At 72.6% G+C, this 48,324-nt stretch carries 43 protein-coding genes and 1 pseudogene; 32 read left to right on the top strand and 12 right to left on the bottom strand.

Annotated features, from left to right (window positions below):
* Window positions 1-79 precede the first annotated feature (79 nt).
* On the bottom strand, window positions 80-1,270 hold the full coding sequence (locus C5N14_RS30490) for a TDT family transporter (protein WP_117673226.1): 1,191 nt from the start codon (window positions 1,268-1,270) through the stop codon (window positions 80-82).
* Between the two features lie 93 nt (window positions 1,271-1,363).
* On the opposite strand from C5N14_RS30490, the gene C5N14_RS30485 reads away from it, so the two are divergent.
* A complete protein-coding gene (locus tag C5N14_RS30485) occupies window positions 1,364-2,308 on the top strand; it encodes a LysR family transcriptional regulator (protein ID WP_117673224.1) in 945 nt (314 codons plus the stop codon).
* 223 nt (window positions 2,309-2,531) lie between these two features.
* On the opposite strand, the gene C5N14_RS30480 is transcribed toward C5N14_RS30485, so the two are convergent.
* The 4 genes from C5N14_RS30480 to C5N14_RS30465 form a co-directional block, all read right to left on the bottom strand.
* Window positions 2,532-3,401 (bottom strand): hypothetical protein, encoded by an 870-nt coding sequence (locus tag C5N14_RS30480; RefSeq protein ID WP_117673222.1) that lies wholly within the window; start codon window positions 3,399-3,401, stop codon window positions 2,532-2,534.
* Entirely contained in the window at window positions 3,391-3,903 is a 513-nt protein-coding gene (locus C5N14_RS30475) for a SigE family RNA polymerase sigma factor (protein WP_117673220.1), read from the bottom strand. Before C5N14_RS30475 ends, C5N14_RS30480 begins: the two co-directional genes overlap by 11 nt.
* A gap of 118 nt (window positions 3,904-4,021) precedes the next feature.
* Window positions 4,022-4,669, bottom strand: a complete 648-nt coding sequence (locus C5N14_RS30470; protein ID WP_117673218.1) for a hypothetical protein — start codon at window positions 4,667-4,669, stop codon at window positions 4,022-4,024.
* Between the two features lie 288 nt (window positions 4,670-4,957).
* Complete coding sequence (locus tag C5N14_RS30465; protein WP_117673217.1) at window positions 4,958-6,586, bottom strand: FG-GAP and VCBS repeat-containing protein; 1,629 nt, start codon at window positions 6,584-6,586, stop codon at window positions 4,958-4,960.
* 499 nt (window positions 6,587-7,085) lie between these two features.
* Here C5N14_RS30465 and C5N14_RS30460 point away from each other — a divergent pair, with 499 nt between their 5' ends.
* Window positions 7,086-8,501, top strand: coding sequence for an FG-GAP and VCBS repeat-containing protein (locus tag C5N14_RS30460; protein ID WP_165878291.1), 1,416 nt, complete (start codon window positions 7,086-7,088; stop codon window positions 8,499-8,501).
* Between the two features lie 22 nt (window positions 8,502-8,523).
* Here C5N14_RS30460 and C5N14_RS30455 read toward each other — a convergent pair whose 3' ends face one another.
* Window positions 8,524-9,051 (bottom strand): DUF6244 family protein, encoded by a 528-nt coding sequence (locus tag C5N14_RS30455; protein WP_117673213.1) that lies wholly within the window; start codon window positions 9,049-9,051, stop codon window positions 8,524-8,526.
* A gap of 806 nt (window positions 9,052-9,857) precedes the next feature.
* On the opposite strand from C5N14_RS30455, the gene C5N14_RS30450 reads away from it, so the two are divergent.
* The 18 genes from C5N14_RS30450 (at window position 9,858) to C5N14_RS30370 (ending at window position 28,751) form a co-directional block, all read left to right on the top strand.
* Window positions 9,858-10,898, top strand: coding sequence for a ParB N-terminal domain-containing protein (locus C5N14_RS30450; protein ID WP_207892945.1), 1,041 nt, complete (start codon window positions 9,858-9,860; stop codon window positions 10,896-10,898).
* A 184-nt stretch (window positions 10,899-11,082) separates the two neighbouring features.
* A complete protein-coding gene (locus tag C5N14_RS30445) occupies window positions 11,083-11,982 on the top strand; it encodes a hypothetical protein (RefSeq protein WP_128763710.1) in 900 nt (299 codons plus the stop codon).
* Window positions 11,983-12,247: 265 nt separating this feature from the next.
* Window positions 12,248-13,720 (top strand): FAD-dependent monooxygenase, encoded by a 1,473-nt coding sequence (locus C5N14_RS30440; protein WP_117673207.1) that lies wholly within the window; start codon window positions 12,248-12,250, stop codon window positions 13,718-13,720.
* A 28-nt stretch (window positions 13,721-13,748) separates the two neighbouring features.
* Window positions 13,749-14,078, top strand: a complete 330-nt coding sequence (locus C5N14_RS30435; protein ID WP_117673205.1) for a TcmI family type II polyketide cyclase — start codon at window positions 13,749-13,751, stop codon at window positions 14,076-14,078.
* Window positions 14,075-15,343, top strand: a complete 1,269-nt coding sequence (locus tag C5N14_RS30430) for a beta-ketoacyl synthase (protein ID WP_128763709.1) — start codon at window positions 14,075-14,077, stop codon at window positions 15,341-15,343. The genes C5N14_RS30435 and C5N14_RS30430 overlap by 4 nt, the downstream gene beginning before the upstream one ends.
* Complete coding sequence (locus tag C5N14_RS30425) at window positions 15,340-16,563, top strand: ketosynthase chain-length factor (RefSeq protein ID WP_117673201.1); 1,224 nt, start codon at window positions 15,340-15,342, stop codon at window positions 16,561-16,563. The genes C5N14_RS30430 and C5N14_RS30425 overlap by 4 nt, the downstream gene beginning before the upstream one ends.
* A 24-nt stretch (window positions 16,564-16,587) precedes the next feature.
* Window positions 16,588-16,860: an acyl carrier protein gene (locus tag C5N14_RS30420; protein ID WP_117673199.1), complete on the top strand. Its 273-nt coding sequence runs from the start codon at window positions 16,588-16,590 to the stop codon at window positions 16,858-16,860.
* The gene (gene fabG / locus C5N14_RS30415) at window positions 16,857-17,663 is read left to right on the top strand and encodes a 3-oxoacyl-ACP reductase FabG (protein ID WP_117673197.1); all 807 of its coding nucleotides are present in this window, start codon (window positions 16,857-16,859) and stop codon (window positions 17,661-17,663) included. Before C5N14_RS30420 ends, fabG begins: the two co-directional genes overlap by 4 nt.
* Before the next feature lie 45 nt (window positions 17,664-17,708).
* Window positions 17,709-18,653 carry an aromatase/cyclase gene (locus C5N14_RS30410; protein WP_117673195.1) on the top strand — a complete coding sequence of 315 codons (945 nt, stop codon included), beginning with the start codon at window positions 17,709-17,711 and terminating at the stop codon, window positions 18,651-18,653.
* On the top strand, window positions 18,646-20,193 hold the full coding sequence (locus C5N14_RS30405; RefSeq protein WP_128763708.1) for an FAD-dependent monooxygenase: 1,548 nt from the start codon (window positions 18,646-18,648) through the stop codon (window positions 20,191-20,193). Before C5N14_RS30410 ends, C5N14_RS30405 begins: the two co-directional genes overlap by 8 nt.
* Before the next feature lie 40 nt (window positions 20,194-20,233).
* Window positions 20,234-20,995 (top strand): SDR family NAD(P)-dependent oxidoreductase, encoded by a 762-nt coding sequence (locus C5N14_RS31885; RefSeq protein WP_128763707.1) that lies wholly within the window; start codon window positions 20,234-20,236, stop codon window positions 20,993-20,995.
* Between the two features lie 104 nt (window positions 20,996-21,099).
* Entirely contained in the window at window positions 21,100-21,684 is a 585-nt protein-coding gene (locus tag C5N14_RS30400; RefSeq protein WP_117673193.1) for an NADPH-dependent FMN reductase, read from the top strand.
* Window positions 21,685-21,728: 44 nt separating this feature from the next.
* The gene (locus C5N14_RS30395) at window positions 21,729-23,003 is read left to right on the top strand and encodes an activator-dependent family glycosyltransferase (RefSeq protein WP_117673191.1); all 1,275 of its coding nucleotides are present in this window, start codon (window positions 21,729-21,731) and stop codon (window positions 23,001-23,003) included.
* Complete coding sequence (locus C5N14_RS30390; protein ID WP_117673189.1) at window positions 23,000-24,409, top strand: MFS transporter; 1,410 nt, start codon at window positions 23,000-23,002, stop codon at window positions 24,407-24,409. The genes C5N14_RS30395 and C5N14_RS30390 overlap by 4 nt, the downstream gene beginning before the upstream one ends.
* A gap of 19 nt (window positions 24,410-24,428) precedes the next feature.
* Window positions 24,429-25,760, top strand: a complete 1,332-nt coding sequence (locus tag C5N14_RS30385; protein ID WP_117673187.1) for an activator-dependent family glycosyltransferase — start codon at window positions 24,429-24,431, stop codon at window positions 25,758-25,760.
* Window positions 25,745-26,959, top strand: coding sequence for a nucleotide disphospho-sugar-binding domain-containing protein (locus tag C5N14_RS30380; protein WP_117673185.1), 1,215 nt, complete (start codon window positions 25,745-25,747; stop codon window positions 26,957-26,959). Before C5N14_RS30385 ends, C5N14_RS30380 begins: the two co-directional genes overlap by 16 nt.
* Complete coding sequence (locus C5N14_RS30375) at window positions 26,959-28,149, top strand: nucleotide disphospho-sugar-binding domain-containing protein (RefSeq protein WP_117673183.1); 1,191 nt, start codon at window positions 26,959-26,961, stop codon at window positions 28,147-28,149. Before C5N14_RS30380 ends, C5N14_RS30375 begins: the two co-directional genes overlap by 1 nt.
* Window positions 28,150-28,151: 2 nt before the next feature.
* Entirely contained in the window at window positions 28,152-28,751 is a 600-nt protein-coding gene (locus C5N14_RS30370) for a dTDP-4-dehydrorhamnose 3,5-epimerase family protein (RefSeq protein ID WP_117673181.1), read from the top strand.
* Here the strand turns inward: C5N14_RS30370 and soxR are convergent.
* Window positions 28,738-29,226 (bottom strand): redox-sensitive transcriptional activator SoxR, encoded by a 489-nt coding sequence (gene soxR, locus C5N14_RS30365; RefSeq protein WP_117673179.1) that lies wholly within the window; start codon window positions 29,224-29,226, stop codon window positions 28,738-28,740. The genes C5N14_RS30370 and soxR overlap by 14 nt on opposite strands.
* Window positions 29,219-29,842 carry a TetR/AcrR family transcriptional regulator gene (locus C5N14_RS30360; RefSeq protein WP_243640260.1) on the bottom strand — a complete coding sequence of 208 codons (624 nt, stop codon included), beginning with the start codon at window positions 29,840-29,842 and terminating at the stop codon, window positions 29,219-29,221. Before C5N14_RS30360 ends, soxR begins: the two co-directional genes overlap by 8 nt.
* Window positions 29,843-29,989: 147 nt before the next feature.
* Between C5N14_RS30360 and C5N14_RS30355 the strand changes: the two genes are divergently transcribed.
* The 11 genes from C5N14_RS30355 (at window position 29,990) to C5N14_RS30305 (ending at window position 43,705) form a co-directional block, all read left to right on the top strand.
* On the top strand, window positions 29,990-31,534 hold the full coding sequence (locus C5N14_RS30355) for an MDR family MFS transporter (protein WP_117673175.1): 1,545 nt from the start codon (window positions 29,990-29,992) through the stop codon (window positions 31,532-31,534).
* A 312-nt stretch (window positions 31,535-31,846) separates the two neighbouring features.
* On the top strand, window positions 31,847-32,998 hold the full coding sequence (locus C5N14_RS30350; protein ID WP_117673173.1) for a nucleotide disphospho-sugar-binding domain-containing protein: 1,152 nt from the start codon (window positions 31,847-31,849) through the stop codon (window positions 32,996-32,998).
* Window positions 32,999-33,012: 14 nt separating this feature from the next.
* Window positions 33,013-34,074 (top strand): glucose-1-phosphate thymidylyltransferase, encoded by a 1,062-nt coding sequence (locus C5N14_RS30345; protein ID WP_117673171.1) that lies wholly within the window; start codon window positions 33,013-33,015, stop codon window positions 34,072-34,074.
* A complete protein-coding gene (gene rfbB, locus C5N14_RS30340; RefSeq protein ID WP_117673169.1) occupies window positions 34,071-35,051 on the top strand; it encodes a dTDP-glucose 4,6-dehydratase in 981 nt (326 codons plus the stop codon). Before C5N14_RS30345 ends, rfbB begins: the two co-directional genes overlap by 4 nt.
* Before the next feature lie 41 nt (window positions 35,052-35,092).
* Window positions 35,093-36,091, top strand: coding sequence for an NAD(P)-dependent oxidoreductase (locus tag C5N14_RS30335; protein ID WP_165878290.1), 999 nt, complete (start codon window positions 35,093-35,095; stop codon window positions 36,089-36,091).
* A gap of 1 nt (window position 36,092) precedes the next feature.
* Window positions 36,093-37,403: a lipopolysaccharide biosynthesis protein RfbH gene (gene rfbH / locus C5N14_RS30330; RefSeq protein WP_117673165.1), complete on the top strand. Its 1,311-nt coding sequence runs from the start codon at window positions 36,093-36,095 to the stop codon at window positions 37,401-37,403.
* Window positions 37,403-38,653, top strand: a complete 1,251-nt coding sequence (locus tag C5N14_RS30325) for a nucleotide disphospho-sugar-binding domain-containing protein (protein ID WP_117673163.1) — start codon at window positions 37,403-37,405, stop codon at window positions 38,651-38,653. Before rfbH ends, C5N14_RS30325 begins: the two co-directional genes overlap by 1 nt.
* Before the next feature lie 58 nt (window positions 38,654-38,711).
* Entirely contained in the window at window positions 38,712-39,467 is a 756-nt protein-coding gene (locus C5N14_RS30320) for an NAD(P)-dependent oxidoreductase (protein ID WP_117673161.1), read from the top strand.
* 15 nt (window positions 39,468-39,482) lie between these two features.
* Window positions 39,483-40,883, top strand: a complete 1,401-nt coding sequence (locus tag C5N14_RS30315; protein WP_207892947.1) for an NDP-hexose 2,3-dehydratase family protein — start codon at window positions 39,483-39,485, stop codon at window positions 40,881-40,883.
* Window positions 40,883-41,902, top strand: coding sequence for a Gfo/Idh/MocA family protein (locus C5N14_RS30310; RefSeq protein WP_117673157.1), 1,020 nt, complete (start codon window positions 40,883-40,885; stop codon window positions 41,900-41,902). The genes C5N14_RS30315 and C5N14_RS30310 overlap by 1 nt, the downstream gene beginning before the upstream one ends.
* Before the next feature lie 156 nt (window positions 41,903-42,058).
* On the top strand, window positions 42,059-43,705 hold the full coding sequence (locus C5N14_RS30305; protein ID WP_243640259.1) for an FAD-binding oxidoreductase: 1,647 nt from the start codon (window positions 42,059-42,061) through the stop codon (window positions 43,703-43,705).
* Between the two features lie 62 nt (window positions 43,706-43,767).
* Here the strand turns inward: C5N14_RS30305 and C5N14_RS33665 are convergent, their stop codons facing one another.
* The 4 genes and pseudogenes from C5N14_RS33665 to argS form a co-directional block, all read right to left on the bottom strand.
* On the bottom strand, window positions 43,768-44,250 hold the full coding sequence (locus C5N14_RS33665; protein WP_243640261.1) for a nitroreductase family deazaflavin-dependent oxidoreductase: 483 nt from the start codon (window positions 44,248-44,250) through the stop codon (window positions 43,768-43,770).
* 21 nt (window positions 44,251-44,271) lie between these two features.
* Window positions 44,272-44,811, bottom strand: a pseudogene (locus C5N14_RS33660) (DsbA family oxidoreductase); the annotation flags it as partial.
* Window positions 44,812-44,886: 75 nt separating this feature from the next.
* Window positions 44,887-45,342: a DUF6069 family protein gene (locus C5N14_RS33655; RefSeq protein ID WP_117673153.1), complete on the bottom strand. Its 456-nt coding sequence runs from the start codon at window positions 45,340-45,342 to the stop codon at window positions 44,887-44,889.
* Window positions 45,343-45,460: 118 nt separating this feature from the next.
* Complete coding sequence (gene argS, locus C5N14_RS30290; RefSeq protein WP_117673151.1) at window positions 45,461-47,191, bottom strand: arginine--tRNA ligase; 1,731 nt, start codon at window positions 47,189-47,191, stop codon at window positions 45,461-45,463.
* Window positions 47,192-47,598: 407 nt separating this feature from the next.
* Between argS and C5N14_RS30285 the strand changes: the two genes are divergently transcribed.
* Window positions 47,599-47,856 carry an SCO4848 family membrane protein gene (locus C5N14_RS30285; protein ID WP_117673149.1) on the top strand — a complete coding sequence of 86 codons (258 nt, stop codon included), beginning with the start codon at window positions 47,599-47,601 and terminating at the stop codon, window positions 47,854-47,856.
* Window positions 47,857-48,324 lie beyond the last annotated feature (468 nt).

The following is a 48,324-nucleotide window of genomic DNA, read 5'->3' as shown; positions in this document are numbered from 1 at the left end:
GCCGCAGTTGCGCCGCTGCCATACACATCAATGGCGAAGAACCGGCCGCAACCACTGCCCGGTCCGGTAGGTGCCGTCGTCACACCGTACGAGCATCGGGAACGCGGGCGAACAGGGTCCCGCGGAGGCTGCCTGTGGCGGTGCGGACGGCGACGGCGGCCCAGGCGGTGAGCAGACCGGCGTAGAAGATGACGGCGGCGGTGCGGAACATCGTCGAGCCGGTGTGCAGGGCGAGGCCCGAGGTGCCGGTGACGCAGGTGCCGACGGGGAAGGTGAACGACCACCAGGTCAGCGAGAACGGCAGGTGATCGCGGGCGGTCTTGATGGTGATGGCGGCGGCCAGGCCGGCCCAGAGCAGGGCGAAACCCCAGACGGGTATGCCGTAGACGACGCCGAACGCCTGCAGGGCGTGGGCGTACGGTCCGGGCAGGGCCTGAGCGGCGACGCCGCCGAGCAGGTTCGCCGCGGTGATCGACTGGCCGAGCGGCCCGAGCACGATCCACAGGGTCGGCACCATCCGCGCCGGTCCGATCTTGTGCAGGATGAGCCGGTTCCAGATCAGCGTGATCACGATGAGCGAGGCGATCAGACTGAGCCCGAACATGGCGTAGCAGGCCAGCACCAGGGTCATCCGAGCTTGCCCGGCGGGGGCGTAGGGCACGAGCAGAGCGCCGACCGAGGCCGACACCATCGGTGGCACCACGGGCATCAGCCATCCGCCGAACGCGCTGCGCTGGTCGACGCCTTCGTGGCGGGTGAACTGTAGGTAGGGCACCGCCGCGGCGGTGACCAGCCCGGTGATGGTGCCGGCGAACCACAGCACCCAGCCGATGCCGACCGCGGCGTTCAGGCCGATGACGTCGCGGCCCAGCAGCAGGGTGCCGGCGCCGACGGTGAGCATCGCCATCGGCGGGGCGCCGTAGAAGTGGGCCATGACCGGGTCGGCGTGGTGACCGCGAGCAGCCCGAGGGTGGCGCAGCCAGTGCGCCACCGTGGCGACGGTCAACCCGAGCAGCAGCAGCGCGGCGAGCGCCCAGACGACGGTGGCGAACAGCCGTAGGCCGGGGAGCCGCAGGGGCAGTGACGCCGCGGCCGTGGCCACGATGCCGGTACCCATGATCGACGCGTACCAGTTCGGTGTGAGGTTCGCCAGCACGTCGCGGGGATGGTCCAGGCTGCGCAGCAGTCCGAAGCGGGCGAACGGGTGCGGTCGTGGACGCCGCGGGGCGTTGTCGGCCTCGGCCGGTCTGGGCAACGTCGAAGTGGTCATGTCACCACGATCGTGCTGGCCAGGCCCGGCCGGTAGCGGGGTTGATGTTGTGAACCCACAAGCAAAGGTTGTGGGCGGGTACAATCTGGGTCTGTGGTGTTGAGTGCGCGGATGCCGGACCTGATGGCGTTGGAGGTGCTGCTCGCGGTGGCCCGCACCGGGAGTTTGAGCGCGGCCGGCCGGGAGATCGGGTTGACCCAGCAGGCGGTGTCCGCTCGGATGGCCGCGTTGGAGGCGCAGACCGGGGTGCGGCTGGCCGTCCGCACGACCCGCGGTGCCGATCTGACCCCGGCCGGGGTCGTCGTCGCGCAGTGGGCCGACCGCCTGGTCAGGGTCGCCCAGGAGGTCGATGCCGGTCTCGCGTCGTTACGCGAGGACACCCGCAGCCGGATCCGGGTCAGCGCCAGCCTGACGGTGGCCGAGCAGTTGCTGCCGAGTTGGCTGGTCAGCCTGCGGGCCGACACTCATCGTCGCGGCCAGACGCCGGTGCAGGTGGTGCTCGACGCCACCAACAGCGACCACGTCATCGAGCAGGTCCGTTCCGGTTGCGCCGATCTGGGTTTCGTCGAGGGGCCGGGCGTGCCCAAGGGGTTGGGTAGCCGGATCGTCGCGCATGACGAGTTGGTGCTGGTGGTGCCGCCGGATCATCGCTGGGCCCGGCGGGCGTCCAGGATCGAGGCTGACGAGCTGTGTGAGACCCCGCTCGTCACGCGGGAGGTCGGTTCCGGCACGCGGGAGTCCCTGGCCACCGCGCTACGGCAGGTGCTCGGCGGAACCAGGCGACAGGCGCCGCCTGCGCTGGAGTTGTCGACCACAGCCGCGGTGCGCGCGGCGGTTCTGGCCGGGGCCGGCCCGGCGGTGATCAGCCGCCTCGCCGTCGGCGACGACCTGCGGTCGGGCCGGCTGCGGCAAGTCGCGCTGGCGGGGCTCGACCTGCACCGGGAACTGCGGGCCGTCTGGACGGGCGGCCGTACACCGCCCGCCGGCGCCGTGCGCACCCTGCTGACCCACATCGGGGCCCTCGCCGCACACGACTGAGCCCCGCGATGCCGCCGTGCTCCGGAATGCCGAACGCCCCCGGCGCCGTCACGGCGGCCGGGGGCGTTCGGCGGGTCGGTTCAGACGATGACCTTGTACATGTTCCAGCCGGAGCCGAGCTTGACCCGGCCGCTCCAGCCCTTGTTGCCGTTGCTGAGGTACATGGCCCCGGTGCTGTCGATGCCGAGCAGGCCGCCGTGGCCGTCGCCGTCGAAGTCACCGATCAGTGTGGCGCGGGGCCGTTGTCGACGAACCGGAACACCGTGGTCAGGGGCGCGTCGCCGAGTTCTTCGAGGATCAGGCCCCGTTGGCTGGAGTGCTGGAGATAGGCGGACCGGTTGCTGATGGCGTAGGTCGGTTTGTCACCGTCCTGTCCACGGGGCTCGATCGAGAACTGCTGTCTCGGATCTGCCGGCGAGCACGGCGCCGCCACGATGGCGAGGGGGCCACTGCCCGCCGCCTGGACCTGCCAGCAGTGCCTGGTTCCGTCGGCGTCCGGCTCGGCGGTGCGGACCAGGTGGGTGCCGGATGCCTGCGGCACGAACACGAACAGGCTGCGGCCGTCGTCGCCGTCGACCTCGGCGAGACGACCGTCGTCGAGCAGGGACACCGCTGACTCCCATGCCGACGACCGTACGACGGCGAACTGGCGCTGTCCGAGCCGCAGCGGATCGGCGCTCGCGGAGGTCACCGGCGCGCTCGGGGTGATGTCCGTCGGCGCGGCCTCTGGCGGGTCGGCGGGCGAACTCGGGTCCGTGCCCGCCGGCTGCATGTCCGGGGAGTGCGTGGGCGGACTCGGGGTCGGGCCTGTCGGCCTGACGTCCGGGGAGTGCGCGGGGGCGCTCCCGGTCGGACCGGGCGGCCCGACGGGCAGAGTGGCGTGTGGTGCCCTGGTGAGGTGGGCCGCGGCGGCACCCACCCCCAGCATGCCCAGCAGGCTGACACCGAGCGCGGCAGTCGCGATCTGCCGGCGCCGCCGAAGCGTGTCGCCGCGCCGACGGACCTCGGAGACGGCGGCGAGCCGACTGACCTGCCGGGCATGCTGGGCCAACTCCCGCAGAGCCTCCTCGAGAGTGTGGTGGTCAGGCCTCATAGCTCCTCCCGCCCGTTGTCTGATGCCCGGCTCCGGTCAGGTGGGCGGCCAGGGCCCGGCGTCCGCGGGCAAGCCATGTCTTGACGGTGTTCGGGTTCGCGCGGGCCTCCGTGGCGATCTCGGCCACGCTGAGGCCGACCAGATGGTGCAGTACGACGACCCGGCGCTGCTCGGCGGGGATGCGCCGTAGCGCGTCGATGAGCGCGACGTGATCGACAGAGATCGCGTCGACGTGTTGCTCGACCGCCTCACGGCGGTGGGCCCGCAGGCGGTTGATCGCCTTGCGCCACGCGCTCACCGCGACCCGGTAGGCGACCTTGCGTACCCAGGCCTCCGGGCTGTCGTACTCCCGCACGGCGGTCCACCGGTCCCAGGCCCTGGCGTAGGCCTCGGCCACCGCGTCCTCGGCCTCGGTGCGATTGCCGATCATCGCGTACACCTGCCCCAGCACCCGCTGGGCCGACGAGGTGTAGAAGGCGTCGAACTCCTCGGCGTCACGCATTGATCAAGCTCTCCACCCGCCCGGTCGCATCCGTTCCCGCCTCACCTGCCGGGCAGCCGCCGCCGGCCCGGTCGGATCGGGTCGGCGCTTCCCGTCTGGCCCCGACCGGGCCGTACGGTCACCGGGCGGCAGGCGCGGGCCCGTTGTCGATGAACCGGAAGCTGCTCGTCGGCGGCGCGTCGCCCAACTCCTCCAGGATCAGGCCGGACCGCGACGAATGCCGCAGGTACGCCCCGCCAATGCTGATCAGGTAGGACTGCGTGCCACCGGTGTTCGTGGCGAGGATCTCGAACTGCTGGCGGGCGTCCTCCGCCTTGCAGGCGGCGGCCCGGACGATCAGCGGCTGCTGGTTGCCCGGGTTGTGCGCCCGCCAGCAGAGTGGCCCGGTGCTGGTCCTGGCGTACGCCTTGATCAGGAACTTCTGCCCGCCCAGCGGGGTCGGCACGAAGAGCTGCCGGCCGCTGTCGTCGTCGACCTCGGCCAGCCGGCCGGCGTCGGTCAGCGACAACCCCGACTCGAACGAGCCGACCCGTACCATCGTGACCTGACGCTTGCCCGTCAGCACCGGCGGGGTGGAACTCTTCGCCGCCGCCGGCTGCGACCCGAAGTCGGCCACCGAAGCGCTGGACGCCGGGGTCGCCGCGCCCGGCTCCGACGTGGCCGCCGACCCGCTCACCGCAACGGGCGAAGTGCCCGCCCCGCACGCCCCCAGAGCACCGGTCAGTACCACCAGCCCAGCACGGGCTAGCCACTGGTTGATCGACATGTCCCACTCCTTCGGTCGATGGTCCGGCCGGCCGGGATGGCCGCCTCGCTCATCCGTCGCGGTAGCCGTGACCGGCGAGCGATTCACTCTCGGGACGCCTGGACCGGAGGTGTGGTTTCAGATCTCGGCCGGGATTTTCGAAACGGTCGGCACGGTCGTCGCCGGCGGCCCGACCCGCTCACGGCACCGGCCGCCGTCCCGTCGCCGCCGGGGAATGGCTGAAATCATGGCAGAACGGTCCGGTGATCCCGGGCGCAGCGGCCGGTCCCGCCGGTCCGCCAACTCCCGTCAGCGGTGCAGAAGCGTGTGGCCGACGGTGTACGCCCCGAGGTCCGTGCCGGTCCACCGACCGACCGGCCGCAGAGCGGTGGCCGCCGATCCGGCGGCGGGCCGGCGTGCGCCGTAGTGGAGGTCCAGTTCGACCACCAGCCCGCTGTCGCCGTCGCGGCTGGTTCCGGTGAGCATGTCGAGCGGGCCGGTGCCGTCGAGATTGAGGATCGCGGTCGACTCGCCGAAATAGTCGTACGCCGCCACCGGGCCGAGACTGGTCACCCGCATGAGCCGCCACGACGGAGCCTGCGTCAGCATGACCGAGCCGGCGCCCGTCAGCCCCTGGGCGGTGCCAGGGAGGAGCAGTACCGCCCCCGCGTCCACCACTGCGCCCACGTCGTACTGCATCGCCCCGGTGAGCACGTCGGCGCGCCCGTCGCCGGTCACGTCCCCGGTCGACAGGCCGCCGCCGAAGTGCGAGTGCGGCGAGTCGCCCTTGACGTGGACCAGCGGATCGCCGGGGACTCCCGGGGTCTGCATGCTGACCGTCCTCGACCGCGCGACGTCCAGCCCGGCGGGGCTGCCCGGAACGTAGACGATGTAGCCCACCCAGCTACGGGGGGCACCCGCGACCAGATCGCCGTCCCCGTCCCCGTCGATGTCGGCGATGGACAGTTCGTCGCCCAGGGCGCCGATGCCCAGGCCGGCACCGGTGAAGGAGGTCACCGCGGTGGTCGTGACCCCGCCGGGACCGCCCGGCAGCAGCATGACGAGACCGCCCTCGATCGGGCCGCCGGACTCGCCCTCCTCCGGCGCGCTGACGGCGAGGTCGTCGTACCCGTCGCCGGTCATGTCGCCGATGGCGACCGCGGAGCCGAACATGTCAGTCGACTCGGCGTCACTCGGAACGCCGGGGGTGTCCTGGGTGAGCAGTTGGGCGCCGACGGTCGTGAGCCCCGTCGGGCTGCCGTACAGAACGGTGACCGAGCCCGCTGACGCCGCCCCGTTGACCGTCTCACCCGGGGAGCCGACGGCGAGGTCGTCCCGGCCGTCGCCGTTGACGTCCCCGGTGGCGAGCGCGGCCCCGAACCTGTCGTACCCGGCCATGTCGCCCGGTACGCCGTCGGTGTCCTGGGTGAGGTGCTGCGGCTGGTCGAGGCGGAGGCCGGTGGCACCCCCGTAGAAGATCCAGACACCACCGCCGAAGGCGACGCCGGAGGGAGCCACCTCACCGCGGTTGCCGACCACGAGGTCGGCGTAACCGTCGCCGTTGAAGTCGCCGGACGTCAACGTGTCGCCGAAGTTGGGCCGGGTGGGGGACGTGACCGGTGCGGAGATGTAGTCACGCTGCGGCAGGCCGGAGTAGGTGACGACGACCCCGTAACCGCCCCGGTACAGGTAGCCCCCCACGACCATCTCGTCCTTGCCGTCGCGGTCGAGGTCGAGAGACGAGGCCGCGGCGGTGACCGCGAGTTTCGTGGCGACCTTGCCCGAGGTGCCGACGCGCTGGACGACGATCCCGGCGCTGTCCCGGGTGACCTTGGCCGGGCGGGGCTTCGGCGGCGCTCCGGCGGCCGCCGTGGACAGCAGGCCCACGAGCGCCGCGACGCAGGCGGAAACCGTGCACCAGCGCACCCGAATGCCCATGATCTTCTCCCCGTGGTCGCCCAGCCGGGAACATGATGCCAGGACCGTCAACCCGGCGGGTCCCTTCCGGAGGACGATGGGACAGCATCACATCGAGGCGGTGCCCGTGGCTGCGCCTGCGCCCGGCAGCGTGGTGACAGCGGTTCGGGGATCCACTAGCCTCATCTCCCCCGACCACCCCTGACGAGGGAACTGCGTGAAGATCACCCGAGGAATTCGTGGGGCCGCCGCAGGAGTTCTGTCGCTGCTGAGTATTGCCGCCACGTCGGCGAGCGCCGCCAAGGAGGCGGAGCCTCGGCCCGAGCCGGTCCGGTCGACGAGCAGGACCGCTGACGTCCCCGTCGCAGCGGACGCCCGGAACCAACCGCGTGCACGTTTGCCACGGGAGTCGGCGACGGAGGCCGTGTCGCGTGGGACCATCGCCGGGCCGACCACGGCGGCCGGGCCCCCGGCCACGCCGGTGGCACCCGCCACCGTCCGCGCCAGGCCCAGGTTCGACATGGACGGTGACGGCAGGGACGAACTGGTGGTGGGCGCTTCCGCGAGCCCGGGCGGATTCGTCCTGCACGTTCGGTATTCCGGTTCGTCCCGCCAGGAGATCCTGACCGCGCCCGCCATCGCGGAGCCCAGGCATCGTCTGGCGCACCAGTTCACCGCGGGCGACTTCAACGGTGACGGCTTCCAGGACCTCGCGGTCGCCAGCTCCCGGATGCTCGCCCAGGGCGTCTTCGAGAACGGCATCTTCGTCTACGACGGCGGTTCCGGCGGGCTCGACCGCAGCAACGTGAAGTACCTGCCGGGCCTGCACGTCGGCGCCATCGCCGCAGGTGACCTCGACAACGACGGCCGGGACGACCTCGCCGTCAGTGACGGTGGCGCGACGCCGGACCGCGACGGCCCGTTCCGGGGCTCGGTGACGGTGCTGTCGGGCACCGAGGACGGTCTCACCAGGGACGGTGCGGTGGAGCTTCGTCAGGTGGTGCCCCGCTGGCAGGGCCTGGTGGAGGAGGAGTTCGGCACCCAGTTGGTGATCGGTGACTCCACCGGCGACGGCTACGACGACCTCGTTGTGAGCGGGTTCCGGCGCGGGACGACCGAATCCGACCGGCACGGCATCGTGACGCTCTTTCCCGGATCGGTGGGCGGGCCGAGCGTCGCCGGTGTCACGAAGATCGAGGGCCAGCGGGACACCCCCGGTCACACCCTTCAGGTCGACGTGATGGTGCTGTCGGACCTGGACCAGGACGGGCGTGCGGACCTCGTCCTCGGGGTTCCCCGGACATCGGGTGGCCTGGTCATCTATCTCCGTGGGGCAAGCTCCGGGCTCACCTGGGCTGGGCACCGGGTGATCGACCAGGAAACCCCGGGGGTTCCCGGTGAAGTGGACGACGACCCGACCGGCGGCCTCTTCGGCTACTCGCTCGCGACCGGCGACGCCACCGGCGACGGCATACCGGACCTGCTGGTCGGCGCGATGACGATGACCGTGGGAACGGTGCAGGACGCCGGTTCGGTGACGCTGATTCCCGGCACGCCGGCGGGACCGACCGGGGCCGGCTCGTTCGTCTACACCCAGAACGCCGTGGGATCGATCCGCAGGGCCGGTGCCGGCGTGATGAACGATCGCCCGGAACCCAACGACTACCTCGGGTCGTCCGTGGCGATTCTCGACCTGGACGGGACCGGTCCGCTGGAGATGTTCGCCGAGTCGAAGTACGAGGACATGTGGCAGCAGGCCCCCGGTGAGCCGTACGGGCTCATCACGACCCTGCGGCTCGACGGCCCCAGGAACCTGCGCGGCACGCCGCAGGCGCACTGGCTTCGCCTGGTGGCGGTGCGGCAGCAGCGGCCGGCGGACTTCCCGGATCCCGATGTCCGGATCGTGCACTTCGGCTACCGCCTGCTGGGGGGTTGAGCGGCCCGGCGGCCAGATCCGGTCAGTTTTCCGAGGAACCGAGCTGTCGTGCCTCGGCGATGGCCGCCTCGACGGACTGGCGGGCGACAGCGGTGCGCTGGACGACCAGCGTCAGGACCTGCCTGATGCTCTCCAGCGTCGACAGCATCGGGCCGGGTTGCCCGCCCTGGAGCACCAGGGTGGCGAGCTGCCGGGTCTCGCCGAGCTGACCGATGGTCCTGGTCGTGGTGTCGCGGACACCGTCGACGCTGCTCAAAACGGGGGTGAGCCCGGCGATGGTCTCCTGCGGGGTGGCCCGGTGGGGGACCGCCGCCGTGGTCTTCGTCGCCTCGCCCAGGGACGTGGCCAGCCCGTTCAGGGTGCCCTGGATCTCCGAGACCGCGGCCTGCACCCGGGTCATGCCGGCCGCGACGGCGGCGAAGCCGGCACCGGCGGCGCGCAGGGCCACCTCCTGCGCCTGCCTGTGGGCGGCGGCGGCCAGCCCCTGTGCGCGTTCGACGCCGGTGGTCAGCGCCCGCAGCTCACCGGTGATCTTCTCGACGTGCGACACGGGCGGGCTTCTCTCGATCGGGGGCGGCGAAGAGGTCGAACGTTGACGGTACCGATCAGCCGCCGCCCCCGCTGTCCACCGGGGGCTCCCGGAGTGGGCATCCGCCGCCGCATCCGTCACCACCGTGGCGTGGCTGCGAGCCTTCGTATCCGGGTGGAAGCGTCACGGCAACCCCACCCGGGGGCTGTGATAAGCGTCACGGTGCAGGTTTAGGACGCCTTTCGTATTCCCGCTCCTCTCGATTTGTGCCGAATGGGAATCCCAAGACGTTTGGCCCGGTCGCTCGACGTGCCGCGTTGTCCCTGCTGAACGCGCGGTCCAGGGCGTCGGCACGGCGGCCGAAAGGTGCCCGGGCGAGGGGAGTGGGGCGGAGGCCCGCAGGCGCGGGGCCGGCTGCGCCGGCCTGTCGGAGCGGTGCCGGGCCCACCGGAAGGTCTAGTCGATGCGCTGCTCAAGCCCGCGTTAAGAGCGCGTTAGGTATTGGTTGCCGCTAATGTTGCGTCAATATCACGACACTGCGGTGGCGTCCGGTGTGCACCCTCGTCCTCCTTTACAGCTACCGGTGGTCTACTTACAGTTGTCCGCGTCGCCTTTCGGTTGACGGTGAGTGACGGTGCGAGCTTCAGTGACGGTGGGGATCGAGGGCGATTCCCGCAAAACCGGTGGCGCCTGCCTGTCGATTAAGTAATTTTCTGGCAATGGCGTCAGGCGCCGCTCCGGTTCTGATATCTCGATATCCAGTTAATGCAGTTACGGGGGCCAGTGTGACGGACAAGTCTGCCTTATCGCCGAACCGGGGTTCGGAGTTGGTCGAGTGGGTCTCGCCGGTCCTGGACCGGCTGCCCGTCTCGCAGTCGGTCGAGCGGGTCGCGCTGGACCTGCTGGTCGCCTCGGACTCCCCACGGGTGGAGGGCGAGAATCCGGACTACGTGCGCGTACTCGTGGAGTCGGAGACGAGGTTCCCGCCGATCCTGGTACACCGGCCGACCCTGCGGGTCGTCGACGGGATGCACCGGGTGCGCGCGGCGGTGTCACGGGGCGACACGCACATCGACGTCCAGTTCTTCGAGGGCGACGCGAAGGAGGCCTTCGTCCTCGCGGTGGAACTCAACATCGCGCACGGGCTGCCGCTCTCGCTGGCCGACCGGACGGCTGCCGCCTACCGCATCATCGCCTCCCACCCGCAGTGGTCGGACCGGGTCATCGCCGCCACCACCGGGCTCGCGGCGAAGACGGTGGGGTCCATCCGGCGTCGTGCAACCGGGGAAAGCACGCAGTTGCACACGCGCCTCGGCCGGGACGGCCGGGTCCGGCCCCTGGACAGCGCCGAGGGCCGGCGGCGGGCGAGCGAGCTGATCGCGAAGCAGCCGGACGCGTCGCTGCGTACCATCGCCCGGGCGGCGGGCATCTCCCCGACCACCGTCCGCGACGTACGCCGCAGGATGAGCCGCGGCGACGATCCGGTGCCGCCCCCGCGGCGGAGCCCGAAGCGGCAACCGGCGGACGGCACGGAGGCGCGGGACGTCACCGCGACCACGGTCCGGAGCCGACGCGACCGCAACGCGATCTCGGCGAGCCTCCGCAACGACCCGTCCCTCCGCTTCAACGAGAAGGGCCGGCTCCTGCTCCGGATGCTCGCGGCGCTGAACATCAGCGGAGAGCAGTGGAACGAGCTGATCGACACGATCCCTCCGCACTCCATGCTTCTCGTCCACGGAGCGGCCGACGCCTGCGCGGAGACGTGGCGGGAGTTCGCGGAACACATCGAGCGCAGGATCCGTACCACCGGGCCGGCGGCGCGGGCGACCACGACGCAGGTCTCGTCGTCGGCCACCCGGCTCCCGTAGCCCCGGTCGTGGTCCTTCGGCCGGACCGGCGGCTCGCCCCGGTCCGGTGACAGCCGGCCGGATGCCAGCCGCCCCGACCCGCCCGGTCAGCCGGCGCGTCGGCGCGTCGGCGTCCCGACGGCGGAGAAGCACGCCCGTCGACCATCCGCCCCACGAGGGCGGGGAATTCAGGAGAGATGCCGAGATGAATCGAGAGTGCGAGATACCCGGGATCCTGGACGCGGTGTGCGTCGGGGCGGGGTGCCGGTCGCGCGAGGGCGCCGGCCGGCCGGCGGGGCTGGCCGAGGCGGACTCCCGGCTGTGCCCGTCGTGCCTGGCGAACGCCGAGCGGGACCTGCGCCTGCTCCCCGCCTTGTACGACGACTGCGGGCAGGCGCTGGGCGGCGGATCCGGCGCGCAGCACGAGCGCACCTCCGGCGGCGGGACGGTGCCGTCGATGCCGTTCAACCCGGTCGTCGCCGAGGCCCGGGCGACCATCGTCGGGGTGCTCGGATCGTGGGCCGGCCTGGTCGTCACCGAGCGCCGGGTCGGCCCACCGTCCCGGTCGGCCACCCCGCTGGCCCGGTTCCTCCTGCGACACCTCCGCTGGGTGGCGGCGCACCCGGCGGCGGCCGAGTTCAGCGAGGAGGTGGCGCAGCTCGTCCGCTCGGCGCGCCGAGCGGCGTACCCGGCACAGCTACGTCAGGTGCGGCTCGGGTCCTGCGTGGAGGTCGGCTGCACCGGCCAGCTCGTGGCCCACCTGCGCCCGCACGAGCCGTCACCGGCGGAGATCCGGTGTCGGGAGGACCCCCGGCACCGGTGGGCCGACCACCAGTGGCTGGAGCTCCACCGGCGGATGCGCCGGCCCGTCGCGGGAGACGCCGCCCCCGGCGCGGCGGCCACCGCCGTCCCGGGGGCGCGCTGGTTCACGGCCGCGGACATCGCCCGGCTCTGGCGGGTCCCGTCCGGCACGGTCTACCGGCTCGCCAGCGAGGAGCGGTGGGGCCGCCGCAGCCGGGCGGGCCGGACCACGTACCTAGCGGCCGACGTGACCAGGACGTTCGACCGGCGTGCCCGGCGAAGTGCGGACCGGACGGCACGGTAACGCCGGTGTGCATTGATTGATTGGACGTCTCTTGACGTCCGACGGTGAACCGAAGAAGCTGTATCCCAGCATCCGCCGCATTGGCCGTTGACCCGACGGAGAGTCGAGGATCCGCCAATTACCCGCACCCCGGGCGGCGTGGCCGAATTCGACGAATCACGGCGATGCGAAATCCGGTTTCCGGATATCTGATCCTCAACCGCGCCGGCCTAATGGGGCCCGGCAATTCCTGTCCGAGGATCTGACTGTCGATGAAGGAGAATCGATGGATGCTGCGGTCATTGTGGTGGGGGCCGGCCCGGCCGGCCTGATGCTCGCCGGGGAGCTGCGACTCGGCGGCGTGCCGGTGGTCGTCCTCGACCGGCTGGACCGACCGACCGGTGAGTCCCGGGGCCTGGGCTTCACCGCCCGGACGATGGAGGTGTTCGACCAGCGCGGCCTGCTGCCCCGGTTCGGGCCGATCGAGACGAGCCCGGTGGGCCACTTCGGCGGGCTGCCGGTGGACTTCAGCGTGCTCGACGGCGCGCACTTCGGCGCCAAGGGAGTGCCACAGGCGCGCACCGAGGCCGTGCTCACCGAGTGGGCCGTCGAGCTGGGTGCCGACATCCGGCGCGGCTGGGAGTTCGTCGGGTTCACCGAGCACGACGGGGGCGTCGAGGTGCAGGTGCGGACCCCGGCCGGACCGACGGCCCTGCGCGCGCAGTACCTGGTGGGCTGCGACGGCGGCCGGAGCACCGTCCGGAAGGCGGCCCGGTTCGACTTCCCCGGCACCGCGGCGACCATGGAGATGTTCCTCGCCGACGTGCAGGGCTGCGACCTGCGACCGCGCCCGATCGGGGAGTCCTTCCCGGGCGGCATGGTGATGGCCGGCCCGCTGGGCGACGGCGTGGACCGCATCATCGTCTGCGAGCGGGGCACCCCGCCGGCCCGGCGGACGACGCCGCCGAGCTTCGCCGAGGTCGCCGACGCCTGGCAGCGGCTGACCGGGGAGAGCATCCACCACGGCACCGGCCTGTGGGTCAGCGCCTTTGGTGACGCCACCCGGCAGGTCACGCAGTACCGCCGGGGCCGGGTGCTGATCGCCGGCGACGCCGCCCACATCCACCTGCCCGCCGGCGGGCAGGGGCTCAACGTCAGCGTCCAGGACTCGGTGAACCTCGGGTGGAAGCTGGCCGCCGTGGTCCGCGGCTCCGCCCCGCCGGAGCTGCTCGACACCTACCACGCCGAGCGCCACCCGGTCGGTGCGCGGCTGCTGATGAACACCCGGGCCCAGGGGCTGCTCTTCCTGCGCGGGGAGGAGATGCAGCCGCTGCGCGACGTGCTGACCGAGCTGATCGCGTACGACAGCGTGAGCCGGCACCTGGCGGGCATGGTGAGCGGCCTCGCCATCCAGTACGCGTTCGGCGAGGGCGACCATCCCCTGCTCGGCCGGCGGATGCCCCACCAGGAGCTGGTCGGCGAGGCCGGCAAGACCAGCACCACGGAGCTGCTGCACCCGGCCCGGGGCGTGCTGCTCGACCTCGCCGACGACGCGGAGCTGCGGGCCGCCGCGGCCGGCTGGGCGGACCGGGTGCAGATCGTGACCGCCGTGCCGCACGACGCCGACGCCCGCAGCCCCCTGAGCGGCACCGCGGCCGTCCTGATCCGGCCGGACGGGCACGTCGCCTGGACGGCCGGCGAACACTCCGGCCCGGGAGAGCTGCCCGCGGCGCTGGACCGATGGTTCGGCCCCGCCTGACCAGCCGCCACCGCAGGAAGGAAGAGGCATGTACAGCACCCTGATCGTGGCCCGCATGGCGCCGGAGTCGGCGTCTGCGGTCGGCCGGCTCTTCGAGGAGTTCGACAAGACCGACCTGCCGCACCGCATGGGCACCCGGCGGCGCGAACTCTTCGCGTACCGGGGACTGTATTTCCATCTCCAGGACTTCGATTCGGAAACCGGCGGCGAAGCCGTGGAGCAGGCGAAGTCGGACCCGTTGTTCGTTGCGATCAGTGAGGATCTCAAGCCGTTCATCGGAGCCTATGACCCGGCGACCTGGCGCTCGCCGAAGGACGCCATGGCGACTCGCTTCTACCACTGGAGGGAAAACACGTGAGACCTCGGGTAGTGATCACCGGTATCGGGGTTCTTGCACCGGGTGGGATCGGCGTCAAGGAATTCTGGGCCCTCCTGGGCGACGGCCGGACGGCAACCCGGCGGATCTCGCTCTTCGACCCCGCGCAGTTCCGCTCCCAGATCGCTGCGGAAATCGACTTCGACCCGTACCTGAGCGGGCTGACGCCTCAGGAGGTGCGGCGGATGGACCGGGCGGCGCAGCTCGCGCTGGTCGCCGCCCGCGAGGCGGTCGCGGACAGCGGGCTCGGCGTGGCGGAGCTGAACCCGCACCGGGTGGGGGTGACCGTCGGCAGCGCGGTCGGTGCCACGATGGGGCTCGACCAGGAGTACCGGGTGGTGAGCGACGGCGGTCGGCTGGACCTGGTCGACCACGAGTACGCCCCGCCGCACCTCTACAACCACTTCGTGCCCAGCTCGTTCGCGGCCGAGGTGGCGTGGGCGGTGGGCGCGGAGGGGCCGACCACCGTGGTCTCCACCGGCTGCACCTCCGGGCTCGACTCCGTCGGTCACGCCTGCGAGCTGATCCGGGAGGGCGCCGCCGACGTGATGATCGCCGGTGCCACGGACGCCCCGATCTCCCCCATCACCCTCGCCTGCTTCGACGCGATCAAGGCGACCAGCCCGCGCAACGACGACGCCGAGCACGCGTCGCGCCCCTTCGACGCCACCCGCAACGGCTTCGTGCTCGGCGAGGGCTCGGCCATCTTCGTGTTGGAGGAGTACCAGCACGCCCGCCGGCGCAGGGCGCACATCTACGCGGAGATCGCCGGCTTCGCGTCCCGGTGCAACGCGTTCCACATGACCGGCCTGCGCCCCGACGGGCGGGAGATGGCCGAGGCGATCCGGGCTGCGCTGGCCGAGGCCCGGGTCAACGCCGGCGACATCGACTACGTCAACGCGCACGGCTCCGGCACCAAGCAGAACGACCGGCACGAGACGGCCGCGTTCAAGCTGAGCCTGGGCCACCACGCGTACCGGACCCCGGTGAGTTCGATCAAGTCGATGATCGGCCACTCGCTGGGCGCCGTCGGCTCGATCGAGATCGCGGCCTCCGCGCTGGCGATCGAGACCGGGGTCGTCCCGCCCACCGCCAACCTGCACGAACCCGACCCCGAGTGCGACCTCGACTACGTGCCCCGCGTCGCCCGGTCGCAGCGCACCGACACCGTGCTGACCGTCGGCAGCGGCTTCGGCGGGTTCCAGAGCGCGATGGTGCTGACCCGGCCCGGCCGGAGCCGGAGGTGACCGCCCGGGCGGTGGTGACCGGGATCGGCGTCACCGCGCCGAACGGGCTCGGGACCGCCGCGTACTGGGCGGCCACCCTGCGCGGCGAGAGCGCCATCCGCCCGGTCTCCCGCTTCACCCCCGACCGGTACCCGGCCCGGCTGGCGGGGGAGATCCGCGGGTTCTCCGCCGCGGAACACCTGCCCGGCCGGCTGCTGCCGCAGACCGACCGGATGACCCAGCTGGCGCTGGTCGCCACCGACTGGGCGCTGGCCGACGCCGGGGTTCGCGCGGGCGACCTGCCCGAGTACGACATGGGCGTGGTGACCGCCAGCTCGTCGGGCGGCTTCGAGTTCGGGCAGGGCGAGCTGCGCAACCTGTGGAGCCAGGGCAGCCAGTACGTCAGCGCGTACCAGTCGTTCGCGTGGTTCTACGCGGTGAACACGGGCCAGATCTCCATCCGCAACGGGATGCGTGGCCCGTGCGGCGCGCTGGTCAGCGACCAGGCGGGCGGGTTGGACGCGGTGGCTCAGGCGCGCCGGCACGTCCGACAGGGCACCCGGTTGATGATCACCGGCGGGGTCGACGCCTCGATCTGTCCGTGGGGCTGGGTGGCCCAGCTCGCCAGCCGGCGACTGAGCACGAGCGAGCAGCCGGACCGCGCGTACCTGCCGTTCGACGCCGGGGCCTGCGGGCACGTGCCGGCCGAGGGCGGGGCGCTGCTCGTCGTGGAGGACGCCGACTCGGCCCGCGACCGGGGGGCGGCCACCGTCTACGGCGAGATCGCCGGGTACGGCACCACCTTCGACCCGCACCCGGACAGCGGCCGGGAGCCGGGGATGCGGCGGGCGATCGAGCTGGCGCTGGCCGACGCCGGGCTGGCTCCCGACGACGTCGACGTCGTGTTCGCCGACGCGGCCGGCGTGCCGGAGCAGGACCGGATCGAGGCCGCCGCGATCGCGGCGGTGTTCGGGCCGCTCGGGGTGCCGGTGACGGCCCCCAAGACGATGACCGGCCGGCTCTGCTCCGGGGCGGGCGCGCTGGACGTCGTGACCGCGTTGCTCGCCGTCCGGGACAGCGTGGTCCCACCCACCGTGCACGTCACGCCCGCCGCGGAGCACGGCCTCGACCTGGTGACCGAACGCCCCCGGCGGCTGCCGGTCCGGGCCGCACTGGTGCTGGCCCGCGGCTACGGCGGCTTCAACTCCGCGGTGGTCGTTCGCAGTCCGCATCCGCAGTAGCACCCGTTCAGAGAGGACGACCCGATGGCCGACGAGTTCACGATCGAAGACCTGCGGCGCATCCTGCGCGCCGCGGCCGGTGCCGACGAGGGCACCCACCTAACCACCGACATCCACGACGCCGCGTTCGACGAGCTGGGGTACGACTCGCTTGCCCTGCTCGAGACCGGCAGCCGGATCGAGCGGGAGTACGGCATCTCGCTCGATGACAGCACCGTCATCGAGGCGCGTACCCCGCGGGTCCTGCTCGCCGCCGTCAACGCCCGGCTGTCGATCGAGAAGCGGCTGGTCAAGTGACCGCCCGGGAGGAGGAGTCGGCGCAGCGCCGCGGACGGGTGGCGCTGGTGACCGGCGCGACCAGCGGTATCGGCCTCGCGGTCACCGAGCAGTTGGCCGCCGCCGGGCACCAGGTGTTCATCTGCGCCCGGAACGCGGACAAGGTCGCGTCCACCGCCAAGGAACTGCGCCAGCGGGGCTTCGACGTCGACGGGACGGCCTGCGACGTCCGGTCCGGCGCCGAGATCGAGGACTTCGTCGGCGCCGCCGTCAGCCGCTACGGGACGGTCGGGATCCTGGTGAACAACGCCGGCCGCAGCGGCGGCGGGGTGACCGCCGACATCGCCGACGACCTCTGGATGGACGTGATCAACACGAACCTGAACAGCGTCTTCCTCATGTCCCGAGCGGTGCTCAACACCGGCCGCATGCGGGACGGCGGGTGGGGCCGCATCATCAACATCGCCTCGACCGCCGGGAAGCAGGGCGTCGTGCTGGGTGCCCCGTACTCGGCGTCCAAGCACGGCGTCGTCGGGTTCACCAAGGCGCTCGGCAACGAGTTGGCACCCACCGGCATCACCGTCAACGCGGTGTGTCCCGGCTACGTCGAGACGCCGATGGCCCAGCGGGTCCGGCAGGGCTACGCGGGCGCCTGGAACGTCTCCGAGGACGACGTCATGAAGCGGTTCCAGGCCAAGATCCCGCTGGGCCGCTACTCGACCCCCGAGGAGGTCGCCGGCATGGTCGGCTACCTGGCCTCGGAGACCGCCGCTTCGATCACCGCCCAGGCCATCAACGTCTGCGGTGGCCTGGGCAACTTCTGACGGGCCGGGCGCCGTCCCGCACCGCCGCGACCGAGGAGAACGAGCATGCCTGAACAGCACCAGAGGACGGTCGAGCACGAGATCGAGATCGCGGTCCCCGCCGCCGTGGCGTACCGGCTGATCGTCGACGTGGAGAACTGGCCCCGGCTCTTCCCGCCGACCGTGCACGTCGACCACGTCGAGCGGTCCGACCGGGAGGAACGGATCCGGATCTGGGCCACGGCGAACGGCGAGCCGAAGAGTTGGACCTCGCGCCGTCGGTTGGACCCCGACAACCTGCGGGTCGACTTCCGCCAGGAGGTGTCGACGCCGCCGGTGGGCGCGATGGGCGGCGCCTGGCTGATCGAGCCGGTCGGCGGGGACCGGTGCCGGGTCCGGCTGCTGCACGACTACCGGGCCGTCGACGACGACCCCGAGAAACTGGCCTGGATCGACCGGGCGGTCGACCGGAACAGCACGGCCGAGCTCGCCGCGCTGAAGGCGAACGCGGAGCTGGTCGAGGACGGCACCGGACGGCTGCTCGTCTTCGACGACACCGTCCGGATCGACGCGCCGGCCAAGGCGGTCTACGACTTCGTCAACGAGGCCGACCGCTGGTCGGACCGGCTGCCGCACGTCGCCCGGGTGTCGTTGCGTGAGGACACCCCCGGTCTCCAACTGCTGGAGATGGAGACCCTGACGAAGGACGGGTCCACCCACACCACCACCTCGGTGCGGGTGTGCTTCCCGCACGAGCGGATCGTCTACAAGCAGATCCAGGTGCCCGCCCTGATGACCCTGCACACCGGGCACTGGCTGTTCGAGAGCGTGCCGGGCGGCGTGGCCGTCACCTCCCGGCACACCGTCGTGATCAACGAGGCGAACATCGCCCGGGTGCTCGGCCCGGAGGCGGGGGTCGCGGAGGCCCGGAGCTTCGTGCGCAACGCGTTGAGCACGAACAGCCTGGCCACCCTGCGGCACGCCAAGGAGCACGCCGAGCGCGATGGCTGAGCCGGCGGCGGGCGGTGGCCCCTGGGGCGGGCGCGCCCCGGACCGGGACCGGCGGGACGCCGACGTGATCGTGGTCGGCGCCGGGCCGGTGGGCCTGCTGCTCGCCGGGGAGCTGCGGCTCGGCGGGGCGCGGGTGGTCGTCCTGGAACGGCTCGGGGCGCCCACCGGCGAGTCGCGGGCGACGCACCTGAACGCCCGGACCATGGAGGTGCTGGACCAGCGCGGGCTGCTCGGCCGGCTGGGCCCGGTCGAGTGCGACCGGACGAGCCACTTCGGAGGCGTCCCGGTGGACCTCGGCCACCTGCCCAGCCGGCATGCCGGGCTCTGGCGGGTCCGGCAGCCACTCGTCGAGTCGGTGCTGGAGGAGTGGGCCAGCGAACTCGGCGCCGAGGTCCGGCGCGGGCACGAGCTGCGCGACCTGACCGTCACCCGGTCCGCCGTGCTGGCCGAGGTGGACGGCCCGTCCGGGCCGCTCCGGCTGCGGGCGGACTATCTGGTCGGTTGCGACGGCGAGGAGAGCACGGTACGCCGGCTGGCCGGCTTCGAGCTGGCCGGTTCGGCCGCCGACCGGCTGCTCTACCGGGCGGACCTGGCGGGCGTCGACCTCGGCGAGCGGCGGCTGCGCCGCTACCCGCAGGGGCTGGCCACCGCGGCGCGCCGGGACGACGGCACCACCCGGATCATGGTGCACGAGTTCGGCCGCCCGCCGGCACGTGTCGGGCGACGCCCCTCCTTCGACGAGGTGGCGGCGGTCTGGCGCCGGGTCACCGGCGAGGACGTCGCCGGGGGCCGGCCGGTGTGGCTCGACTCGTTCGACGACGCGAGTCGCCAGGTCACCCGGTACCGCCGGGGCCGGGTGCTGCTCGCGGGCGACGCCGCGCACGTGCAGATGCCGGTCGGCGGCCAGGCCATCAACCTGGGGCTCCAGGACGCCGCCAACCTCGGCTGGAAGCTCGCCGCCCAGGTGCGGGGGTGGGCCTCCCCGGGGCTGCTGGACAGCTACCACGACGAGCGGCACCCGGTCGGCGCCCGCACGCTCAGGGACGTCCGGGCCCAGTCGCTGCTGCTCTTCGGCGGTCCCGAGGTGGACGCGATGCGCGGGGTGCTGACCGAGCTGCTGGGCACCCCCGACGCGCGGCGGCACATGGCCGCCGCGATCAGCGGCCTCGACGTGCGGTACCCGATCGGCCGGCAGCCCCACCCGCTGGTCGGCCACCGGATCTCGCACTGTGTGCTGCTCACCGCCGGTGGCTGGTCGAGTACGACGGCGCTGCTCCAGCCGGCGCGGGGCGTGCTCGTCTGCGTCGCGGCCGGCCGGCGGCAGGCCGACCGGCTCCGGGACGCGGCGGCGGGCTGGGCCGGCCGGGTACGGGTGCTGACCGCCCGGGCCGACCGCAGCAGCACGCTGCACGAGGAGCGGGCGGTCCTGCTCCGCCCGGACGGGCACGTGGCCTGGAGCGCGGCCGGCGGTGGCCGGCTCCTGGTCGCCCTGCACCGCTGGTTCGGCGCGCCCGGGACCGGGCCGCTGCCGGTGGACTGACGCCAAGACCCATTCGAGATCGACCAACTGGAGGAAGACAGTGCAGAAGCTGGCCGGCAAGACGGCTCTGGTGACCGGCGCGAGCCGGGGGATCGGTCGCGGCATCGCCGAGCGCCTCGGGCGGGACGGCGCTCTGGTGGCCGTGCACTACCAGAGCAACCAGGACGCGGCGGAGCAGGTGGTGGCGGCCATCGGGGCGACGGGCGGCCGGGCCTTCCCGGTCCGCGCCGAGCTGGGCGTGCCCGGCGACGTGGACATCCTCTTCGAGGGCCTACAGGCGGGGCTCAAGGAGCACACCGGCGGCAGCACGCTGGACATCGTGGTGAACAACGCCGGCATCATGGGCGGGACCGCGCCCGAGGAGATCACCCCCGAGCAGGTCAACCGCCTGCTGGCGGTGAACGCCACGGCGCCGCTGTTCATCGTCCAGCGGGCGCTGCCGCTCCTGCCGGAGGGGGGCCGGGTCATCAACGTCTCGTCGGCGCTGACCCGGATGGCGCTGCCACAGGAGCTGGCGTACGCGATGTCCAAGGCCGCGCTGGAGATGCTCGGCCTGCACCTGGGTCGCCACCTGGCGCCCCGCGGCATCACCGTCAACACCGTCGCGCCCGGCATCACGGACAACGGCAGCGAGATGCTCCAGGTCCCCGAGGTGCGCGAGGCGATGGCGAAGACGAACGCGTTCGGCCGAATGGGCGAGCCGGCGGACATCGCCGACGCGGTGGCCTTCCTGGCCTCCGCGGACGGCCGCTGGCTCACCGGCTGCGTGCTGGACGTCAGCGGCGGAACGCTCCTCATGTAAGGGCGACGATGCCTTGACCACAACATAGGTTGAGGTCATAGCGTCGGTGTTGCCGCCGGTACTCCACACCGCGGCTGGCCTGCATCGACGCTGAGAGGACAATCATGTCGACCGAACCGATCCGCCTCGCCCTGATCATCGGCAGCACCCGGGAGGGGCGATTCGGCCCGACTGTCGCCCGATGGTTCCTCAACCAGGCGAAGCAGCGGGACGACTTCGAGGTCGACGTCGTCGACCTCGCCGAGCACGACCTGCCCACCGTGATCACCACCCAGCCGACCCCCGAGGGAGGGAAGGCCCTGGGCGAGGTCATGCCCCGCATCGAGGCCGCGGACGCCTTCGTGATCGTCACGCCCGAGTACAACCACAGCTTCCCGGCGTCGCTGAAGAACGCCATCGACTGGCACTCCACCCAGTGGCACGCCAAGCCGGTGGGCTTCGTCTCGTACGGCGGGCTCTCCGGGGGCCTGCGGGCCGTCGAGGCGCTCCGCCTGGTCTTCGCCGAGCTGCACGCGGCCACCGTCCGGGCGACGGTCAGCTTCCACGGCGCGTGGGAGCAGTTCGGCCCGGACGGTGAGCCGATCGATCCCGAGGGCTGCAACACGGCCGCCAAGTACATGCTCGACCAGCTCGGCTGGTGGGCCACGACGCTGCGCGAGGGGCGTGAGCGTCGACCGTACGTTTCGTGATCCGGCGGGCGGGCGCCGGACCTGATCCCAGAAACGGAAACCTGATGAGAATTCTGTTCGCGATCTTTCCGGCTGCCGCCCACCTCTACCCGATCACCCCGTTGGCCTGGGCGTTGCAGGCCGCGGGGCACGAGGTCAGGGTCGCGACCTCGCCGAACATCGCCGGCACCATCGAGGCCGCCGGCCTGACCGCGGTGCCGGCCGGGGGGCCGGTCCAACTGGCCAGCGAGGAGGAGGAACGGCTGGAGCGCCCGACGGACGTGCTGGTGCTCGACCACTCGCACGAGACGGCCTGGCGGACCGTCGCCCGTTACCTCACCGGCCTGTTCATCCGCACCTTCCCCGATCCCGAGCCCGGGGCAGACCACGCGTCCATGGCCGACGACCTGGTCGCCTTCGCCCGTGGCTGGCAGCCCGACCTGGTCGTCTGGGACACGTTGAACCCGGTCGGGATGGTGGCGGCGAAGGCCTCCGGGGCGGCGCACGCCCGACTGCTCTGGGGGCTGGACAACGTGGCCTGGCTCAGCCGGAAGTTCCGCGAGCAGCCGGGCGGCCAGCTCTACGACGACCCGCTGGTGTGCTGGCTGGAGCCGTTGCTGAACAAGTACGGGTGCGCGTTCGACGAGGAGGCGATCACCGGCCAGTGGACCCTCGACCTGGTGCCGTCCCGGATGCGGCTCCCCCTGGACCTGCGGTACGTCCCGGTCCGCCGGGTGGCGTACTCGGGAGCCAGCACGGTGCCCGACTGGCTGCGCGAGCCGCCCGGCAGGCCCCGGGTCTGCCTGACCCTGGGGGTCAGCTCGCGGACGGTCTACAACAAGTACCGGGGCTTCCCGATCGCGGAGCTCTTCGACCATATCGCGGACCTCGACATCGAACTGGTGGCGACGCTCAACCGGTCCCAGCTCGCCGAGGTCCGCAAGGTGCCGGACAACGTGCGGACCGTCGACTACGTGCCGCTGCGGCTGCTCCTGCCGACCTGCTCGGCGATCGTGCACCACGGCGGTGGCGGCACCACCGCCGCCGCCGTGGAGCAGCGGGTGCCCCACCTCATCATCCCCGTCCCGAAGTGGGACGAGGAGAACACCGCCCGACACGTGGTCTCCCGGGGCGCCGGGCTGGCGATGGACGGGCAGGACTTCTCCGTCGCCGAGTTCCGCCGGAACCTGCTGCGCCTGCTGGACGAGCCGTCCTTCCAGCGCGGCGCCGACGCCCTGTACGAGGACATGCTCGCCACGCCCAGCCCGGTCGAGACCGTGCCGGTGCTGGAGCGGCTGACGGCGCAGGCGCAGCAGGCCCGCGCTGCCGCGGCACGGTGACCGCGGCACCCGCCTCGGCCACCGACACCGACCAGGCACGGCATCCCTGGGGGCTGCTCCTGGTGCTCTCCGGGAACATGCTGCTGGACGCCCTGGAGGTCGCCGTCCTGATCGTGGCGCTGCCGACGATCGCCGCGGACCTGGCTCTCCCGCTGGTGCAGGCCCAGTGGCTGGTCAGCGGCTTCGCCCTCGGCTTCGGCGGCTCGCTGCTGTTCGGCCGGCGGATCGTCGACCTGCTCGGCCGGCGACGGGCGTACCTGCTCGCGATGGCCGGCTTCGCCCTCGCCTCGGCGGTGGCGGGGCTGGCCTCGGCGGTCGTCGCCCTGGTCGCCGCCCGGCTGGTCAAGGGCTTCTGTGCCGCGCTGACCGCCACCACGGGGCTGGCGATGATCAGCACGGCCTTCCCGGCCGGGCGGGCCCGGGACCGGGCGCTGTCGGTGTACACCCTGCTCGGGGCGAGCGGCTTCTCCGTGGGCCTGGTGCTGTCGGGACTGCTCACCTCGGTGAGCTGGCGGTGGACCCTGCTCTTCCCGGCGCCCGTCGCGCTCGGGCTCCTGCTGGCCGCCCGCCGGCACGTGCCCCGCGACCCGCCCCGGCCGACGGGAGGCGGGGCACACCTGGCCGCGAGCGCGCCCGTGTTCCTCGCCGGAGCGGTGCTGCTCGCGTACGGGCTGGTGAGCGGGCCGGTGCGGGGCTGGACCGACCCGTGGGCGGCGGGCGCGTTGCTGCTGGGCGGGGCCCTGCTGATCCTGTTCCGGTACGTCGGGGGAGCCACCGTCGCGCCCCTGCTGCGCGCCCACCGCTCGCTGGCGCAGGCCGCGATCGGCGCGGGCGCCCTCAACGGCTCCTACTGGGGGCTGCTGCTGGTGCTCACCCTGCACCTACAGGCCGTCCGGGGCGGCACGCCGCTGGGCACGGCGGTGGCGCTGCTGCCGGCGAGCGTGCCGCTCGCGTTGTCCGCCCCCTGGGCGGGCCGGGTCGTGCGCCGGATCGGAGCCGCCCGGCTGGTGGCGCTGGGCGCGGCGCTGCCGCTGCTCGGTTACCTGCTCGCCCTCCGGCTGGATCCGGCGTCCGGCTACCTGACGGCCGTCCTGCCGACACTGCTGCTGGTGTCGCTCGGGTTCGTCCTCAGCTTCGCGGCCCTGCACGTGCGGGCCACCGAGGGGGTGCCCGTCGCCCTGCGGGAGCGGGCCACCGCCACGTACCAGACCGCAGTGCAGCTCACCGGCGCGCTGACGGTCGCCCTGGTGGCGGGACTGCTGGTCGCCGCAGGCGGCGCACCGACACCGTCGCCGGCCCTCACCGCCGGCGGCTACCAGCCCGCTCTGCTCGTCATCGCCGCAGTCGGCGCGATCGGCTTCCTCGTCGCGCTGGCCGGCCTGCCCCCGGGTGGCCGGCGGGCCTGATCCGAGGAGGAGGATCCCGTTGCGGGTCTTGTTCGTGACCTTTCCCGCCACCGCGCACCTCTTCCCGATCGTGCCGCTGGCCTGGGCCCTCCAGGCCGCCGGCCACGAGGTGCGGGTGGCCAGCCACAGTGGCGTGGTCGAGCCCGACATGACGGCGACGATCGCCGCCACCGGGCTGACCCCCGTCCCGCTCGGGCCCGGGACCGAGCTGGCCGCGTTGGCCAGGGTCAACGCCGCCGCCGACCAGACGAACCGGCCGACCCTGGCGCTCGATCCCGCCGCCGGCGGCGACTGGGAGCGCACCAGGTCGTACGTGATCGGCCTGTTGTCGCTGTACTACCCGCCGGTGGCCGCGGACAGCGGTGAGCGGTGGGCGATGGCCGACGAGCTGGTGGCCTTCGCCCGCTCCTGGGGCCCCGACCTGGTCCTGTGGGACCCGCTCTGCCCGCCGGCCCCGATCGCCGCCCGGGCCTGCGGGGCCGCACACGCCCGGGTGCTCTGGGGCCTGGACAACCTGGCCTGGATGCGGGAGATGGCGCTGCGGCGGCCCGAAGGCGCCGACCGGGACCCGCTGGTCGAGTGGCTGCGACCGTTGCTGGACCGGTACGGCGACACCTTCGACGAGGAGGTGCTGACCGGTCAGTGCACCCTCGACCTGGTTCCGGAGCGGATGCGGCTGCCGCTCGACCGTCGCTACCAGGCGGTGCGGCGGGTGCCGTACAACGGCGCGGGCGTGGTGCCCGGCTGGCTGGCGGCCCGGCCGCACCGCCCGCGGGTGTGCCTCACCCTGGGGGTCAGCACCCGCAAGCTCTTCACCGAGCACCAGGGGTTCTCCGTCGCGGAGCTGTTCGCGCTGGTGGCCGAGCTCGACGTGGAGCTGGTGGCCACGCTCAACAGCGCGCAGCTCGCCGGCGTCGACGAGCTTCCGCCGAACGTGCGGATCGTCGAGTACCTGCCGCTGAACCTGCTGCTGCCGACCTGCGCGGCGGTGATCCACCACGGCGGGGGCGGCACGTACGCGGCGGCGGTCGCCCACCGGTTGCCCCAGCTCGTCATCCCGGTGCCCAAGTGGGACGAGGAGGTGACCGCCCGCCACGTCGTCGAGCGGGGCGCCGGGCTGCGGGTGGACGAGCCGTTCACGGTGGCGGACGTCCGCGACGGGCTGCTGCGGCTCCTCCACGAACCGCGGTTCCGCGCCGGCGCCGAGTCGCTCCACCGGGACATGCTGGCCGCGCCGTCCCCCGTGGAGGTGGTGCCGGTGCTGGAGCGGCTCACTGCGCGACACCGCCGGCCCCGGCCGGAGGGTGTCCGATCACCTCACGGACAGGAGAGCACATGCGCGTACTCATGATGGCCACCCCGGTGTCCACGCACTTCGCCCCGCTGGTCCCGTTGGCGTGGGCGTTCCGGGCGGCCGGCCACGAGGTGCTGGTGGCCGGGCAGCCGGACATCCTGCCGATGGCGCACTCGGCGGGGTTGAGCGCGGTCAGCATCGCCGACCGGTTCGGGGTCGAGAAGCACATGCTGAACCGACTGGCGGAGGGGAAACGCTCGCTGGAGTCGGTGCCCAGGCCGAAGCCGGAAGAGTACGGCGACTTCGGCCTGGTCTGGGTCGGCCAGACGCGTTACGTACTGCCGATGTACCTCCGGTTCGCCCGCGGGTACCGGCCGGACCTGATCGTCTCGGATCCGTTCGAGTACAGCGCGCTGATGGTCGGCGGGGTGCTGGGCGTCCCGGTGGTGCACCACCGCTGGGGCGTCGACGCGCTCACCGAGACCGCCCGGGCCGCGGTCCGGGAGCCGCTGCGCGAACTCTGCGCCGAGCACGGCCTCGACGGCCTGCCCGACCCCACCGTGCTGGTGGACCCGTGCCCGCCGTCGTTGCAGGTTCCCGGCGTCGAGCGGGGGCTGCCGATGCGGTGCGTCCCGTTCAACGGCGGCGCGGTGCTGCCGCCCTGGCGGCACGACGAGGTCGGGCGGATCGGCACCGGTGCCATGCCCGGAACCCGCCGGGTGGTGGTCAGCATGGGCGGCCGGACCCTGCTGCTCAACGGCGTGCCGTTCCTGCGGCGGATCCTCCGGGCGTTCGACGGCCTGCCGGAGGTCGAGGTGCTGGCAACCGTCGAGGAGCGGTACCGGGCGGAACTCGGCGAGCTGCCGGCGAACACCCGGCTGATCGATCCGACGCCGCTCGACCTGATCCTGGAATCGTGCGCCGCCGTGGTGCACCACGGCGGCGCGGGCACCGCGATGACGGCCACCGCGTTCGGCCTGCCCCAGCTCGTGCTGCCGCAGATGGCCGACCAGTTCGGCCACGGCGACCGGCTCGCGGCGGTGGGCGCGGCGATCGCCTTCGACACCGTCGCCGAGCAGGACGATCCCGGCCTGCTGCGCGACTCGATGGCCGCGCTGCTGTCCGAGCCCGGCCACCGCAAGGCCGCCACGGAGTTGCGGGCGGAGATGCAGGGCATGCCGACGCCCGGCGCCGTCGCGCGGGAGCTGGCCCGGCTGGCCCGCCCCGGCGCCGCCGAGACGAGGGAGGCCGCCTGATGCGCGTCCTGATGATGACCACTCCCGTGCCCACGCACTTCCAGCCGCTGGTGCCGCTGGCCTGGGCGTTGCGGGCGGCGGGCCACGAGGTGCTGGTCGCGGCGCAGCCGGACGTGCTGCCGCTGGTGCAGTCGGCCGGGCTGAGCGCGGTCTCCGTCGGCACGCCGTTCCACTGCGACGACCTGCTGTACGAGTCGCTGCCGGCGGGCACCCGCCCGCTCACGGTCCGGCCCCGGCCCGCGCCCGGCATGCTCGGGCACTACGGCCGGCTGTGGATGACCCACGCCCGGTACCTGCTGCCGGAGTACCTGTCGCTGGCCCGGGCGATCCGGCCGGACCTGATCGTGGCCGACCCGTTGGAGTACAGCTCGTTGCTCGTCGGCGCGGTGCTGGGCGTCCCGGTGGCGCACCACCGGTGGGGGGTCGACGAGATATCCACCCCGGCCCGGTCGGCGGTCCGCCCGGCCCTGGCCGGTGTCTGCGACCGGCTGGGCATCGAGGGCCTGCCCGATCCGACCGTGCTGCTGGACCCGTGCCCGCCGTCCCTGCAGGTGCCCGGTGCCGAGCCGGCGGTGCCGATGCGGTACGTGCCGTACAACGGACGGATCGTGCTGCCCCCGTGGCGTCACGAGGAGGTCGAGCGGAGGCCGACGGAGCCTGCCGGCACCCGCCGGGTCGCGGTCAGCATGGGCGGAACCCTGGCGGTCAACGGCGTCCCGTTCGTCCGCCAGGTGCTCTCGGCGTTCGCGGGGATGCCGGGGGTGTCGGTGCTCGCCACGGTGGACGAGCGGTACCGGGCGGAGCTGGGTGAGCCGCCGAAGAACGTCCGGCTGATCGACAACACGCCGTTGGACCTGTTTCTGGGCTCCTGCGACGCGGTGGTGCACCAGGGCGGGGCGGGCACCACCATGACGACCACCACGTTCGGCCTGCCGCAGCTGGTGCTGCCGCAGCTCGCGTACCACTTCGGGCACGGCGACCGGATCGCCGCCGTCGGCGCCGGCATCGCCTTCGACACGGCGGCCGAGCAGGACGACCCGGCACTGCTGCGGGAGTCGCTGGCGGCGCTGCTGTTCGAGCCGGGCTATCGCAAGGCCGCCGTGGAGTTGCAGGCGGAGATGGCGCGGACCCCCGCACCGGACACGATCGTCGCCGACCTGGAGCGGCGACACCGAGGAGAGGTGGACTGAGTATGCGTTTCACGGAGTCGACGTTGCCCGGGGTGTTCCGGATGGAGGTGAACCAGTTTCGTGACGTTCGGGGCTCGTTCTTCGAGTCGTTCCGGGTCGACGCGTTCGAGGAGGCGACCGGGGTGCCGTTCGTGCCCCGGCAGATCAACTACTCGGTGAGCCGGCGCAACACCCTGCGCGGCATCCACAGCGTCGCCCTGCCCCCGGGGCAGGCGAAGTTCGTGAGCTGTGTGCGGGGTGCGCTGCGCGACTTCGCGGTGGATCTCCGGGTGGGCTCACCCACCTTCGGGCAGTACGAGAGCAACCTGCTCGAAGCCGGCTCGGGGCGGTGCGTCTACCTGCCCGAGGGGGTGGGGCACGGCTTCCTGGCCCTGCAGGACGACTCCAGCATCTGCTACGTGCTCTCCACCACCTTCGTCCCGGGCACCCAGATCAACGTCGACCCGCTCGACCCCGAACTGGCGATCCCGTGGGGGTTCGAGGAGCCGCCGCTGATGTCCGACGCCGACCTGTCGGCGATGAGCCTGGCGGACGCCCTCGCCGGCGACGTCCTGGCGCGCTGGGACGACGTCCGGCCGCGGGAGCCGGTCAGTCGGCGGTGACCTCGTCCAGCCCGGTGCCGACCGGCTCGATCAGGCGTCGCGGGCCCGGGCCGTCCGCCCCGAGCTGGTCCATCGGATTGATCATCGGGCAGCGGTCCAGCGACATGCACCCGCAGCCGACGCAGTCCGCGAAGTCGTCGCGCAGTTGTTGTAGCTGGCGCAGCCGGGCGTCGAGATCCGACTGCCAGCACTCGGTCATCCGCTTCCAGTCCTGCCGGGTGGGGGTGCGGCCCTCGGGCAGCAGCGCCAGCACCTCCGCGACCTTCGCCAGCGGCACGCCGACGCGCTGGGCGATGCGGATCAGCGCCACCCGGCGCAGCGCGTCGCGGGGGTAGCGCCGCTGGTTCCCGGTGGTGCGCCGGCTGTCGATCAGGCCCTGGCGCTCGTAGAAGTGCAGGGCCGAGACGCTCACCCCGCTGCGGGAGGCGAGCTGTCCGACGGTGAGTTCGGAATGGTCGAGGCGGTGGTCAGTCATCGTGGTGCCTCCTGCCGTCGGGTGCGGCGTCGGGGCCGGGCGGCGGGCCGCCGCCCGGCCCCTGGGCGAGCAGTCCGGCGGCGACGTCGAGGACTGCCCGCTGCTTCTCCTCGGGGTCGCCGGGCAGGTCCTGCGTCGCGATGGGACCGAAGTAGACGGTGAGCAGCGCGGTGATGCCGCGGACGTTCTCGATGAGGGGCGCGTCCGGCTCGACGACGAGTTGGGCCAGGGCGGAGACCCGGTCCTGGAGCCGCTGGCCGACGGTCGTCTCCCGGAGCGTGGCCTGGTTCTCCTGGGCCAGGCTCAGGATCGGCGCGGCGTGCACGAGCGTCCGGCTGTAGCGCCGCAGCAGCTCCTGCTTCGCCTCGTTGGTGCGGGGCTGTCGCCGGCCCCAGTCGATCAGCTCGTCCAGTCGCCGGTAGAGATCGTCGAACAGGCTGGCGAGGATGTCCTCCTTGGCCTGGAAGTAGTAGTAGAGCGCCGCCTTGGTGATGCCGAGCTGGTCGGTGATGCCGCGCAGCGAGGTCTTGTCGTACCCCCGCTCGCTGAACGCCTGCAGGGCGACGGCCTGGATGCGTTCGCGGGTGTCCTTGCGGCGCGGGGTCGGCCTGTTCATTCGCACCCTTCCCATCGAGCTTTGCGCTCGTTTCGTCCGTTTCGGCCACTGGTGCCGGCTTCCTTGACTCCCCGTTGCCCACCGTTCTACCGTGACTACTCTACTAATTAGCCGGGCGGCAAGTAAATAAGCGGGGGTGGGTGGACCATGTCGCAGCAGGTTCCCAGCACGACGGCGCCACCGCCGGTGGCGGCGACACCGGCGGGAGGCGGCATCGCCGCTGCGATCATCGCGCTGATCCTCGCGATGATGCTGGCCACGCTGGACAACATGATCATCGGTACGGCGATCCCGACGATCGTCGGTGAACTGGGCGGGCTCGACGATCTGTCCTGGGTGATCACCTCGTACACGCTGGCGACCGCGGCCTCCACCCCGATCTGGGGCAAGCTCGGCGACATGTACGGCCGCAAGGGCGTCTTCCTGGCCTCGATCGTGATCTTCCTGGTCGGCTCCGCGCTCTCCGGGCTGGCCCAGGACCTCGGCCAGCTCATCGGGTTCCGGGCCCTGCAGGGGCTGGGCGGCGGCGGGCTGATGGTGAGCGCCTTCGCGATCATGGGCGAGTTGATCCCGCCCCGGGACCGCGCGAAGTACCAGGGCGTGATGTCCGCGGCGATGGGGGCGACCATGATCGGCGGACCGCTGGTCGGCGGCCTGATCACCGACCACTTCGGCTGGCGGTGGTGTTTCCTGATCAACCTGCCGATCGGGCTGGTCGGGCTGGTCCTCGTCGCCACCGGCATGCGGCTGCCGGTGCGCCGCGCGCAGGGTCGGGTCGACTACCTCGGCGCGACGCTGCTGGCGTTCATCATCTCCGTCGTGGTGCTGGTCAGTGCGTGGGGCGGCACCCGGTACGACTGGGGATCGGCCATGATCGTCGGTCTCGGGCTGGCGGCCGTCCTGGCGGTGGCCGGCTTCCTGCTGGTCGAGCGGCAGGCCCGCGAGCCCGTGCTGCCGCTGACCATCTTCCGGGTCGCCAACTTCTCGCTGGCCACCGTGATCGGGCTGCTGGTGGGCTTCGTGCTGTTCAGCACGATGACCTTCCTGACGTTGTACCAGCAGGCCGTGCAGGGCGCGTCGGCCACGAACTCCGGCCTGCTCCTGCTGCCGGTGCTGCTGTCGATGGTCGTCGTCAACGTGATCGTCGGGCAGTGGATCACCAAGGGCCTCAGGCTCAGGACGGTGCTGCTCGTCGGCAGCGCGCTGATGACCGCCAGCCTGTTCCTGATGGCCACCATGGGCACGGGCACCTCGCGCCTGGTCGCCGCGCTGTACATGGTGGTGCTGGGCGCCGGGATGGGCTGCCTAATCCAGGGCACGCTGCTGCTCTCGCTCGACAGCGTGGGGATGCGGGACCTCGGGGTCGCCTCCTCCACGGCCACGCTGTCCCGCACCGTCGGCGGCACGATCGGCGTGGCCGCCTCGGGCGCGCTCTTCGCCCACCAGGTCCAGCAGTCCCTGGCCGCGAAGGGGCCGGAGGTGGCCTCGGCGGTGGGCGGCGAAGCCGGCCAACTGACGGCCGTGGGCATGGCCCGGCTGCCCGAGGCGGTGCGGGTGGCCTACGAGCACGCCGTCGCCGACGGCGCGCAGCTCGTGTTCGTGGCGGCGGCCGTGCTGAGCGTGGCGGCGCTGCTCGGCTCCTGGTTCGTCCGGCAGCGCGCGCTGGTGCCCACGCCGTCCGACGTCCCCTGACCGGCCGCCGGCGGCGCGCCGGCCCCCCGTCGGCGGTTGAACAGCAACGGACCCGACGATCCACAGTGCGGGCCCGGTGACCGGCGCAGTCCGGCACCGGGCCCGTCGCCTGCGGCGCGGTGTGCAACTGCGTCCGTCCCGGGCGCTTGACGATGCCCCGGGGATTGAAGAGATTAGCTCTCAGTATCGGGCCTGTGCGCGTATCTCCTGGCGCCTGCCCTGGTCGTCCTCCTCACCACTGCCCCCGCGGTCGCTCGCCAAACCGGCGCGACCGCGGTTCCAGTTCGGGCACAGATCGGCGGGAGTCCCACCTTGAAGGTTCTGTTCGTCGCGGGCGGAAGCCCGGCGACAGTGTTCGCCCTCGCGCCGCTCGCCACGGCGGTGCGCAATGCCGGCCACCAGGCGTTCATGGCGGCAACCGACGACATGATGCCGGTGGTCGCCGGCGCGGGCCTGCCGGGCGTCCCGGTCACCCCGCTGCCGATCCGGCACTTCATCACCACCGACCGCGCCGGCCGTCCGCTCACCATTCCGGCCGACCCGGCCGAGGAGGCCCGGTTCACCGGCCGCTGGTTCGCCCGGATGGCCGTCGCCAGCATGCCGCCGCTGCACGAACTGGCGGCCGGCTGGCGGCCGGACGTCGTCGTCGGCGGAACGATGTCGTACGCCGCCCCGCTGCTCGCCGCGCGGTTGGGCGTCCCCTTCGTACGTCAGGCCTGGGACGCCGTCGAGGCGACCGGCGTCCACCCGGGAGCCGACGAGGAACTCCAACCCGAGCTGCGTGAACTCGGCCTCGACCGGCTGCCCGAGCCTGACCTGTTCGTCGACATCTGCCCGCCGAGCCTGCGCCCCGCGGACGCCGGGCCGGCCCAGCAGATGCGGTTCGTCCCGGCCAACGCGCAGCGCTCCCTCGCGCCGTGGATGTACCGGCGGGGCGAGCGGCCCCGGGTGTGCGTCACCTCGGGCAGCCGGGTCACCCGGGGCCGCACCTACGACCGGAACTACCAGTTCCTGCTCGACATGGTCGGCAAGCTCACCGAACTCGACGTCGAGCTGCTGGTCGCGGCACCCGAGGAGGTGGCCGACGGGCTGCGCGCCGAGCACGGCGGGCTGCGCGCCGGCTGGATCCCGCTCGACGTGGTGGCGCCCACCTGCGACGTGCTGGTGCACCACGCGGGCGGCGTGTCGAGCCTGACCGCCCTCAACGCCGCCCTGCCGCAACTGCTCATGCCCAAGGGCGCCGTGCTGGTCGAGCCGGCGCGGCGCATCGCCCGACGGGGCGCCGCGATCGCGCTCACCCCCGAGGAGGAGACCACCGAGGCGATCATCACCGCCTGCCAGCAGTTGTTGACCGAACCGTCCTACCGGGCAGCGGCCGAAACGCTGTCCCGCGAGATCGCGGCCATGCCGCTCCCCGCCGACGTCGTCGGCGCCCTCGAAAAGCTCGTCCAGTCGCCAGCGTGAGGAGAGAAACCTCCATGAAGGCTCTTGTCCTGTCCGGCGGTGCGGGCACCCGCCTCCGGCCGTTCAGCTACTCGATGCCCAAGCAGCTGATCCCGATCGCGAACAAGCCGGTCCTGGAACACGTCGTGGCCAACATCCGCGACCTCGGGGTCCGCGAGATCGGCATCATCGTCGGCGAGTGGGGGCCGCAGATCGCCGCGGTGCTCGGCGACGGCTCCCGCCTCGGTTGCGAGATCACCTACATCCGCCAGGACCAGCCGCTGGGCCTCGCCCACTGCGTCTCGCTGGCCCGTGACTTCCTCGGCGACGACGACTTCGTCATGTACCTCGGCGACAACATGCTCCCGCAGGGGATCACGGACATCGCCCACGACTTCCAGGCGAACCGTCCGGCGGCGCAGGTCGTCGTCTACAAGGTGGCCGACCCCCGGGCCTTCGGCGTCGCGGAACTGGAGCCCGGCGGCGCGGTGCGCCGGCTCGTGGAGAAGCCGCCGGAGTTCGTCAGCGACCTGGCCCTGATCGGCGTCTACTTCCTCACCCCGGCGATCCACGAGGCGGTCGCGGCCATCGCGCCCAGCGCCCGAGGCGAGCTGGAGATCACGGACGCGATCCAGTGGCTGGTCGCCCGCGGCGACCCGGTCCGGGCGAGCGAGTACGGCGGCTACTGGAAGGACACCGGCAACGTGGACGACGTCCTGGACTGCAACCGGGAGCTGCTCGACGGCCTCATCCCGGCGGTCGACGGCGAGCTCGACGACGCGGAGCTGATCGGCCCGGTCGTGGTGGAGGCCGGTGCGCGGGTGGTCCGCTCCCGCATCGTCGGCCCGGCCATCATCGGCGCCGGCACCCTGGTCGAGGACAGCTACGTCGGCCCCGCCACCTCGATCGGCCGCGACTGCGTGCTGCGCGCCACCCACATCGACCACTCGATCGCGCTGGACGGCGCACACATCGCGGAGGTGAAGGAGTTGCACGGCTCCCTGATCGGCCGGGCGGCCACCGTCGGCGGCGCCAGCGGCACCGCCGCGCACCGCCTGGTGATCGGCGACCACACCCGGATCGTGGTGGCGGCATGAGGATCCTGGTCACCGGCGCCGCCGGCTTCATCGGTTCGCACTACGTCCGCACGATGCTCGCCGGCGGCTACCCGGGTTACGAGGACGCCCGGGTGACCGTGCTCGACAAGCTCACCTACGCCGGCAACCGGGACAACCTGCCGGCCAGCCACCCGCGGCTGGAGTTCGTCGAGGGCGACATCTGCGACCTGCCGCTGCTCTGCGAGCTGCTTCCCGGCCACGACGCGGTGGTGCACATGGCGGCCGAGTCCCACGTGGACCGGTCGATCGAGGCGGCTGCCGACTTCATCCGGACCAACGTCGGCGGCACCCAGACCGTCCTGGAGGCGTGCCTGCGCTCCGGCATCGACCGGATCGTGCACGTCTCCACCGACGAGGTGTACGGCAGCATCGCGACCGGATCGTGGACGGAGGAGTGGCCGCTACAGCCCAACTCGCCGTACGCGGCGTCGAAGGCCAGCTCGGACCTCGTCGCCCGGGCGTACACCCGCACCCACGGGCTCAACCTCTCCATCACCCGGTGCTCCAACAACTACGGGCCCTACCAGCACCCGGAGAAGCTGATCCCGCTGTTCGTGACCAACCTGCTGGAGGGCCGCCCGGTCCCGCTCTACGGCGACGGCAGCAACGTGCGCGAGTGGCTGCACGTGGACGACCACTGCCGCGGCATCCAGCTCGTGCTGGCCCAGGGCCGGGCCGGCGAGGTGTACAACATCGGCGGAGGCAACGAGTACACCAACCTGGAGATCACCAAGCTGCTCCTGGAGCTCTGCGGGGCGGACGACTCGATGATCCGGCCGGTCGCCGACCGCAAGGGTCACGACCTGCGCTACTCCATCGACGAGGGCAAGATCCGCCGGGCGCTCGGCTACGAGCCGCGCATCGCGTTCGACCGGGGCCTGGCCGACACCGTGGCCTGGTACCGCGACAACCCGGGCTGGTGGAAGGGCGTCCGCCGCGGCGGGCCCGCGAAATGACGACCGGGACGTCCACCCGCGCGGACCGGCGAGCGCAGCCCGTGACCGGCCGACGGCCCGGTGGGTCGGTCGTGGTGCTGGGCTCCTCGGGCTTCCTCGGCGGCCACCTCGGCGCGGCGTTCGAGGCGGCGGGCTGGCGGGTGCTGCGGATCTCCAGCAGCCCCGCCGGCCCGGCGGGGGAGGTCGAGCTGAACCTCACCCCCCGGGCCGAGGACCGGCTCGGCGCCCTGCTGGCAGAGGCGGGCGCCGACGTCGTGGTCAACGCGGCGGGCCGGGTCTGGCAGATGACCGAGGCGCAGATGACGGAGGCCAACGCCGACCTCGTCACCTGGACCGTCCGGGCGCTGCTGGCCCGGCGGCCCGGCTGCCGGTTCATCCAGCTTGGCAGCATCCACGAGTACGCCCCCGGCGGCACCGGCTCCGGCACCCCCGAGGACTGGCCCACCGAGCCGGTCACCCCGTACGGCCGCTCGAAGCTGGGCGGGTCGGAGGCGGTCCTGCGGGCGGCCCGGACCGAGGGGCTCGACGGGGTGGTGCTCCGGCTGGCCAACGTGTGCGGACCGGGCACCCGGCCCGGCAGCCTCCTCGGCGCGGTGACCGCGCACCTGGCCGAGGTGGCCCGGGGCGAGCGCTCCGGGGCCGAGGCGGCGTTGCGGCTGCCGCCGCTGCGGGCGCAGCGCGACTTCGTGGACGTCCGGGACGTCGTCGACGCGGTGCTGGCCGCGGCGGCGGCGCCGGCCGGGCGGGTGGCCGGTCAGGTCGTCAACATCGGCTCGGGCCGGGCCCGCCCGGTGCGCGGGATCGTCGACCGGATGGTCGCGCTCAGCGGGCTCGCCGTCGACGTCGTCGAGGCCCCGCCACCGGCGCCGACCCCGGGCTCCCCGGCGCGGGTCGACGTGGAGTGGCAGCAGTTGGACATCGACCGTGCGGCGCGGCTGTTGGGCTGGCGCCCCCGCCGCGGGCTTGACGAGTCGTTGCGGGATCAGCTGGTGACGGCGGGTGCCGCACCGGTGACGCGGGTCGACAGCGAAGGGGACTGACGTGCAGCTCAGCGACAAGAAGAAGCAGCTTCTGGACGACGTCCGGAAGTACCACCACGAGGCGCAGCCCGAGCGGCCCTTCCAGCCGGGCGTGACCGAGATCTGGCCGTCCGGGGCGGTGCTGGACGAGACCGACCGCGCCGCGCTGGTCGAGGCCGCGCTGGACATGCGGATCGCGGCGGGCGTCAGCTCCCGCAGGTTCGAGTCCCAGTTCGCCCGCAAGATGAACCGCCGCAAGGCGCACCTGACCAACTCCGGCTCGTCGGCGAACCTGCTGGCGGTGTCGGCGCTGACCTCGCACGTGCTCGGTGACGCGCGGCTGCGCCCCGGCGACGAGGTGATCACCGTGGCGGCGGGCTTCCCCACCACCGTGAACCCGATCCTGCAGAACGGGCTGGTGCCGGTCTTCGTCGACGTCGAGCTGGGCACCTACAACACCACCGCCGAGCGGGTGGCGCAGGCCATCGGACCCCGGACCCGGGCGATCATCATCGCGCACGCGCTGGGCAATCCGTTCGAGGTCGCCGAGGTCGCCCAACTCGCCACCGACCACGAGCTGTTCCTCATCGAGGACAACTGCGACGCCGTCGGCTCCACCTACGACGGGAAGCTCACCGGCACGTTCGGCGACTTCACCACGGTCAGCTTCTATCCGGCGCACCACCTGACCATGGGTGAGGGCGGCTGCGTGCTCACCCCCAGCCTCGAACTGGCCCGGATCGTGGAGTCGCTGCGCGACTGGGGCCGGGACTGCTGGTGCGAGCCGGGCGAGAGCGACAAGTGCCTCAAGCGCTTCAAGTACCAGCTGGGCACGCTGCCGGCCGGGTACGACCACAAGTACATCTTCTCGCACGTCGGGTACAACCTGAAGGCGACCGACATCCAGGCCGCGCTGGGACTGACCCAGCTCGCCAAGCTCGACGAGTTCTGCGCGGCGCGGCGGCGCAACTGGCGGCGGCTGCGGGCCGACCTCGACGGCACGCCCTGGCTGGTCCTGCCGGAGGCGACGCCGCGCAGCGACCCGAGCTGGTTCGGCTTCGTGCTCACCGTCGCGCCGGACGCGCCGTTCGGCCGGGCGGAACTGGTCGAGTTCCTGGAGTCCCGCAGGATCGGCACCCGCCGCCTCTTCGCCGGCAACCTCACCCGCCACCCCGCGTACGTCGACCAGCCCCACCGGGTGGTGGGGGACCTGACGAACAGCGACGTGATCACCGAGCAGACCTTCTGGGTGGGCGTCTACCCCGGGCTGACCGAGGAGATGATCGACTACGTCGGCTCGTCGATCCGCGAGTTCGTGAAGGCCCGTAGCTGATGCGGGTCATGCTCGCGGTGTCCGACTGGACCACCCACTGGCTGAACATGGTGCCGCTGGGCTGGGCGTTGCAGGCCGCCGGGCACGAGGTGCGGGTGGTCTGCCCGCCGTTCCAGACGCTGCCGGCGACCCGGGCCGGGCTCGTCCCGGTGGAGATCCTCCAGCCCGGCGAGCTGGTGACGAAGGCGCGGATGCACAACCACGTCAACGCCCGGGCCGGGCACTGGCCCTACTCCGACCTGCCGCCGGACCTGGTCACCGGCGAGCCCGTCGCCTCGCTGGACGACTTCGACCCGTTCGCCTGGATCGAGGAGAACAAGGCCAGGATGATCGACGCCGCCGTCCGGAGCACCGACGCGGCCGTGGAGTTCGCCCGCTGGTGGCAGCCGCACCTGGTGATCCACGACCTGATGAGCGTCGAGGGCCCGCTGGTCGCTCGGGTGCTCGGCGTACCGGCCACGCTCACCCTGTGGGGTCCGGTCGGGCCCGACGACGAGGTGCCGGGGGTGCCGGGCCTGCGGTTCCTGGCCGTCGACACCAGCCGGGCCTTCCAGCGGTACGACGTGGGGCAGTGGGGCCCCGACGGGATCGAGCACGTCATCGACCCCTGCCCGCCGGGTCTGCGGCTGCCGCTGCGCGCCCGGCGGCTGCCGATCCGGCAGCTCCCGTACAACGGCCCCGGCGCCTGGCCGTCCTGGCTGCGGGAGCCGCCGGAGCGACCCCGGGTCTGCGTCGTCTGGGGCACCTCCGTGAGCAGCGTCTTCGGCCCGGGCTCCTTTCCGGTGCCGCGGCTGGTCGAGGCGCTGGCCGGGCTCGACGTGGAGGTGGTGTTCACCGTCACCGGCCCGGACCACGACCGGATCGGGCCGCTGCCGGCCCGGATGCGGGCGATGCAGAACGTGCCACTGCACCTGCTGCTGCCCACCTGCGACCTCGTCGTGCACCACGGAGGCGGCGGCTCGACCATGACGGCGCTCGCCGCCGGCGTACCGCAGCTCGTGCTCCCGCCCGGCGGCGACCAGGAAATGATCGGCGCCCGGGCCGAGGCCGCCGGCGTCGCCAGGGTGCGGCACAACGCGGTGGCCGACCCGGGCTGGATCCACGCCGCCACGGCGGACCTCCTCGGCGGCCCCGGCTACCGGTCCGCCGCCGACCGGCTGCGCCAGGAGATGGCCGAACGGCCGAACCCGCCGGCGGTGGTCACCGAGCTGGAGGCGTTGGCCGCCGACGGCGTGTCGTTGGGCCGCTGACCATCCGGCGCCCTCGCGGCCGCCGCATCCGCCGCGCTCGACGAAGTCAGGAGTCCGGATGGACATCATTGGACGGGGCTTTCTCGCCCAGAATCTGCGTCAGGTCGCCGACCGGCACCCGGACACGGTGGTGCTCGCGGCCGGGGTGTCCTGGGCGGCCGGCACCTCGGCCGCGGACTTCGCCCGGGAGTCCGCGCTGCTCGACGAGGCGGCGCGCCGGTGCCGCGCGGACGGTCGTCGGCTGCTCTTCTTCTCCACCGCCGCCTCCGGGATGTACGGCGCCGTGCGGGGACCGGGCCGGGAGGACCACACCGTGCTGCCGTGCACTCCGTACGGCGCGCACAAGCTCGCCCTGGAGGAACAGCTACGGGCCAGCGGCGCGGACCATCTGGTCCTGCGCCTGGGACACCTGGTCGGCCCCCGGCAGCCACCGCACCAGCTCGTGCCCACGCTCGTGCGGCAGATGCGGCAGGGCCGGGTCAGGCTGCACCGGGGCGCGGCCCGGGACCTGATCGACGTGCAGGACGTCGTGACGATCCTCGACCGGCTGCTCGGTCTCGACCTGCACGCGCAGACCGTCAACGTCGCCTCGGGCGAGGCGGTGCCGGTCGCCCGGATCGTCGACCACCTGGAGCAGCGGCTCGGCCTGGTGGCCGAGCGCGAGTACCGGGACGTGGGCGTCCACCACGTCATCTCCATCGACAAGCTCCGTCGGCTCGTCCCGGAGGTCGAGCAGCTCGGCTTCGACCGCAACTACTTCCGGCGGGTGCTCGACGCGTACGTCGCGTCCGAGATCGCCGTCACCGACGCATGAGGGAGTGAGATCGTGATTCCTGAACTTGTCGCGCCGTCCGCCGGGCCGTCGCCCGTGCGGCCCCGCTCGGACGCGGCGCTGCCGGACCGGATCGCCACCTCGGCGGCGACGCCGCAGGGCGCCCTGCTGTCGACGGAGGACTTCGCCGACTGGCTGGCCGGCCGCGGCCGGGCCAACCAGTTCAGGGTGGACCGCATCCCGTTCGCCGAACTCCAGGACTGGTCGTTCGACGGGCGGACGGGCAACCTGGGTCACCGCAGCGGGCGGTTCTTCACGGTGGAGGGACTGCACGCCACCGTCGACGGCCCGCCCGGCGAATGGCACCAGCCCATCATCCGCCAGCCCGAGGTGGGCATCCTCGGCATCCTGGCCAAGGAGTTCGACGGCGTCCTGCACTTCCTGATGCAGGCGAAGATGGAGCCGGGCAACCCCAACCTGTTGCAGCTGTCGCCGACCGTGCAGGCCACCCGCAGCAACTACAGCAAGGTGCACAAAGGCGCGGACGTCCGGTACATCGAGTACTTCACCCGGGGGCTGGACCGACGGCGGGTGCTCGCCGACGCGCTCCAGTCGGAGCACGGCTCGTGGTTCTACCACAAGAGCAACCGGAACATGGTCGTCGAGGTCACCGAGGACGTGCCGCTGCACGACGGCTTCTGCTGGCTCACCCTGGGGCAGATCGCCACCCTGCTGCGGCTCGACAACGTGGTCAACATGGACTCCCGCACCGTGCTGGCCTGCCTGCCGTTCACCGACCGCGCGGAGGCGGCGCTGCACTCCGACACCGAGCTGCTCTCCTGGTTCACCGCGCAGCGCGCCGGCCACGACGTGCGCGCCACCCCGGTGCCGTTGGCCGGCCTGCCCGGCTGGGTGCGCGACGAGTACACCATCGCCCACGAGCAGGAGCGGTACTTCAAGGTGGTCGCCGTGTCGGTGGTGGCCGGCAACCGCGAGGTGACCCGGTGGACGCAGCCCCTCTTCGAACCCTGCGGCACCGGCGTCACCGCGTTCCTGTCCCGGCGGATCGGCGGCGTCCGGCACGTCCTCGCGCACGCCCGGGTGGAGGGCGGTTTCCTCGACACCGTCGAGCTGGGCCCCACCGTGCAGTGCACGCCGGGCAACTACGCCCACCTCGACGACGCGGCCCGGCCGCCGTTCCTGGACCTGGTGCTGGGGGCCGACCCGGCCAGCATCCGGTACGAGGCCCGGCACTCGGAGGAGGGCGGCCGGTTCCTCAACGCGGAGAGCCGCTACCTCGTCGTCGACGTGGCCGAGTCGCAGGTCCCGCTGGACCCACCGGCCGGGTACCTCTGGGTCACCCCCGGCCAGCTCACCTCGCTGGTGCGGCACAACCACTACGTGAACGTGCAGGCGCGCACCCTGCTCGCCTGCCTCAACGCGATCGGGGACGACTGATGGAACCGCTGCGCATCGGCGTGCTGGGCTGCGCTGACATCGCGCGGCGCCGGATGCTGCCCGCGATCGCGCGGGTGCCCGACACGGAGGTCGTCGCGGTGGCCAGCCGGGACCCGGAGCGGGCCGCCCGGACCGCGCGGGAGTTCGACTGCCGGCCGGTGACCGGGTACCCGGAGCTGCTGGCCCGGCCCGACGTCGACGCGGTCTACGTGCCCTTGCCCGCCGCCCTGCACGCCGAGTGGGTCGAGGCCGCGCTGCGGGCCGGCAAGCACGTCCTCGCCGAGAAGCCGGTGACCACGGACCCGGACCGGACCGCCGCCCTGGTCGAGCTGGCCCGCTCCCGCGACCTGATCCTGATGGAGAACGTGATGTTCGTCCACCACGCCCAGCACGCGGTCGTGGCCCGGCTGCTGCGGGAGGGGGTGATCGGCGAGCTGCGCGCCTTCGAGGCGACGTTCACCATCCCGGCCCTGCCGGACGACGACATCCGGTACCGCCCCGAGCTCGGCGGTGGCGCCCTGTCCGACGTCGGCGTCTACCCCGTCCGGGCGGCCCTGCACGTGCTCGGGCCGGAACTCGCGGTCGTCGGCGCGGTGCTGACCACCGGCGCGGAGCGGCTGGTCGACACCTCCGGTGCGGCGCTGCTGCGGACCCCCGACGGGGTCACCGCCAGCCTGCTCTTCGGCCTGGAGCACGCCTACCGCTCGCGGTACGAGCTGATCGGCGCGACGGGACGCATCGTCCTCGACCGGGCCTTCACGCCGCCCGCCGACCACCACCCGGTGGTGCGCGTCGAGCGCTTCGACGGAGTGCAGGAGATCCGGCTCGAACCGGACGACCAGGTCCGCAACACGGTGGCGGCTTTCGCCTCGGCGGTCCGGGCCGGGGCGGGCAGCGGCGATCCCGCGGGCGTCGGGGACAGCCTCCGGCTGGCGCGGCTGCTCCACGACGTGCGCGAGCGCGCCGCCTCCCTCCTGACGAGATCGCGGCGCTCGTCACCGTCCTGTTCGGGTGCATGACCTCCGGCTCCGTGCCGGTCTGCCTCGCCGGCACGGCGATGCGGGTGGTGATGCCCACGGCGGTCTGGGCCCGTACCCCCGGGTTCACCGCCGCCCACAGCTGGCGCGCCGTCCGGCGGCCAGCCGATTCCCAAGCAGCAGAGGAACCAGGAAAGGTTGCGTGACACGTTGGACAAGCTGACCCGTCGAGGGCTTCTGGGGGCCGCCGGTGCCGGCGGTGCCGCCGCGGTCGCCGGTCTCCTGGGTGCGGCTCCGGCCGGCGCCGCACCGCGCCCGCTGGACGCGAACTGCCCCGTGGCGGACGCCGTGAGCGTCGGTCCGGCCGACCCCCGGTACGCGGACCTGGTGAACCGTGGGTACAACCGGCGGTTCGTCGGCCAGCCCGAGTCCGTGCGGATCGTGCACACCGCGGCCCAGATCGCCGCAGTGCTCAACGAGGCGGTCGCCACCGGCAAGCGGGTCGTCGTGCGCAGCGGCGGGCACTGCTTCGAAAGCCTGGTCGACGACCCCGCGGTGCAGATCATCATCGATGTCTCCGAGATGAGGGCGGTGTACTACGACGCGGTGCGGCAGGCCATCGCCGTGCAGTCGGGCGCCACGCTCGGTCAGGTGTACCGGACGATGTTCCTGAACTGGGGGGTCACCATCCCGGGCGGGATCTGCCCGGAGGTCGGGGTGGGCGGGCACGTCGCCGGCGGCGGCTACGGTCCGCTGTCGCGCCGGTACGGCCTCGTCGTCGACCACCTGTACGCGGTGGAGGTGGTGACCGTCGACGCCACCGGCCAGGCCCGCACGGTGGTGGCGACCTCCGACCCCGGCGATCCGAACCGGGAGCTGTGGTGGGCGCACACCGGCGGCGGTGGGGGCAGCTTCGGCGTCGTCACCCGGTACTGGTTCCGCAGCCCGGGTGCGGCCGGCCGGCCGCCGCAGCAGCTACTGCCCGCCGCGCCGGCCGCGATGTTGTCGAAGACCGTCACCTGGTCGTGGGCGCAGCTCTCCGAGGCCGACTTCACCCGGCTGGTACGCAACCACGGCGCGTGGAACGCCGGCAACGCCGGCTCGACCGCGCCCTCGCTGCACAGCGGCTTGCACCTCAACCAGAGGGCGGTGCAGCCCGGCTTCACCACGTCCATCGAACTGGACGTCCAGATCGACGCGAACCTGCCCAACGCCGAGGGGATTCTCGACGGCTACATCGCGGCGGTGGGGGCGGGGGTGACGACCCCACCCACGATCACCCGCACGGTGCAACCCTTCCTCAAGTTCGTCTTCAGCTACGAGACCGACACCGGGGAGTACGGCCGGATCAAGAACAAGAGCGCCTACCTGCGCGCGCCCTGGACGGACGCGCAGATCGCCACCGTCTACCAGCACCTCACCGGCCCGCTGGTGGGCGGCCTGCTGTCGATCCTGCTCTACTCCTACGGCGTGAAGATCAACACGGTGCCGTCGGCGGCGACCGCCTCGCCGCAGCGTGACTCGATCATGAAGGCCTGGTACTCGGTGTTCTGGGCCGACCCGAACCTGGACGCGTTGAACGTCAGCCAGATCCGCGCGGTCTACCACGACGTGCACGCAGCGACCGGTGGTGTTCCGGTGCCCGACGCCCGCACCGACGGCTGCTACATCAACTATCCGGACCTGGACCTGGCCGACCCGGCGTGGAACACCTCCGGCGTCTCGGCCGCCGAGCTGTACTACCGGGGCGGCTACCCGCGCCTCCAGGCGGTCAAGGCCCGCTGGGACCCGCGCAACGTCCTCCGGCACGGCCTGTCCGTCGCGCTGCCCACGCGGCGGAGCTGAACGGGGGCGGGCCCCTGTCCGGCTGGACACGGGCCCGCCCCGGGCCGACCTCCGGGCCGAGGTCAGCCCCGGTGGGGCTCCAGGACGACCACCGGGATGTCCCGGGTCGTCTCGGTGGCGTACTCGTCGTACTTGGGGAAGATCTTCGCCATCAGCTCCCACAGGCGCGGTCGCTCCTCGGCGGTGGCGATCCGGCCCGTCGCGACGAACCTGTCCGCTCGCACCTGGACCCTGACCTCCGGGTCCGCCACGAGGTTCTGGTACCAGTGCGGGTTCTTCGGCGATGCGCCGTTGGAGGCGATCAGGACGATCCGGTCGCCGTCCCGGCCATAGATCAGCGGCGTGCGGATCTGCCGTCCCGTGCGCCGCCCCCGCGTGGTCAGCAGCAGCGTCGGGAAGCCGTAGTAGTCGTGACCGTCCGCCCCGTCGGTGGCCAGGTACCGCTGCACGTGGTTCTGCACGTCAGGCAGGGGGCTGTTGCGTACCCCGTCCGCGTCCGGCTCGTTCGACGGGACCACCGATCCGGCCCGGCTCGCGGCCGTCATCGCCGCGAAGAGCACCTCCTCCGGCTGCTCGCCGAGCATCGGGGCACCCTCGATCCGGAAGAGCGGCACACTGGTGACCCCGGCCTCCCGGACGAAGCGGAGCGCGGCGCGAACCTCCTCGGTGCCGGAGTCGTCGGCGGTGACGCCGACCTCGGCGGCCAGCCGGGCCAGCGTCCCGGCGTCACCGATGTTCAGCCCGTCGGTGAAGTGCGCGCGGAACAGCCGCTCCACCATCGCCTCCCCCCGGCCCTGGTGGGCGGCCTGGGCGACGAGCCGGTGCGCCCCGAACGTCCCGGTGGCGATGGCCCGGTCGTAGTGGAGCTCCAGACCGTCCTTAGCCGCCTCGGTGACGAGGTAACCAAGCTGCTGCACCGTCTTCTCGCCGAAGGTCTGGGTGAGCGCCTCGATCAGTGGCATCCCCTCGGTGGGCGCGCCGGGCGCCAGCTCGAAGGGGGCGAAGCGGATCTCCACCTCGCCCCCTTCGGACCGAAACCGCTCGGCGGCCCGGGCCAACCGGGTGTACCCGATGTACGAGTGCACGCAGATGAGATCCAACACCATGTCCACCTGGACCTTGGCATCCCCGATAGTCATGTGCTCAGTCTCCAACCTCAACAGCGGTAAAGGTCAATCCGGTTAGCCGATCCGGGCCGCCCGGGGCAACGCCGGAATCAGCACGGCCGCGACCGCGATGTGCAGCAGGGCCAGCGTGAGCTGGTTGGCGGTGCTGAAGCCGGGCAGCTGCCAGGGCAGGGTCACCAGGAAGACGATGCTCGCGACGACGGTCCAGATGAGGGCCCCCCGACGCTTGGTGATCTTCTCCAGCACCGCGAGCGAGGCCCAGCCGGCGAGACCGGCGAAGAGCGACGCGAAGATCACCGCCCCGAGGGCCAGGTCGATCTTCTCGTCCGACCCGTACTGCTTGGGCACGGACACGTCGGCGCCGAGGATCGGCACGGCGACGACCCAGACCAGGGTCGCCGCCACCACGCCCGCCAGGACGACGAGGGCGCGGTTGCGGATCCGCTTGCCGCGTTGCGGCGGGGGACCCGGCTCATCGTGGGTGATCGGCTCCTGGCGCTGATCGGTCATCAGTGTCTCCAACGAGAAGAGAAATCGACGTTACCTGACGAGTCTGCAACCTCGACTGCGATTGAGGTCAATACGTTTCGCGGTCACGGGCGGGCGGGGCGGCCCCACCGGTGCCGCCTCACATCCGTTCCGGGGTACGGATGCCCAGCACGTCCAGGCCCTGCCGCAGCACCCGCGCGGTCAGCCCGCACAGCAGCAACCGGCCGTCCCGGACCGGCCCCTCCGCCCGCAGCACCGGGCAGCGCTCGTAGAACGCGCTGAACGCCGTCGCGACCCGGTGCAGGTGTCCGGCGAGCTGGTGGAACTCCAGGGTCCGCTCCACCTCGGTCACCACCGGGGCGAAACCGAGCAGCGCGAGAACCAACGCCCGCTCCGCCGGGTCCGCGAGCGGAACCGCCGCCGGACCGGCGGCCACCCCGTCCGCCCCGGCCACCCCGGCCCGCCGGAACAGCGACCGGATCCGGGCGTACGCGTACTGGAGGTAGGGAGCGGTGTTGCCGTCCAAGGACAGCATCCGGTCCCAGTCGAAGACGTAGTCCCGGTTCCGGTCGGTGGACAGGTCGGCGTACTTCACCGCGCCGATGCCGACCGCCCGGCCCACCTCGGCGACCTCCTCGGGGGCCAGCTCGGGGTTCTTGTCCCGGGCCAGTTCGGTGGCCCGGGACACCGCCTCGTCGAGCAGGTCGGCCAGCTTGACCGGGGCACCCGCCCGGCTGCGCAGCATCCGTCCGTCGGCGCCCAGCACCGAGCCGAATCCGACGTGCTCGGGGCGGGCCGCCCCGGGCAGCCAGCCGGCCGCCCCGGCGACCGCGAAGACCATCTCGAAGTGCCGCCGCTGCGGCAGCCCGACGACGTAGAGCAGCCGGGTGGCGCCCAGCTCGCCGGTCCGGTGCCGCAGCGCGGCCAGGTCGGTGGCGGGGTAGCCGTAGCCGCCGTCCCGCTTGCGCACGATCAGCGGCAGCGGCTCCCCGTCCCGGCCCACCGAGCCGGGCGGGAACACGCACGCCGCGCCGTCGCTGTCCCGCAGCAGCCCGAGTCGACCCAGCTCCTCGACCACCCCGGCGAGCAGTGGCTGGTAGCGGCTCTCCCCCTGGAAGTCCCGCTCGGTGAGCGTGACGTCCAACCGCCGGTACACCTCCAGGAAGTAGCTCTCCGACCGGCGGACCAGCAGCCGCCACAGCCGCATCGTCCGCTCGTCGCCGGCCTGCAACGACACCACCCGCCGCCGGGACCGGTCGCGGAAGTCCTCGTCCGCGTCGAACTTCGCCCGCGCCGCCCGGTAGAACGAGTCCAGGTCACCGACCGAGAGCTCGTCGGCCCCCTCGGCCTCCGGGAGATCGAGCAGGTGCTCGATCAACATCCCGAACGGGGTGCCCCAGTCGCCGAGGTGGTTGGCCCGGACCACCCGGTGGCCCCGCCAGTCGAGCAGCCGCGCGGTGGCATCGCCGATGACCGTCGACCGCAGGTGGCCGACGTGCATCTCCTTGGCCACGTTCGGCGCGGAGTAGTCGACGACCACCGTCTGCGGGTCGGCGACGCGCGGCACACCCAGCCGGGGGTCGCCGGCCAACTCGGCGACCGCCACGCCGAGGGCCGCGTCGGCCACGGTCAGGTTGATGAACCCCGGCCCGGACACCTCCGCCGCACACAGGTCACCCAGGGCCGCCCGGTCCAGCACCTCCGCGGCGATCTCCCGGGGCGGGCGGCCGATCCGCCGGGCCAGCGCCAGCGCCGCGTCCGACTGGTAGTCGGCGCACGCCGAACGCCGCACCGTCGGGTCGACCGGGCCGCCGGCCACCGCCGCGAACGCGGGCGCCAGCCGGTCGGCCAGCAACTTCTCCAGATCCATGGGTACGCCGATCTCGCTCGGACCCGCCGCGGGCGGATCACCGGAAGGGGGACTTCCGGACGGACCGAGGAGTCGATCGGGCGGACCGGCGGCTCGATCCGCCGGTCGCAGGAGAAACGTGTGTCAGCTCAGCGTCGACGGGGGCTCGAAGAAGCCCGGCGTCGCTCGCGGCGCACCGACCCGGCCGGGGCGCCCTGCGGCTCGACGGCGGTGGCGACATGGCCGCAACTGGTCACGGAGGCAGCGTAGCCGACCGGTCCGGACACCGCACCGCGCGATCCGGCCGGCCGTCGGCCCCGACCCGGGCCCGGCCCGACGGCCGGAGTGTCCCCGACCTGCCGTGCGGCGCACCTCGGCAGCGCCGGTCCGCCCGCCTGTCGCCGGTCACGCTGGCATACTCGCCAGCCATGGTGCTGTCACGTGGCTGGGCCCTCTTCCTCGTCGGGGTCGGCGTCTGGACCTGGGTGATCTGGCCCCGGTTCGCCGTCGCTATCTGGAACGATCCGCGTTCCTGGGCGGCCGGCACGGTGGGCGGAGGGGCACCGACCGGCTTCCTGTGGGTGCACGCCCTGCTGATCGCGGCGTCACTGGCGATCGGCACCACGGTGGGCGTCCTCGGCGTACGGGGCTGGCGAGCCGCCCGTCGCCGGACCAGCCGTCCGTGAGCTGCCCATACTCTCGGCTGGAGATGGTGTGACGCGGGCCGCTACCCCCGGATTTGACGATCAAACCCGGGACGCGTAACTTTCTCTCTGCCAGCGCGGAACGGACGAAACAGGGCGAAAGTCCTGGAGGCCGGAGCGCGGGACAGGCAACCGGCACTGAGGGATTACGGTCCCCGGGGCCAGGCCGGGCGGGGCCCCCGATTCGCCGCGAGGCGGATTTGGAGCGGCGGAACCGACCGGGTAAGGTTGACGACCGGCAGGGAACCGGGCGAGATCGCGGGAGACCGCGACGGCCGGCCTGCCGAATCCGATGATCCTGAACAGCGGTTCGCCGCTGCGCGCGATCGTCGGCGCGATACCCGTACGAAGCACGACAGACCGGGACACACGGTTTGACACGGCAGAGACGGTGAGGTAACGTAGTAAAAGTGCCCGGCGCGAGAGTGCCGGGTGCGGGACGAACGAAGT

It is taken from the genome of Micromonospora sp. MW-13 (assembly GCF_003434305.1).
GTDB lineage: Bacteria > Actinomycetota > Actinomycetes > Mycobacteriales > Micromonosporaceae > Micromonospora.
The sequence above is the reverse complement of the archived record's forward strand: the minus strand, read 5'-3'. Positions and strand labels throughout refer to the sequence as shown.

Coding starts and splice junctions, on each gene's coding strand:
- C5N14_RS30490 (WP_117673226.1), bottom strand. CDS start 1,270: ATGACCACTTCGACGTTGCCCAGACCGGCCGAGGCCGACAACGCCCCG.
- C5N14_RS30480 (WP_117673222.1), bottom strand. CDS start 3,401: ATGAGGCCTGACCACCACACTCTCGAGGAGGCTCTGCGGGAGTTGGCC.
- C5N14_RS30475 (WP_117673220.1), bottom strand. CDS start 3,903: ATGCGTGACGCCGAGGAGTTCGACGCCTTCTACACCTCGTCGGCCCAG.
- C5N14_RS30470 (WP_117673218.1), bottom strand. CDS start 4,669: ATGTCGATCAACCAGTGGCTAGCCCGTGCTGGGCTGGTGGTACTGACC.
- C5N14_RS30465 (WP_117673217.1), bottom strand. CDS start 6,586: ATGGGCATTCGGGTGCGCTGGTGCACGGTTTCCGCCTGCGTCGCGGCG.
- C5N14_RS30460 (WP_165878291.1), top strand. CDS start 7,086: ATGGACGGTGACGGCAGGGACGAACTGGTGGTGGGCGCTTCCGCGAGC.
- C5N14_RS30445 (WP_128763710.1), top strand. CDS start 11,083: ATGAATCGAGAGTGCGAGATACCCGGGATCCTGGACGCGGTGTGCGTC.
- C5N14_RS30440 (WP_117673207.1), top strand. CDS start 12,248: ATGGATGCTGCGGTCATTGTGGTGGGGGCCGGCCCGGCCGGCCTGATG.
- C5N14_RS30435 (WP_117673205.1), top strand. CDS start 13,749: ATGTACAGCACCCTGATCGTGGCCCGCATGGCGCCGGAGTCGGCGTCT.
- C5N14_RS30420 (WP_117673199.1), top strand. CDS start 16,588: ATGGCCGACGAGTTCACGATCGAAGACCTGCGGCGCATCCTGCGCGCC.
- C5N14_RS30410 (WP_117673195.1), top strand. CDS start 17,709: ATGCCTGAACAGCACCAGAGGACGGTCGAGCACGAGATCGAGATCGCG.
- C5N14_RS30405 (WP_128763708.1), top strand. CDS start 18,646: ATGGCTGAGCCGGCGGCGGGCGGTGGCCCCTGGGGCGGGCGCGCCCCG.
- C5N14_RS30400 (WP_117673193.1), top strand. CDS start 21,100: ATGTCGACCGAACCGATCCGCCTCGCCCTGATCATCGGCAGCACCCGG.
- C5N14_RS30395 (WP_117673191.1), top strand. CDS start 21,729: ATGAGAATTCTGTTCGCGATCTTTCCGGCTGCCGCCCACCTCTACCCG.
- C5N14_RS30380 (WP_117673185.1), top strand. CDS start 25,745: ATGCGCGTACTCATGATGGCCACCCCGGTGTCCACGCACTTCGCCCCG.
- C5N14_RS30375 (WP_117673183.1), top strand. CDS start 26,959: ATGCGCGTCCTGATGATGACCACTCCCGTGCCCACGCACTTCCAGCCG.
- C5N14_RS30370 (WP_117673181.1), top strand. CDS start 28,152: ATGCGTTTCACGGAGTCGACGTTGCCCGGGGTGTTCCGGATGGAGGTG.
- soxR (WP_117673179.1), bottom strand. CDS start 29,226: ATGACTGACCACCGCCTCGACCATTCCGAACTCACCGTCGGACAGCTC.
- C5N14_RS30360 (WP_243640260.1), bottom strand. CDS start 29,842: ATGAACAGGCCGACCCCGCGCCGCAAGGACACCCGCGAACGCATCCAG.
- C5N14_RS30355 (WP_117673175.1), top strand. CDS start 29,990: ATGTCGCAGCAGGTTCCCAGCACGACGGCGCCACCGCCGGTGGCGGCG.
- C5N14_RS30345 (WP_117673171.1), top strand. CDS start 33,013: ATGAAGGCTCTTGTCCTGTCCGGCGGTGCGGGCACCCGCCTCCGGCCG.
- rfbB (WP_117673169.1), top strand. CDS start 34,071: ATGAGGATCCTGGTCACCGGCGCCGCCGGCTTCATCGGTTCGCACTAC.
- C5N14_RS30325 (WP_117673163.1), top strand. CDS start 37,403: ATGCGGGTCATGCTCGCGGTGTCCGACTGGACCACCCACTGGCTGAAC.
- C5N14_RS30320 (WP_117673161.1), top strand. CDS start 38,712: ATGGACATCATTGGACGGGGCTTTCTCGCCCAGAATCTGCGTCAGGTC.
- C5N14_RS30310 (WP_117673157.1), top strand. CDS start 40,883: ATGGAACCGCTGCGCATCGGCGTGCTGGGCTGCGCTGACATCGCGCGG.
- C5N14_RS33665 (WP_243640261.1), bottom strand. CDS start 44,250: ATGACGGCCGCGAGCCGGGCCGGATCGGTGGTCCCGTCGAACGAGCCG.
- C5N14_RS33655 (WP_117673153.1), bottom strand. CDS start 45,342: ATGACCGATCAGCGCCAGGAGCCGATCACCCACGATGAGCCGGGTCCC.
- argS (WP_117673151.1), bottom strand. CDS start 47,191: ATGGATCTGGAGAAGTTGCTGGCCGACCGGCTGGCGCCCGCGTTCGCG.
- C5N14_RS30285 (WP_117673149.1), top strand. CDS start 47,599: ATGGTGCTGTCACGTGGCTGGGCCCTCTTCCTCGTCGGGGTCGGCGTC.